Origin of the sequence: Bacillus inaquosorum KCTC 13429 (assembly GCF_000332645.1) — a bacterium.
Taxonomy (GTDB): Bacteria; Bacillota; Bacilli; order Bacillales; family Bacillaceae; genus Bacillus; species Bacillus inaquosorum.
The window spans coordinates 230686-288356 of the sequence record NZ_AMXN01000001.1; the positions used below are offsets into that span (position 1 = coordinate 230686).

Annotated in this window: 55 protein-coding genes and 1 pseudogene (2 of these 56 only partly in view); 27 read left to right on the plus strand and 29 right to left on the minus strand. The window is 41.2% G+C overall.

Annotation, left to right across the window (positions count from 1 at the left end):
- Window positions 1–344 carry the 5' portion of a CDP-glycerol glycerophosphotransferase family protein gene (locus BSI_RS19570; RefSeq protein WP_003235512.1) on the minus strand. 841 nt of this gene lie to the left of the window's left edge, so the window shows 344 of its 1185 coding nt (coding positions 1–344); its start codon is at window positions 342–344; its stop codon lies off the left edge, out of view.
- 94 nt (window positions 345–438) lie between these two features.
- Complete coding sequence (gene tagD / locus BSI_RS19565; protein ID WP_003235514.1) at window positions 439–828, minus strand: glycerol-3-phosphate cytidylyltransferase; 390 nt, start codon at window positions 826–828, stop codon at window positions 439–441.
- Between the two features lie 507 nt (window positions 829–1335).
- Between tagD and BSI_RS19560 the strand changes: the two genes are divergently transcribed.
- The 6 genes from BSI_RS19560 to BSI_RS19535 all read left to right on the plus strand — a co-directional run bounded on the left by BSI_RS19560 (window position 1336) and on the right by BSI_RS19535 (window position 8231).
- Entirely contained in the window at window positions 1336–2109 is a 774-nt protein-coding gene (locus BSI_RS19560) for a WecB/TagA/CpsF family glycosyltransferase (RefSeq protein WP_003235516.1), read from the plus strand.
- Window positions 2110–2204: 95 nt separating this feature from the next.
- Window positions 2205–3356, plus strand: coding sequence for a CDP-glycerol--glycerophosphate glycerophosphotransferase (locus tag BSI_RS19555; protein WP_003235518.1), 1152 nt, complete (start codon window positions 2205–2207; stop codon window positions 3354–3356).
- Between the two features lie 88 nt (window positions 3357–3444).
- Window positions 3445–4158: an IspD/TarI family cytidylyltransferase gene (locus tag BSI_RS19550; RefSeq protein ID WP_003235520.1), complete on the plus strand. Its 714-nt coding sequence runs from the start codon at window positions 3445–3447 to the stop codon at window positions 4156–4158.
- A complete protein-coding gene (locus BSI_RS19545) occupies window positions 4155–5180 on the plus strand; it encodes a ribitol-5-phosphate dehydrogenase (RefSeq protein WP_003235523.1) in 1026 nt (341 codons plus the stop codon). Before BSI_RS19550 ends, BSI_RS19545 begins: the two co-directional genes overlap by 4 nt.
- Window positions 5181–5183: 3 nt before the next feature.
- Entirely contained in the window at window positions 5184–6353 is a 1170-nt protein-coding gene (locus BSI_RS19540; protein ID WP_003235525.1) for a CDP-glycerol glycerophosphotransferase family protein, read from the plus strand.
- A gap of 18 nt (window positions 6354–6371) precedes the next feature.
- Window positions 6372–8231: a CDP-glycerol glycerophosphotransferase family protein gene (locus BSI_RS19535; RefSeq protein ID WP_032731658.1), complete on the plus strand. Its 1860-nt coding sequence runs from the start codon at window positions 6372–6374 to the stop codon at window positions 8229–8231.
- Between the two features lie 216 nt (window positions 8232–8447).
- On the opposite strand, the gene BSI_RS19530 is transcribed toward BSI_RS19535, so the two are convergent.
- The 9 genes from BSI_RS19530 to manA form a co-directional block, all read right to left on the minus strand.
- Window positions 8448–9290 (minus strand): hypothetical protein, encoded by an 843-nt coding sequence (locus BSI_RS19530; protein WP_003235529.1) that lies wholly within the window; start codon window positions 9288–9290, stop codon window positions 8448–8450.
- A 66-nt stretch (window positions 9291–9356) separates the two neighbouring features.
- Window positions 9357–11489 (minus strand): N-acetylglucosaminidase, encoded by a 2133-nt coding sequence (locus tag BSI_RS19525; protein ID WP_003235531.1) that lies wholly within the window; start codon window positions 11487–11489, stop codon window positions 9357–9359.
- Between the two features lie 38 nt (window positions 11490–11527).
- Entirely contained in the window at window positions 11528–12805 is a 1278-nt protein-coding gene (locus BSI_RS19520; RefSeq protein ID WP_003235533.1) for a nucleotide sugar dehydrogenase, read from the minus strand.
- An 18-nt stretch (window positions 12806–12823) separates the two neighbouring features.
- Window positions 12824–15139, minus strand: a complete 2316-nt coding sequence (locus tag BSI_RS19515) for a glycosyltransferase family protein (RefSeq protein WP_003235535.1) — start codon at window positions 15137–15139, stop codon at window positions 12824–12826.
- Entirely contained in the window at window positions 15136–15360 is a 225-nt protein-coding gene (locus tag BSI_RS19510) for a hypothetical protein (protein ID WP_003235536.1), read from the minus strand. Before BSI_RS19510 ends, BSI_RS19515 begins: the two co-directional genes overlap by 4 nt.
- A 17-nt stretch (window positions 15361–15377) precedes the next feature.
- Window positions 15378–16649, minus strand: coding sequence for a glycosyltransferase (locus tag BSI_RS19505; protein WP_003235538.1), 1272 nt, complete (start codon window positions 16647–16649; stop codon window positions 15378–15380).
- 12 nt (window positions 16650–16661) lie between these two features.
- Window positions 16662–17864 (minus strand): glycosyltransferase family 4 protein, encoded by a 1203-nt coding sequence (locus tag BSI_RS19500; protein WP_003235540.1) that lies wholly within the window; start codon window positions 17862–17864, stop codon window positions 16662–16664.
- 268 nt (window positions 17865–18132) lie between these two features.
- A complete protein-coding gene (lytD, locus tag BSI_RS19495; protein ID WP_003235542.1) occupies window positions 18133–20778 on the minus strand; it encodes a beta-N-acetylglucosaminidase LytD in 2646 nt (881 codons plus the stop codon).
- A 130-nt stretch (window positions 20779–20908) separates the two neighbouring features.
- Window positions 20909–21859 carry a mannose-6-phosphate isomerase, class I gene (manA, locus tag BSI_RS19490; RefSeq protein WP_003235545.1) on the minus strand — a complete coding sequence of 317 codons (951 nt, stop codon included), beginning with the start codon at window positions 21857–21859 and terminating at the stop codon, window positions 20909–20911.
- 266 nt (window positions 21860–22125) lie between these two features.
- On the opposite strand from manA, the gene gerBA reads away from it, so the two are divergent.
- From gerBA to gerBC, 3 genes are read left to right on the plus strand one after another with little or no spacing between them, the layout of a single operon-like run.
- The gene (gerBA, locus tag BSI_RS19480; RefSeq protein WP_003235549.1) at window positions 22126–23577 is read left to right on the plus strand and encodes a spore germination protein GerBA; all 1452 of its coding nucleotides are present in this window, start codon (window positions 22126–22128) and stop codon (window positions 23575–23577) included.
- A 5-nt stretch (window positions 23578–23582) separates the two neighbouring features.
- Complete coding sequence (gerBB, locus tag BSI_RS19475) at window positions 23583–24689, plus strand: spore germination protein GerBB (protein WP_032731660.1); 1107 nt, start codon at window positions 23583–23585, stop codon at window positions 24687–24689.
- A complete protein-coding gene (gene gerBC, locus BSI_RS19470) occupies window positions 24686–25810 on the plus strand; it encodes a spore germination protein GerBC (RefSeq protein WP_003235553.1) in 1125 nt (374 codons plus the stop codon). Before gerBB ends, gerBC begins: the two co-directional genes overlap by 4 nt.
- 36 nt (window positions 25811–25846) lie before the next feature.
- Here the strand turns inward: gerBC and BSI_RS19465 are convergent, their stop codons facing one another.
- Entirely contained in the window at window positions 25847–27220 is a 1374-nt protein-coding gene (locus BSI_RS19465) for a sugar porter family MFS transporter (RefSeq protein WP_003235555.1), read from the minus strand.
- Window positions 27221–27551: 331 nt separating this feature from the next.
- Between BSI_RS19465 and tagT the strand changes: the two genes are divergently transcribed.
- Together tagT and ywtE are read left to right on the plus strand one after the other, a co-directional pair.
- Window positions 27552–28520 (plus strand): polyisoprenyl-teichoic acid--peptidoglycan teichoic acid transferase TagT, encoded by a 969-nt coding sequence (gene tagT / locus BSI_RS19460; protein ID WP_003235557.1) that lies wholly within the window; start codon window positions 27552–27554, stop codon window positions 28518–28520.
- A 157-nt stretch (window positions 28521–28677) separates the two neighbouring features.
- Window positions 28678–29538 carry a 5-amino-6-(5-phospho-D-ribitylamino)uracil phosphatase YwtE gene (gene ywtE, locus BSI_RS19455; RefSeq protein WP_003235559.1) on the plus strand — a complete coding sequence of 287 codons (861 nt, stop codon included), beginning with the start codon at window positions 28678–28680 and terminating at the stop codon, window positions 29536–29538.
- Window positions 29539–29772: 234 nt separating this feature from the next.
- Here ywtE and pgdS read toward each other — a convergent pair whose 3' ends face one another.
- From pgdS to pgsB, 5 genes are all read right to left on the minus strand, one after another.
- A complete protein-coding gene (gene pgdS, locus BSI_RS19450) occupies window positions 29773–31014 on the minus strand; it encodes a gamma-DL-glutamyl hydrolase (RefSeq protein ID WP_032731809.1) in 1242 nt (413 codons plus the stop codon).
- Window positions 31015–31154: 140 nt separating this feature from the next.
- Window positions 31155–31322, minus strand: a complete 168-nt coding sequence (gene edmS, locus BSI_RS19445; protein ID WP_003235563.1) for an extrachromosomal elements maintenance protein EdmS — start codon at window positions 31320–31322, stop codon at window positions 31155–31157.
- A 14-nt stretch (window positions 31323–31336) separates the two neighbouring features.
- Window positions 31337–32479 carry a capsular polyglutamate synthetase PgsA gene (pgsA, locus tag BSI_RS19440; protein WP_003235565.1) on the minus strand — a complete coding sequence of 381 codons (1143 nt, stop codon included), beginning with the start codon at window positions 32477–32479 and terminating at the stop codon, window positions 31337–31339.
- Window positions 32480–32497: 18 nt separating this feature from the next.
- On the minus strand, window positions 32498–32947 hold the full coding sequence (pgsC, locus tag BSI_RS19435; protein WP_003227889.1) for a poly-gamma-glutamate biosynthesis protein PgsC: 450 nt from the start codon (window positions 32945–32947) through the stop codon (window positions 32498–32500).
- A 14-nt stretch (window positions 32948–32961) separates the two neighbouring features.
- Window positions 32962–34143 carry a poly-gamma-glutamate synthase PgsB gene (gene pgsB, locus BSI_RS19430; protein ID WP_003219593.1) on the minus strand — a complete coding sequence of 394 codons (1182 nt, stop codon included), beginning with the start codon at window positions 34141–34143 and terminating at the stop codon, window positions 32962–32964.
- Window positions 34144–34926: 783 nt separating this feature from the next.
- On the opposite strand from pgsB, the gene BSI_RS19425 reads away from it, so the two are divergent.
- The 8 genes from BSI_RS19425 to BSI_RS19390 all read left to right on the plus strand — a co-directional run bounded on the left by BSI_RS19425 (window position 34927) and on the right by BSI_RS19390 (window position 41680).
- Complete coding sequence (locus tag BSI_RS19425; protein WP_003235569.1) at window positions 34927–35916, plus strand: LacI family DNA-binding transcriptional regulator; 990 nt, start codon at window positions 34927–34929, stop codon at window positions 35914–35916.
- Window positions 35909–36790, plus strand: coding sequence for a ribokinase (rbsK, locus tag BSI_RS19420; RefSeq protein WP_032731661.1), 882 nt, complete (start codon window positions 35909–35911; stop codon window positions 36788–36790). Before BSI_RS19425 ends, rbsK begins: the two co-directional genes overlap by 8 nt.
- Window positions 36787–37182, plus strand: a complete 396-nt coding sequence (rbsD, locus tag BSI_RS19415; protein ID WP_003235574.1) for a D-ribose pyranase — start codon at window positions 36787–36789, stop codon at window positions 37180–37182. Before rbsK ends, rbsD begins: the two co-directional genes overlap by 4 nt.
- A gap of 15 nt (window positions 37183–37197) precedes the next feature.
- On the plus strand, window positions 37198–38679 hold the full coding sequence (gene rbsA / locus BSI_RS19410) for a ribose ABC transporter ATP-binding protein RbsA (protein ID WP_003235576.1): 1482 nt from the start codon (window positions 37198–37200) through the stop codon (window positions 38677–38679).
- Between the two features lies 1 nt (window position 38680).
- Window positions 38681–39649, plus strand: a complete 969-nt coding sequence (gene rbsC / locus BSI_RS19405; protein WP_003235578.1) for a ribose ABC transporter permease RbsC — start codon at window positions 38681–38683, stop codon at window positions 39647–39649.
- A 13-nt stretch (window positions 39650–39662) separates the two neighbouring features.
- Window positions 39663–40580, plus strand: coding sequence for a ribose ABC transporter substrate-binding protein RbsB (gene rbsB, locus BSI_RS19400; RefSeq protein ID WP_003235580.1), 918 nt, complete (start codon window positions 39663–39665; stop codon window positions 40578–40580).
- A gap of 111 nt (window positions 40581–40691) precedes the next feature.
- A complete protein-coding gene (locus BSI_RS19395; protein ID WP_003235582.1) occupies window positions 40692–41228 on the plus strand; it encodes an SH3 domain-containing protein in 537 nt (178 codons plus the stop codon).
- A 155-nt stretch (window positions 41229–41383) separates the two neighbouring features.
- Window positions 41384–41680: a DUF3892 domain-containing protein gene (locus BSI_RS19390; protein ID WP_003235584.1), complete on the plus strand. Its 297-nt coding sequence runs from the start codon at window positions 41384–41386 to the stop codon at window positions 41678–41680.
- Between the two features lie 41 nt (window positions 41681–41721).
- Here BSI_RS19390 and BSI_RS19385 read toward each other — a convergent pair whose 3' ends face one another.
- From BSI_RS19385 to alsS, 3 genes are all read right to left on the minus strand, one after another.
- Complete coding sequence (locus BSI_RS19385; RefSeq protein WP_003235586.1) at window positions 41722–42249, minus strand: NAD(P)H-dependent oxidoreductase; 528 nt, start codon at window positions 42247–42249, stop codon at window positions 41722–41724.
- A 99-nt stretch (window positions 42250–42348) separates the two neighbouring features.
- Window positions 42349–43116 carry an acetolactate decarboxylase gene (gene budA, locus BSI_RS19380; RefSeq protein WP_003235587.1) on the minus strand — a complete coding sequence of 256 codons (768 nt, stop codon included), beginning with the start codon at window positions 43114–43116 and terminating at the stop codon, window positions 42349–42351.
- Between the two features lie 61 nt (window positions 43117–43177).
- Window positions 43178–44890, minus strand: a complete 1713-nt coding sequence (gene alsS, locus BSI_RS19375; RefSeq protein ID WP_032731662.1) for an acetolactate synthase AlsS — start codon at window positions 44888–44890, stop codon at window positions 43178–43180.
- Between the two features lie 159 nt (window positions 44891–45049).
- Here alsS and alsR point away from each other — a divergent pair, with 159 nt between their 5' ends.
- Window positions 45050–45937 (plus strand): acetoin biosynthesis transcriptional regulator AlsR, encoded by an 888-nt coding sequence (alsR, locus tag BSI_RS19370; protein WP_003235591.1) that lies wholly within the window; start codon window positions 45050–45052, stop codon window positions 45935–45937.
- A gap of 40 nt (window positions 45938–45977) precedes the next feature.
- Here alsR and cotH read toward each other — a convergent pair whose 3' ends face one another.
- Window positions 45978–47069 carry a spore coat protein CotH gene (gene cotH / locus BSI_RS19365; protein ID WP_003235593.1) on the minus strand — a complete coding sequence of 364 codons (1092 nt, stop codon included), beginning with the start codon at window positions 47067–47069 and terminating at the stop codon, window positions 45978–45980.
- Window positions 47070–47211: 142 nt separating this feature from the next.
- Here cotH and BSI_RS0120690 point away from each other — a divergent pair, with 142 nt between their 5' ends.
- From BSI_RS0120690 to BSI_RS19355, 3 genes are all read left to right on the plus strand, one after another.
- Window positions 47212–47964 carry a CotG/ExsB N-terminal domain-containing protein gene (locus tag BSI_RS0120690; RefSeq protein ID WP_003235595.1) on the plus strand — a complete coding sequence of 251 codons (753 nt, stop codon included), beginning with the start codon at window positions 47212–47214 and terminating at the stop codon, window positions 47962–47964.
- A 168-nt stretch (window positions 47965–48132) separates the two neighbouring features.
- The gene (locus tag BSI_RS19360) at window positions 48133–48750 is read left to right on the plus strand and encodes a flavin reductase family protein (RefSeq protein ID WP_003235597.1); all 618 of its coding nucleotides are present in this window, start codon (window positions 48133–48135) and stop codon (window positions 48748–48750) included.
- A gap of 157 nt (window positions 48751–48907) precedes the next feature.
- Window positions 48908–49243 carry a DUF4181 domain-containing protein gene (locus BSI_RS19355; protein ID WP_003235599.1) on the plus strand — a complete coding sequence of 112 codons (336 nt, stop codon included), beginning with the start codon at window positions 48908–48910 and terminating at the stop codon, window positions 49241–49243.
- A 4-nt stretch (window positions 49244–49247) separates the two neighbouring features.
- Here BSI_RS19355 and ggt read toward each other — a convergent pair whose 3' ends face one another.
- Window positions 49248–50825: a gamma-glutamyltransferase gene (gene ggt, locus BSI_RS19350; protein WP_003235601.1), complete on the minus strand. Its 1578-nt coding sequence runs from the start codon at window positions 50823–50825 to the stop codon at window positions 49248–49250.
- A 213-nt stretch (window positions 50826–51038) separates the two neighbouring features.
- Between ggt and chrS the strand changes: the two genes are divergently transcribed.
- From chrS to chrA, 3 genes are read left to right on the plus strand one after another with little or no spacing between them, the layout of a single operon-like run.
- Window positions 51039–51515: a chromate efflux transcriptional regulator ChrS gene (gene chrS, locus BSI_RS19345; RefSeq protein ID WP_003235604.1), complete on the plus strand. Its 477-nt coding sequence runs from the start codon at window positions 51039–51041 to the stop codon at window positions 51513–51515.
- A gap of 13 nt (window positions 51516–51528) precedes the next feature.
- Window positions 51529–52122, plus strand: coding sequence for a chromate efflux transporter subunit ChrB (gene chrB, locus BSI_RS19340; RefSeq protein ID WP_003235608.1), 594 nt, complete (start codon window positions 51529–51531; stop codon window positions 52120–52122).
- Window positions 52119–52655, plus strand: coding sequence for a chromate resistance efflux protein ChrA (chrA, locus tag BSI_RS19335; protein WP_003235610.1), 537 nt, complete (start codon window positions 52119–52121; stop codon window positions 52653–52655). Before chrB ends, chrA begins: the two co-directional genes overlap by 4 nt.
- Before the next feature lie 26 nt (window positions 52656–52681).
- Here chrA and BSI_RS19330 read toward each other — a convergent pair whose 3' ends face one another.
- Together BSI_RS19330 and BSI_RS19325 are read right to left on the minus strand one after the other, a co-directional pair.
- Entirely contained in the window at window positions 52682–52900 is a 219-nt protein-coding gene (locus tag BSI_RS19330; protein WP_032731663.1) for a hypothetical protein, read from the minus strand.
- Window positions 52897–53442, minus strand: a complete 546-nt coding sequence (locus BSI_RS19325; RefSeq protein ID WP_003235613.1) for a flavodoxin family protein — start codon at window positions 53440–53442, stop codon at window positions 52897–52899. The genes BSI_RS19330 and BSI_RS19325 overlap by 4 nt, the downstream gene beginning before the upstream one ends.
- 122 nt (window positions 53443–53564) lie before the next feature.
- On the opposite strand from BSI_RS19325, the gene BSI_RS19320 reads away from it, so the two are divergent.
- Window positions 53565–54446 carry a LysR family transcriptional regulator gene (locus BSI_RS19320; RefSeq protein ID WP_003235615.1) on the plus strand — a complete coding sequence of 294 codons (882 nt, stop codon included), beginning with the start codon at window positions 53565–53567 and terminating at the stop codon, window positions 54444–54446.
- A gap of 117 nt (window positions 54447–54563) precedes the next feature.
- Here BSI_RS19320 and BSI_RS22450 read toward each other — a convergent pair.
- The 5 genes and pseudogenes from BSI_RS22450 to BSI_RS19305 all read right to left on the minus strand — a co-directional run.
- Window positions 54564–54626: pseudogene (locus BSI_RS22450) on the minus strand (endonuclease V); the annotation flags it as partial.
- 117 nt (window positions 54627–54743) lie between these two features.
- On the minus strand, window positions 54744–54986 hold the full coding sequence (locus BSI_RS22890; RefSeq protein WP_249033906.1) for a hypothetical protein: 243 nt from the start codon (window positions 54984–54986) through the stop codon (window positions 54744–54746).
- Between the two features lie 138 nt (window positions 54987–55124).
- Window positions 55125–55778: a hypothetical protein gene (locus BSI_RS19315; RefSeq protein WP_003235621.1), complete on the minus strand. Its 654-nt coding sequence runs from the start codon at window positions 55776–55778 to the stop codon at window positions 55125–55127.
- An 89-nt stretch (window positions 55779–55867) separates the two neighbouring features.
- On the minus strand, window positions 55868–56419 hold the full coding sequence (locus BSI_RS19310; protein WP_003235623.1) for a hypothetical protein: 552 nt from the start codon (window positions 56417–56419) through the stop codon (window positions 55868–55870).
- A 5-nt stretch (window positions 56420–56424) separates the two neighbouring features.
- Window positions 56425–57671, minus strand: the 3' portion of a protein-coding gene (locus BSI_RS19305) for a T7SS effector LXG polymorphic toxin (RefSeq protein ID WP_003235625.1). It continues 571 nt past the right edge of the window; only the last 1247 of its 1818 coding nucleotides appear in the window; the start codon falls outside the window, past its right edge; its stop codon occupies window positions 56425–56427.

The following is a 57671-nucleotide window of genomic DNA, read 5'->3' on the forward strand; positions in this document are numbered from 1 at the left end:
TTTGGAATCCATAAAGGAAGCCGGCTGTTTGTAATCCAATATTTAGCTGTAGCCATGTACCAAATCCACTTAAGAGAAAACCTTTTAATATATGCCGCATCAACGCCGTCTAATGCCGACAGATATCGTTTATCAATGCTCCATATCAGTTTATAATCATATTGATCTTTATTTTCCTGCAGATATTCGTAGATTGCTCGGGGATTGCAGCTAAACTGTTTTCCAGAATAGCTTTCAAATAAAATTAATTTGTTGTTTCTCGGCAGAAGGGCAAAAATCTTAAAAAGAACGGAATAAGCCCTGACTAACAAACTTCTGCATTTATTTAAAATAAAAGATTTCATCATGAACTCCTTAAAGAGTGAAAGATTTATATTTGCGCAAGCAAGAAAAAAAGAAGCAACTGAATTTACTTCAAGCCTCTTTTAGTTAGTGCTTCTATAAGCTAGCCATGTCTTTTTTGATTTGGGTAGTTGAAATGCCTTCTGTTCTTGGAAGGTAAATGACCTCACAATATTCCTTCAAGAAGTCAAATTTCCCTTCCCAGTCATCGCCGATGACAAATGTATCTATATCGTACTTTTGAATATCTGAGATTTTTTGTTCCCAGTTTTTTTCAGGAATGACTTCATTAACAAAACCGATTGTTTCTAGAATGAATTTTCGATGTTCATAAGAATGATGCGATTTTTTTTGTTTTTGAAGATTAAATTCATCTGTAGACAGTCCTACAATTAAGTAATCACCCAGATTTTTTGCTCTTTCAAGCAGCTTCATATGTCCGTAGTGAAATAAATCAAATGTTCCGTACGTTATCACTTTCTTCATTAGATAACATCACCTTCCAACCGTTTTCAACTGAGAGTACCAGAAAAAAACCAAAAACCTTAACAGATTGTTTATAATTTCGACATATTTTTTACGTACCATTAATAATGAACAATAATAGCATAAGTTCCTATAAAAGTTAAGGCTCTTTAAAAATGTCAATCATCAGCATTTTTTGGTATCACCGTTGTATTGATGTATAAATTTTACAGGTCCAATGTCTCATCCATACCCATTATAACAAGTTTTCTTTTTCGGAAAAATCGATTCTTTTGTCGCATTTTTAAGTGAAACGATTTTCTTTCTGCTGCGTCATTTATTCTGTACGCCCTCCTCATATTAATTCATCGTCAAAACGTGAAGGAATTGTAATGTGAATGTTAAAAGTTCCTAAAGATTTTTGTGGTAAGATAGAGTAAAATGTTTTCAGGCAAAGAGTCTTTAATCAAACTATACGAATGACACGTGTTTTTTATAGACATATAGATGAAAAGGAGGGTTGATACGATGCAAACGAAACCCATTAATCAATTAGATTTTGTAGACAGTGAACTGACTTCATTTGTATCACATTTAGAAACGTCATATTTGGATCAGAACAAAGGTGCGTTCATCGTAACAGCGAATCCTGAAATCGGATTTGAAGCGATGCAGAATCCGCGTTATGAAGCGGTTCTTTCGTCTGCTGATTTTATTTTGCCGGATGGCATTGGTGTTGTATTGGTTTCCAAAATGATTGGAAAACCTCTTCAATCCAGAATCGCCGGTTATGATTTGTTTACGTCTCTGCTTGAGAAAGCCGATCAAAAGAAAAAACGGGTTTTCTTTTACGGTGCGGCTAAGCATGTGATTGCGGAAACAATTGAGCGAGTTAAACGTGATTTTCCCGGGATTGAAATTGCCGGATACTCTGACGGCTATGTGAAAGATCAGCGTGAGGTGGCAGACAAGATTGCGGCTGCAAATCCTGATATGGTATTTGTCGCGTTAGGTTATCCTAATCAGGAGTTCTTTATCCATAAATACCGACATTTATTCCCTCAGGCTGTTGCTGTAGGGCTTGGCGGAAGCTTTGATGTGTTCAGCGGCAATGTAAAAAGAGCGCCCTCATTTTTTATCCGTTTTCACCTTGAGTGGATGTACAGGCTGATCACAAACCCTGCACGCTGGAGAAGAATGCTGAGCATTCCTAAGTATGTTACAGCCGTGCTGAAACATGAACGAGCTTCAGCAAAGCCGCAATATACAGGACAGGTCAAGGATCAATCACGCCATCTGTAATCGGTCTAAAAGGAGCTATGGTATGTAATGAAATGTATGAATCTTTCCCTGCGCCTGCGGACAATCTGTGACAGCCATTTTGAGCTGATGACAGAGTGAAATCCTGGTTTGCGTTTTTTTATTATGTGTTCGTTAAAGTCATTGGCACATTGCTGTTTTGGGTCAAACCGGGAAGCCAAGTGACCCTTCTCGTTTCCTTTCCTGATAATGCCCGAGCAATATTAAAGGAATATCAGAAGGGACACTATTCCTTTCCCATTCATGTGCTGCTTACCCAGCATGCCAAATCGCTGGAAAAGGAATTTCCTTCGCTTACTGTTTCAGTTATTAACGAAAAACACCCGCTTCATATATGTAAAGCGGTCTTTTCTATGCTGAGCAGCAAATCTGTGATTGTTGATAATTATTTTGTTTTGACGACCGTTCTTACCAGCAGGCCTGATATCGAGTGTATCCAAGTTTGGCATGCGAACGGAGCGTTTAAGCGATTTGGGTTAAAGGATATCAACACACAGAACCGGTCACGGGCTGACGTAAGACGCTTTCGAAAAGTGTATGCTTCATTTGATCGGATTGTCGTCGGTTCTGAACATATGGCTGACATATTCAAGGAATTTTTCGACATAAAAGGTGATACATTTCTTCGGTTTGGTGTGCCTTTAACCGATGCTTACTATGAGGCGCGGGAAAACAGCAATGACCTTAAAAGCAAATATCATCTGCCGGCAGAGAAAAAAATCATTCTGTATGCGCCGACCTTTAGGGACGACCGGTTCGAAAGCTTTTCGCTGCCGTTTACAGAAAAACACTTGCAGCATGATTTAAAAGGAGAATATTTACTTGCAGTAAAACTTCATCCTGTTATGAAGCAATCTGCTGAATTACCTGAGGATAGTGCGTGGATAAAGGATGTTTCAGATCTCCCTCTTGCAGACCTTTTAAAAATGAGCGACCTGTTAATATCAGATTATTCTTCTGTCCCTTTTGAATTTGCGCTGCTGGACAAACCCATTTTGTTTTATACGTATGATATGGAGGCTTACAACAGAACCCGCGGTTTAATTCAGCATTATACTGAGATGATACCCGGGGTGCCATGCCATGATTCAGGAATGCTCTTGGACCAGCTGAAAGATATGGACAAGCTCCAATCTGAAGTGGAGCGCTTTTCACGCGAGTGGAATCTGTACTCGAGAGGGAATGCCAGTAAGCAGCTTTTAAGCTATGTACATGAGAAATCAAGCTGATCTTTATATATAATAGAGATCGGTATTGCAAATAATATGAAAACCCTTTATAAAACATTATGAGTTGTAGTAAGGAAGGAGTCATTTTATGATTTATGCTGAGATTTTAGCCGGTGGAAAAGGTTCCCGCATGGGGAACGTCAATATGCCAAAACAGTTTTTGCCGTTAAATAAACGCCCAATTATCATTCATACGGTTGAAAAGTTTTTATTAAATGACCGTTTCGATAAGATTTTAATCGTTTCACCTAAAGAGTGGATTAACCATACAAAAGACATTTTAAAGAAATTCATCGGGCAGGATGATCGCCTGATTGTTGTTGAAGGCGGCAGCGACCGTAATGAATCTATTATGAGCGGCATCCGCTATATTGAAAAAGAATTCGGCATTCAGGATGATGACGTGATCATCACTCATGATTCTGTGCGTCCTTTTCTGACTCATCGCATTATCGACGAAAACATTGATGCTGTTCTTCAATACGGCGCGGTCGATACTGTTATCTCAGCCATTGATACGATTATTGCTTCAGAAGACCAGGAATTTATTTCTGATATTCCTGTCCGCGATAACATGTATCAGGGGCAAACACCGCAAAGCTTCCGGATCAGCAAATTGGTCGAGCTTTATAATAAACTGTCCGATGAACAAAAAGCTGTCCTGACTGACGCTTGCAAGATCTGTTCGTTAGCAGGTGAAAAAGTGAAGCTGGTTCGCGGTGAAGTCTTTAATATTAAAGTAACGACACCATATGACTTAAAAGTGGCTAATGCCATTTTACAGGAGCGAATTTCACAATGATTAATCAAACGTATCGTTTAGTTTCTGCCCGACAATTTGAAGTGACGTATAAAGATAAAGTTGTCCATTCAGATAAGGTCGTCGTCCGTCCTACCCATTTATCGATCTGTGCTGCCGACCAGCGCTATTATACTGGCTCACGGGGCAAAGAAGCGATGGATAAAAAACTGCCGATGGCTCTGATTCATGAAGGAATCGGGAAAGTCATGTTTGATCCGACAGGCACATTTAAAGTCGGAACACGGGTTGTTATGGTTCCGAATACACCAGTTGAAGAGCATGAAGTCATTGCGGAGAATTACCTGCGTTCCAGTAGATTCCGTTCAAGCGGCTATGATGGATTTATGCAGGATTACATGTTCATGGCGCCGGATCGGCTCGTTGAACTTCCGGACAGCATTAATCCGCATGTCGCAGCCTTTACTGAGCTTATTACGATTGCAGTTCACGCGCTTTCCCGCTTTGAGCGAATGGCACACAAGAAGCGCGACACATTCGGTGTCTGGGGAGACGGAAATCTCGGATTTATCATGACGCTTCTCCTGAAGAAGAAATATCCGGACAGCAAAGTGTTTATCTTCGGAAAAACACCTTACAAGCTTGATCATTTTTCTTTTGTTGATGCAGCTTATCAAATTAACGACATTCCTGAGGATGTCAGAATCGATCATGCCTTTGAATGTGTAGGCGGACGCGGCAGTGAAAGCGCAATTGAGCAGATCATTGCCCATGTTCATCCTGAAGCGTGTGTAGCGCTCTTAGGCGTATCTGAATACCCTGTTGAAATTGAAACGAGAATGGTGCTTGAAAAAGGAATTACGCTGATCGGCAGCAGCCGCAGCGGACGCGAGGATTTTGCCCGTACTGTGGACTTTTTAGCTCAATACCCTGAAGTCGTTGATTATTTAGAAACATTAGTAGGCGGACGCTTCCCGGTACGCAGTATTGAGGAAATTACAAACGCGTTTGAAGCAGATTTGACTTCATCTTGGGGAAAAACTGTTATCGAATGGGAAATTTAAACAGTGAAAACATTCCTTACACGAATCGTAAAAGGAGTATTCGGCACTGCTTATAAACTATTGAGCGCTTTATTACCAGTACAGCACAACAAAGTTGTCATAGCTTCCTATCGTGAGGATCATTTAAGTGATAATTTTAAAGATGTCTATGAAAAGCTGAAGCAAGATCCGTCTCTTCGCATCACCCTGCTTTTCCGCAAGATGGATAAGGGATTGATCGGACGAGCTGCATATTTGCTTCATCTTTTCAGCTCGTTATATCACCTTGCCACGTGCCGTGTGCTTTTGTTGGATGATTATTATTTTCCTTTGTATGTTGTGCCAAAACGCAAGGAAACTGTCGCCATCCAGCTTTGGCATGCTTGCGGCGCGTTTAAAAAATTCGGCTACAGCATAGTGAACAAGCCGTTCGGCCCATCTTCTGATTATCTGAAGATTGTTCCCGTGCATTCTAACTATGATTATGCGATTGTCAGTGCACCCGCTGCCGTGCCGCATTTTGCCGAAGCTTTTCAAATGGAGGAAAAGCAGATTTTGCCGCTCGGCATTCCAAGGACGGATTATTTTTATCATAAGGAACATATTCGCACTGTACTGGATGAGTTTCATCGGGCTTATCCTGAACTTAAGCATAAGAAAAAGCTTTTGTATGCTCCTACTTTTCGAGGCAGCGGACATCATCAAGAGGGTGACGCTACCCCGCTTGATCTGCTACAATTAAAATCGGCGCTAAAACTTAAAGATTATGTCGTGATGCTCCATCTTCATCCGTATATGCGCAAGCATGCGCACACGGAAGAGGATGATTTTGTGCTGGATTTAACCGATTCGTACTCTTTGTACGATCTGATGGCAATCTCCGATGGGCTGATAACCGATTATTCTTCAGTCATTTTCGAATACAGCCTGCTGAAACGTCCGATGTATTTTTACTGCCCGGATTTAGAAGACTACTTGGAAGAACGTGATTTCTACTATCCGTTTGAATCGTTTGTACCCGGGCCGATTTCTAAGGATGTTCCATCGCTTGTACACGATATCGAGAGTGATCACGAGGCTGATAAAAAGCGGATTGAAGCATTTTCACAGACATTTATTACCCATCAAGACGGCAAATCTTCAGAGCGGGTAGCCGATTTTATTTCATCATTTTTAACATCTGGTGCCGATTAGGAGAAAGTGAGGTACAAAGTGAAGCTGGCCAGAAAGATTAAGAACAGACTTTTCAGATCAAAAAAGAAAACGAAAAAAGAAAATTCAGCTGTCATTGTCCATCCGACAGATAACAGGGTTTTTTCTCTTTTCGATAAAACCAAGCGAATTGAAGAAAACCAGCAAGTCCCTGTCAGAAAAATTTCTGAGTTTTCTTGGAATGGATCAATTCTTAAAATTGCGGGTTATATGTATATCAAGGGCCTGCCGCTTCAAAAAGAGGATCAGGTTCGTAAACGTTTATTATTGGTGAACAACGGTGTTTTATTTACAGCTGTTTCACTGCGGGATGTTCCGGTAGATCTGCTGTCAATTGATACTTCAAATGTGCCTGGGGCCTATAAGTGGGCAGGATTTTCACAGCAAATTAACTTTTCTAAGCTGATGAATGACAAGCCTCTTCCGCAGGGCGAGTATAAATTGTTTCTCGAAATTGAAGCTGTAGATGACCAAAATGTAAAACACCAGGAAGTGCATACGGTCGGAAACGTCAGCAATTTCCTCTCTAATGATGTGTATGCCACAAAGATGGAATTTCATTCTGCTAAAAAGCTGATGAAGTTCAATTTGATCGTTAACTATGATGAGGGCGAAAAGACCATTAACTTGTCTTGCAATAAACTGCAGGAAATTGATCCGAGCCTTTTGGAGCTGGATACTGGGAAAGAAGCAAACCGCTTTTTGCGCAAGCTGAATACGAGCTTGTTCCATTTTGCTTATGATGTGTTCCGTCTGCTGCCGATTAAGTCCAATAAGATCGTCTTTGCCTCTGACAGCCGGCTTGATATGACAGGAAACTTCGAGTTTGTTTATGAAGAACTGCTGAAGCGCGAAGAAAACTTTGATTTCAAATTTTTCTTAAAGAGCAGTATTCGAGATAGAAAAAGCCTGTCTGAACTGATGTCTATGGCTTATCATTTTGCGACAAGCAAAATCATTTTTATTGATGATTTTTATCCGATTATTTATCCGTTGAAAATCCGTAAAAATGCTGACCTTGTCCAACTGTGGCATGCTGTCGGCGCCTTTAAGACATTCGGCTACAGCCGAATCGGGCTGCCCGGAGGACCGTCGCCGCATTCGAAAAACCATAGAAACTATACGAAGGTTATTGTCAGCTCTGAAAATATACGAAAGCACTATGCAGAGGGCTTCGGTGTAGACATTGAGAACGTCATCGCCACTGGCGTACCGCGAACAGACTTTTTCTTTGATGAAGCGAAGAAGGCATTTGTGAAAAAACGTCTTTATACGGAATATCCGTTTCTTAAGGACAAGAAGGTTATTCTTTTTGCACCTACCTTCCGCGGAAACGGTCAGCAATCAGCTCACTATCCTTTTGAAGTGCTTGATTTTGACCGTCTGTATCGTGAGTTAAAGGATGAATATATCTTCTTATTTAAGATTCATCCGTTTGTACGAAACGATGCCAATATCCCTTATCAGTACAGCGATTTCTTTTATGATTTCTCTTCTTTCAGGGAAATTAACGAGCTATTGCTAGTAACAGATGTTCTGATTACGGATTACTCTTCTGTGTGCTTTGAGTATGCTTTATTAAATAAACCGATGATCTTCTTCAGCTATGATGTAGATGATTATATTCGCAAACGTGATTTCTATTACGATTACTTTGACTTTATTCCTGGTCCGCTTGCGAAAACGTCAGATCAAATGATTTCGATCATTAAAGAAGAGAAGTATAACTTTGAGCAAATAGATTCATTTGTTCATTATTTCTTCGATGATCTTGACGGAAAAGCAAGTGAACGTGTAGTCGATCAGATTGTCTTCCCTCAGGAAGAGGAGCCGTTAGACGATAAAGTCCTTAAAAGATAAATGAAAAACACCTTTTGCAGCTGCAAAAGGTGTTTTTTATTTATCAATATATTGGTGATATTTAATTACAACCTGTTCATATATTGAAGGTTAAAGTTTCTTTCAGTTTGTTTCTCCTTAATTCAACTAATTATCTGTTATGAAACAGATAGATCCAACTTACAATAATATACGCTAGATTTTGTTCCAATTATCTTAACTTTTACTGATCACAGTTTAAGAACTATACATTGCCTTATGAATGATTTCCATTGTTTTTTGTTTATTTAAGGGATTGTGTCCAAGTTCAGTGTCATAATATAAGTGAAGTTCAATTTCTTTATCAGCTGTAAGGTGCGTCAAAGTTTTTTCACTCTTAATGGAATTAAGAAAAGGTAAAAGTTGTGTTTCCAGGTCAAAACTACAAGCATAATTTTGGTAGTAGAAAATTCTAGGAACATGCTTTAACTTTTGAAAAAATGCACATACATTTAATCTATACCGAAACTGGTTAATCATCTCATCTTTATTTTCATTAGGATAAAGAGTTTCAAATAGTCTGTCTACATGTGATTGATAAAATGAACAAACATCAGTTTGTGGGTTGTTAACGATAGCATTAGCCCTAAGAAAGCTCGCAAGAATTAACGACATAAATCCTCCTGCTGAGCTACCATAAAAGAATATATCATTCGAGTTAACTTTGATCTTATAAGCAAGTTCTCTTATTATATTTGTAATTGTAGCTAAATAGAAATGATTTTTTGTTCCCTGGCCCCAGCCTATTGATAACTTCGGATTTAAATAGAGTGTCGGATCATTAAAATAAAGAACAGAATGATTGAACTCTGTCATCCATGTATATCTTTGAAAGATTGGAGGTTTTAGTTTTTCATTGTCATATGCTCCTGATCCTAAAATGAGCAATTTATTTTGATTTAGTCTTATATTGATCAAAAACTCAAACGGCACTCCGTCTTCAGTTATAACACATAGCAAGTAGGGTTCTTCAATTCTCAGTTTGTATTCCTTTAAATCGATAAATTTTACAGTCTCTTTTTTTAACTGATTTATTTCCAATCGAATCACCTTGCTTTTTCATAATAAACAAAACCCAGAAACAATGTTTCTGGATTTTGAAGCCTTTTATTTGTATTTCGGAATATCATAATACAATGTATAGTTATCGAGCAGAGTATATAAACTATACATTCTGTTAACTTGTTTGTAAGCCCAACCAATATCTGTAGCATATTGATGGCTCACTGTCGGCTCCCATCTCATTTTATAGAGTGTATCTTGATGATAAGTTGAATTGTGTATATAGCTTGAGCCTATAAATTTTGCTCCGCCTAAAATCGCAGCTTCAGGCGTAAACCAGCCTTGATTATATGCATATTGAGCGCCCTTAGTAACTGCATCTCCATCGTAAGCGCCAATTCCATACATATTATAAACTTTTTTGCCATTGTACATCACACCATTGGCTAACTCTGATGAACCATTTCCAGTTTCCAATAAAGCATGTGATATGAGATATAATTCATTGATATTATTAGCTTCAGCAGCTTTAATAAATGATTCGCCTTTACCTTCCAGGATTCCTTTTCCCTTCAGGATTTTATTGTTAACTTCTGAAGCTGAAATCCCTGCATATTGAGATAACTTTAAAAATTGGAAATAATACTTACTATTAATTGAGAAATTCTCTGGGTTAATATAATAAGCGACTTCTTCTCGGCTTGCTTTTCGCCACCCTAAATTTATCTTAGCCCAATTGCCTTCCTTGCTAATAATACTTACCTTATCACCTTTCTGGACTTGCCCTATTATATTGTCACTCTTCACTTCAGGAGATGATCTAATATTTAGATAATCAGCCGTTACTGTTGAAGTTGAAGTATTAATATATGAGAGCGAAACATACGCAGCTGAATCTGTTTGTGGATTTGCATTCATCTGCTTTGAAATCATATCAGAAAGTGTAAGATTGTAGTTGGTATACATTATTTGAGGACCATCTTTAATCTTAACAACTTCAGCATTTAATCCATAAGTATTAGTTAATTTATTGACCGCCGATGTAACATTTTCAATTCCTGTAAACTCTTCATTTAGATTAAGCATATAGGTATCTTTTGATAAATTACTATAAGTAGCCCAAAGGTTTCTACTTTTGAAATATTCTAGTCCTTTATTTAAGTCAGCTTCTGTGTCTATAACATCAGAAGTAATTTTATAGCCTTTAATTGTTGTTTTTTGAGCATCAGCCCACCATTTATTGGCCTCAAAAAAACTCAGGGCTTTTTGAAGTTTTGTTTGATCACTGATTTTTTCAGTTGTGATTCTAAACTTATTTTCTCCCTGCACATCTGTTTTTTGTTTGGTAGCCCACCATTTATTGGATTCAAAAAATGACAAACCTTTATTAATTATCTGGTCGTCCAATATAGGTGCTGAAATTAACCGATAAGATTGATTATTTATCTCTTTTTTAGCATACCACCAGTTCTTTTTTCCAAAAAATGATTCAATGTCTGATAATTCATTTTCAGTAATATTACTGATCACCAACCTGTATGAACTTGAGTCGGGTATCTTCTCATAAGAAATGTCAATACCAGTTTGACTTTTTGTTTCTTCCGCAGCCTTTTTAACAATATCTTCTGTAGAAAAGCCGCCAGATAGTATTGTATAAGTGATTTTTGAATCACCTATAGGTTCATAGCTTCCCTTAATGCTTGTTTCATTTTGAAACTTGCTTAAAACCTCTTTCATTCGCTGTTCACCCTGGAAACCACCTGAAACAATTCGATAATAATATTGCTTCTCTCCGGTTGATGTATAAGTCCCTTTTACTCCTGTTTGGGCTTGCAGCATCTCTAGTACTTGTTTTACTTTTGATTCACCAATAAATCCACCTGTCGTCACTTGGTATATGGTTTGGACATTACCATTCTCAGAATAACTACCATTTATTCTAGTATTTTGCTCAAAATCATTTAACACCTCTTTTACTTTACTCTCCCCGTAAAAGCCGCCTGTTATAATTTTATAGGCTTTAGCTGATTGACCTGTCAGTTTATAATTAGCATCCCAGCCGGTTTCGTTTTTAATGTTATTTGAAATTTCCTTGACTTTATCCTCACTAGTAAATTCATCTTTGATCGTTACTTTATATGTCGATGTGTCAGTATAAGCTAGTACCCTTTCCATATTAAAACTCAATATTAGAAAGAATAAAATCACGAATGAAAAAAGGTATAAATACTTTCTCATTGAATTACTACACCTTTCTATTTAATATCAATAATCTTTTATACATGCATAACAGGCTTATTCAAAAATTCATGGACACTTCCTAAATTGAAATATTCGCAGTCAACTGGTACATTCAGTACAATGTTTCTTGTATCAAAAATCACTTTATTTGCCATTCTATTAATATCTTCATCATGTATCGTTTTAAAATGGCTATGATCAGTTAAGATAAGAAATAGGTCTGATCCCCTCAATGCCTCTTTCAAGTTTTGAGCATTATCGGCATGGTAAACATAAGGATCATAAGCTCTGACCTCATAATCCTTTTCTGACTTTAGCATTTCTAAAATTTCTAATGCTGGACTTTCACGGATGTCATCAATATCTCCCTTATAAGCCAATCCTCCAATTGTTATAGTACGCCCATTAACTATTTCCATTATTTTCTTAACCTTCTCTACTATGTAGAAAGGCATTGATGAGTTAATTGACCGAGATCGACTTATTAAATCTGCCGTTTCAGGAGCTTTTGCCACGATAAAATATGGATCAACTGCCAGACAGTGTCCTCCAACACCTGGACCTGGGCTATGAATGTTAACCCTTGGGTGCATATTTGCCATTTCAATGACATCCAAAGCATTGATATGTAAATCATTACATATCTTTGTAAGTTCATTTGCAAGAGCAATATTTACATCTCTAAATGTATTCTCCATTAATTTTGACATTTCTGCTGTTTTTGCATCGGTTTTGACAATTTTACTTTTTACAAATGTTCTGTAAATCTTTTCACCGGCATCACTGCAAGAAGGAGTTATGCCCCCAATAATTCTCATATTGTTTATTAGTTCATGGAATATGTTACCTGGCATTACCCGCTCTGGACAATGCACTAAGTATATGTCTTCACCTATGGTGAACCCATTTTTCTCTAATAAAGGCTGAACGTAATCCTCTATGCTTCTTGGAGCAATAGTAGACTCAACTATAATAGTACTCCCCTTTCTAATATAAGGAATAGTACTTTCTACTGCTTGTAATACATAAGTTAAATCACAAGACATATTATCATTCAGGTTATTAGGAGTTGGAACAGCAATAATAAATGCATCTGCCGGTTCTGGAACAAGTTGAGCTTTAAATTTTTTATTTTCTAAAGCTTCATTCAGAAGCTCTTGTAATCCTGGTTCTTCTAAATGGGCTTCACCTTTATTTAGGCTTTCTACTACATGTGGGTGAACATCAACACCTACTACTTCCGCTCCGTATTTAGCAAACATAACTGATGTGGGTAACCCGATATAACCAAGGCCAATTACACAAACTTTCATTATTTTGAACCCCCTGTATTAAATAGTGATTGGTTTTTTATAATCTTTACATATTGAATGTACAGTTGAATTTCTCAACAAATCATTTGCTGTGATATTCCATGTATGGCTATTTCGATTTGCTCGTCTGACCAAACAGAAATTCCAACTGTCATTAGAATATATAATATGACCATTCTTCTTGGCTCTCTTAAGAAAATCTGAATCTTCTCCTCTGTTTTTATCTGAGAATCCTCCCAGAGAGACAAAAACATCTTTTCTGAAAACTAAAGTTGCCCCAGAAATAAAATTAGAATATCGTTCCGCACCTGATCCAACCTTTTTTAGGATCAGCAGTTCTCTCTCTTCAAGGTATACATAATGTGCGCTTTTCCCTACAATATCGGAACCCGAATAATCCATTGAATGCAACATATCTTCCAAGTAGTGAGGTGCATAGTAGTCATCGTCATCAAATTTGGCTATAATTTCCCCCGTAGAGCGCTCGACTGCTTTATTTAAACAATGACCTAAGGACACATTTTCATCAACCTGAAGTATTTGAACCGGGAAATGAAGACTTGAAAATTTTTGTTTCCACTCTTCTGAATTCATTGAATTCTTATTTAAAATAACTATTAACTCAAGGTTTTGATAAGTTTGATGACGAACATTATTATATAGGTTTTCCATATATTCAGAACGCTGAGTTGAAGAGATAATAGAGACCTTCGGTTTTTCTAACAAATCGATATCTAAACCGATATGATCACAAATTTTTTGCAATCTATTTTTATAAGTGTGTGAATTTAAAACAAGTCTATGTCCTTTCTTTTCATATATTTCACGATAAACTGGATTATGTAGAAATGTTTTTAAGATGTTAACTGTTTCTTCTTTTGAACAGCTAACTGGGACAAGCTCGCCGAAATATTCCTTTACCCCTTGAGAAGGTCCGGAAATAACCATAGTTTTACTTGCTAAGAGTTCAAAAACTCTTCTCGCAAACATGTGTTTACTGTTTTGCACTGAATTTACATTCACGAACATATTGTAATTTTTATACGCAACATTCATTTGACTGTAATCTAAAGATCCAACAATATGTTTTTGATATTCCTCTGGCCAAGTGTTGTTCACTTTTTTTTCTGCAGGCAAATGATAGTAACGGTCATATATATCAATTCCAAAATCTAGTGCGGGTTTTATTATTTCTTCAATATCTCTTTTTCTAGATTCATGTTTATTATTGTAATAAGAACCGGCAAATGCTATCCCACCTAAGTGATGAAGGTTTTTATTAATTGGATTATGAATCTTTGGCTGAGCAGCAAATGGCAAAATTCCTACGTCATGAATTGAAGAGATTTCTTTAAACTTCTCTACAGTGTTTTCATCTGCAGTCATAATATAATCAAAATAACTTGCAGCTGTTTTGAAAAACTCAAAATTCTCATTGCCTTCTTTATCCCAAAATACCGTTTTTATGTTTTTTCTTTTACAATACTCCGTCAACTTCTTTAATGCTGTTCGGTGTTTGTTAATGTGTAAATTTGCAATTTCATACTGCCAATGTCCTTGGTTTCCCTGCCAGCATGATTCAATAAATACAAAATGGGGATTAAATTCTGTTATCTCGTTCTCCCAGTCCGTTTTTGACAGCCTTAAAATTTCTGCATCATGCCTAAAACATTCATAACTAAACTCATCAAGAATAGCAGCAATCCTCAAATCCTTTTTTTCATTTTTATAGTTCTGTGTATCTTTTTCTATTGAATCTATGAATTGTTCTACTTTTGATGCTTTTGATAGGGCGATGGAGGGGTTAGCACCCGTATTATTTGATACAGTAACTTCTTCAAATACTTGATTGATTTTCAGTTTTTTTAAATAAAACTCCCCCTTTCCTTCTAGCCTAAATGCAAAACGATAACTAGTAGCTTTTTGGGGAACGTCTACACTAATTCTTTCAAAAGGAGCTTTGAAAATTTTTGTACTTAGCAAATTTTCGTTTTGATAAAAGTTAATGTATATACGACATATTACAGTGTCACTTAAAGTTACTTGAGGAAAAATGACAATACGATCTCCCACTAATTGATAAATCTTCTTCTGAGAAGGGATAGAAAAGTTTGTTGTCCTTTCAAAGAGTGAGAGATACACTTTTTCAGCATCAACCTCTAAAGTTTGTTTACTATATTCAGCTTTAATACTCATTGGAGATTCGAAAAAGAAGCTATCAAATCCGGTAATACTTACTTCTTTCTCTTTTAATCCGATTAATATTTCTTTTTCTCGTCGAACTTTTTCAAGTTGTTTAGATAAAAATGTTTTTATCTCTTTATTTTGAATCATTTATTTCTTCTCCTTCTCTTCCACAACCAAACTGTTAACCTTCCAAGCTTTGATTTTTTTAAATTGTTATATCTAGCTTCTATATACTCCTTTTCTTTTATTAATTCTTGGCATAGTGTAATTAAATCTTCCTGTGCTTCTAAGCTTTTATGATATTTTATCTTTAGATCATTATACTTATCGGTAAGTTCTTGATTTTTTTGATTTTTTCTTGTTTGCATTTTGTTCTCCTAGGGTATTAATTATAAATAGACAACAGGTTATTTTTTTCTATTTCCCAATTATATTTTCTTTTAGCTTTATCACAGTTTTTATGAAATTCGTAATGAAGCTCTGCATTTTCCAATAAAGTATTGACACCTTTCGCGATTGATAGATGATCATGTGAGTCAACTACCAAACCAACTCTCTCACCTTGTATTACCTTTTTAATTTCTGGAAAATCACATCCTATTACAGGAACCCCAGCCATTATATACTCAAACAGTTTATTTGACGAAGCAGAGTAATGGTTAAAACAAACATTATTCAACACTTGAAACCCTAAATAAGCACTGCGCGTATATTTTGGAAGTTCAATAAGCGGAACTTTAGACAAAAATTTCACTCTATGTTGTAGTTCCATATCATTGACCATTTTCTCAAGATCCTTCTTTATACGGCCATCGCCTATAAATAGCAAAGTTCCTTCATTAATGTAAGGCATGGCCTTTATTAACTTATCAAGTCCCCTACCAACCTGAATTCCTCCTTGATAAAGAAGAATTTTTTCATCTTTAGGAAGCCCAAGCATACGATGTATATCAATCTGCTCTCTGGTTTCTTCAAGTAAGAATGGATAGTTGTGAAGTACTTTTGGATAAAAACCATAAAGTTCTTTATTATAGGCTGCCCGCGTATGATTTTCTACGATCATAATATCTATTTTTCTAATTAAATAAGATTCTAATTTACTGTAAATTCTACTATCATATCCTGTTCTGCTTGTTTGTACTTCATGAGAATCGTAAATCAGTTTTCTTTTTTTAATACGAAATTTTGAACAAATAAATCCTTGAGGTAATGTGTTTAAGTCATTGGAATGATATATATCATATTTTTTAGAATATCCTTTCAAAATCATCCTCATTATAATAGAACCTCTGACCAACATTGTCTTCAGTTTCGTTTTAAGAACGATAAAAGCAAACAAACTAATCCCAATAGTCAGTAAGGGGAACATGCCTAACAAACAAATCCAAATTAAAAGAAAAAATAGAATAGACCATTTGCTTTTTAATATTTTTTTCTTCATAAATTGCATATAATCAAGTATTGGAGACCTTTTTACACGATAAACTGAAAAATGGTCATTATATTTCTGTATCAAATCCAAATCAGGATTATTTGGATCATGAATGCATATTAAGTCTACATCATAATGTTTATCTGATAACGCTGTACACTCCCGCAGCACTCTGGCATCATTTGTGAAGTGATTCCAAACAAACATACATACTTTTTTCCTCATATCATTCACGCCTTACCTAGTTTCTTCAATAACGTTGATTAACTTTTTTATATTGGTCTCCCACATAAATTTTTTCCTAATAAGTTTATGGCAATTTTTCTGCATTTTTTTCAAAAGTCCCGGGTCATGATATATTTTCATAATATTAGCGAGCATTTCTTCTGAAGAACTGTTACTTGTTACAAGCCCTATTCCCTCTTGTTCAATAATAGTCTTTGAATACCCAGCAATCGATCCCACTATAGGAATTCCACAAGTAATATAATCTATAATCCTCCCAGGTAAAACTGTTTCAAACACAGTTGAATCTTTTAAAGTCACGACCCCAATATCGCAACCTGACATTAACTCTAAACACTCCTTCCTTGTCATCGGGTTTACAATCTTCACGTTCATTAGATTTTTTTCACGGATATAGTCGAGTAATTCTTTCTTCTCAACACCGTATCCAACTATTAAAAATTCGATTTGATGTTCATGTAACTTCTCAGCCAAATTTCTAATTATATGTACATTTTGAGCAAGGCCTATATTTCCTACATAAATAATTTTTAAAGCTGTTGTTGAATTATTGGTGCTACTTAAAAGTTCTTTCTCTCTAGCTGAATTAGGAATAAAGGTAACTTTTTCTTTTACCAAAGGTGAATGTTCATTTAGGTAATGTAAGAAACCTTCACTATTGATGACAATATGATCTGCTTTCTTGTATAAAAGTTTTTCTAAAATCCTGAAAGACTCTACAATAATGGGATGATGAAATACTTTGACGCCCTTCAAAGATTCAGGCCATAGATCCCTGATATCGAGAATAAGTTTGGATTTATTTTTGAATTTCGCGGCTAGCCCCACAAAAGCAACAAAAATAGGAGGAGAGGAAACAAAAATAATATCAAACTTTTTAGGTTCTTTCATTATTTCTTTGAGCATCTTTATCATGATTTCAAGGTAATACAAAAGTCTGCTTAAAAAACTTGAGTTATATTTTTTGTTCTTAACTGATACACGCATAACTGAAGAATCTTTATTAATCACATCTTCGTTCCAAAATAATTTTTCTTTATATATTTCTCTATTTGGGTAAGTAGGCTCTGTAGTTAAAACTTGAATATCGTATCCTCTTTGCTTAAGGAGCAAGTATATATTTTTCAGCCGATTTCCCGCGCTCCCTAACTCCGGGTAAAAGTTCTGAGTTATGATTAGGATTTTTTTTGACAAGAGCCCTGCTCCTTTTACCAGGTATTTTTTAACATATTAAAGATTATACATCCAATAATGGGTTTCATATAACTCTAATTATATGATTTAAATAGTTCAATTTACAATAATGTTTTTGAAATTTTGGTTTTAACAAAAAACAATGAGAATACATACTTTTTAAGAATAAATAGTTATTTATTGAAGATCAATAAAATACCAGTGTGACGTATTAAGACAAAATCACACTGGCCGTTTACTTTACTAGTTTTTATAGTTGCATCTAGTATTACTGTTTATATTCCGGAACATCAAAGTAAAGCGTATAACCGTCCAGCAATGAATACAGGCTGTACATGCGGTTTACTTGTTTGTACGCCCAGCCGATGTCTGTTGCATATTGGTGTGTTGCCGTGGCTGACCATCTCATTTTGTACAGTGTGTCCTGATTGTAGGCTGTGTTGTGTATATACGATGAGCCTATGAATTTTGCTCCGCCGATAATGGCCGCTTCTGGTGTGAACCAGCCTTGCTCGTACGCATATTTGGCGCCGTAGTAATTCGGGTTGCTGTCGTATGCGCCAATTCCGTACATGTTATATACGGTTTTTCCGTTATAGGTTAAGCCATTGGCTAAATCGGATGTTCCGTTGCCTGTTTCAAGGAGAGCGTGTGAGATTAAATACAGCTCATTGATGCCGTATTTATTGGCGGCATCGATGAACGCCTTTGCTTTCCCTGTCAGGATGCCTTTGCTGGCAAGCACTTTCTGATTGACTTCAGTGACACTGAGGCCGGCTGTCTGTGACAGTTTGAGAAATTGGAAGTAGTATTTGCTGTCTCTGGAAAAGTTATTCGGATCCACGTATTGAACCACTTCATCACTGCTTGCGTTTCGCCAGCCCAAATTGATTTTGGCCCAGCCGTTTGTCTGGCCGATGATTTTCACCTTATCGCCCTTTTTAAATTGGCCGATCACGTTCGTCGGGCTGACTGCCGGTGTAGACCGGATATTTAATACATCAGCCGTAACGGTTGAAGTTGCTGTATTAATATAAGTGAGCGATACGTAAGCCGCCCCGTCTGTTTGCGGGCTTACTGTCATTTGTTTTTGGACCATATCACGAAGTGAGAGATTGTAATTTGTTTTCATGATTTGCGGGCCGTTTTTGATTTTCACGATAGATGATGTCCATCCGTATAATTGTTTTAGCTTCGATGATGCCGCAGCAGCTGCGTCATTGCCTGTGAACTGTTCGTTTAGGCTGACTTTATAAAGCGTATTGGTTTTGGTTGTGTAGCTCGGGCTTACACTTTGCGCTTTTAGATAGGTTAACCCCTTGTTCAATGCTGTTTTGCTGCTGAGCTGAGCTGTCACGATTTTGTATTGTGTATATGCCGTTTCGCCTGTTTTTGCTGTTGTGCCGGCGGCATTGTTTTGTTTGAAAAATGCTAAAACGCGGTCAATATCTTTTTGGCTGTTGATTGCTTCAGTCATGATTTTATAGCTGCTCGCTGCTGTCTGACCGGTTTTCTGGCTTGCTGCTGATATGTGATTCGATTTGAAAAACGTAAGTGCCTGATTGACTTTCGCTGTATCAAGCAGAGATTCAGTTGTTATTTTAAACGTGTTAGCTAATTGTTTTTTGACTGATTTTGCAGATGCACTGAGCTGATTTTTCTTTAATACATTCAAGCCCTTTGTAACTTTTACTTGATCTGATGTTTCTTCTGAGATGAGCTGATATTGATTTTCTGCTGTTGTTCCAGCTGCTTTTTTCGTTGCCTTTACTTTTTTCTGAGCAAAGAAGGCTGCGGCTTTGTTTGCTTGCTGCTCTCCTATAATCTTTGCCGTCGTAATTTGATAGGCTGTGGACGTTGTCGTTTTTTTGACGCTGGATGACGTGTAATGCCACTTTTTCTTTTTAAAGAAAGTGTCTACTTTTTGCAGCTGCTGTTTTGTTAAACCCTTCATATTCACGGTATATGATGTGCTTTTGCCAACCTTTTGATAACTGCCGGATACACCGGTGTTTTTCTTGATTTGGCTGATGGCGTCCTTCACTGTATTCAGCCCTTTGAAATAAGCTGATTGGACATTGTATGACTCAGCAGTTGCTTTTTGATTGATTGACTTGTAGCTTCCTGTAATACCAGTGCTCTGTTTCAGCTGATTTAATAGGTTTTTGGCATTCGCTTCACCTGAAATAGCGGCTGTTGTGAACGTATAATAGGCTTGTCCTTTCACCGTTGCTTTTAATGATGCCTTCAGCCCTGATTCCTTTTGGAATGCGCTTTTGATCTGCTCAGCTTTGCTGTCTCCCACGATTGTGCCTGACTGAATGGCTGTGACAGAAACCGTGTGTGTGATAGGCTGATACGAGCTTTTAATCCCTGTTTGCTTAGCAAGGCTCTGTATAAGCGCCTTGACTTTTGTCTCATCAGCGATTTCTGATGTCGTGACGTTCACATAGGACTGAGCTGTTCCTGAAGCTTTTACAGCGCCAGCTACTCCCGTCTCCTGTTTAAGCTTGGTCAGCAAAGTGTTTGCCTGTTTTTCTCCGGAAATGGCACCTGAGGTGATGGTGACATACGGCTGTTTGCTACCGACAGGACTTGACGTGCCTGTAATCGCTGTCTGTTTGGTAAGCCCACTCAGTATTGCTTTCGCTTCTGCTTCGCTTTGTATGCCTGCAGCGGAAATTTGGTAGGTCGTTGTTGTGCCTGAAGCCTGATAGGAAGCATCCCAGCCGGTGTCTTTTTCCAGTTTGGCGACAGCCTGCGAGGCTTGGCTTTCTGTACTGAACGTTTTAGCCGGCTCTACCTTATATATCGAGTAGTCCGTATACGCTGCAGCCTGTGCAGAACCGGATATGGCAAAAAAGGCAAGGGACACGGCGGACAGAAGCATAGGTGCGATTAATCTCTTTTTCATTCCTTCTCCTCTTTCTTATTCAATGAGTATATAAAACTAGTTTATTTATCGGCACGCGCATGCTTCATTTATAGGTGAATCACTTCCATTTTTTTAATAAAAAAAACTTAATCTCGAAGTGAGATTAAGTTTAAATATGAGACACGATAAGTGTACAAGTTCCTTTAATCGTAAAATCGGGCATTTGAGCGGGCAAAATAAAGTGATCGCCTTTATTGAGCGGACATGTTTCGTCTTCATAGATCAGCAAACCGCTTCCTTCTATCACGCTGCAAAGCAGGAAGGATTCATCCTGAGATAGCTCAGCCTCACCATTTATGTCCCATTTATATACCGAAAAATATTCTCCTTGGACAAATGTTTTAATGGTTATTCCTTTTCTGGATTCGGTCGATTCATCTATATACCCGTCCACATGGGGAACCGTGGCCGCATTGACCGCTTTGGCAAAATGAAGCTCTCTCGGCCTTCCGTTGTTATCAAGCCGGTCATAGTCGTACACCCGGTATGTGGCATCTGAATTTTGCTGTGTTTCTAAAACAAGTGCCCCTTTACACAAGGCGTGCAGCGTACCGCTCGGCACATAATAGAAATCACCCGGTTTAATTTTGATTCTTCGCAGCAGGCCTTCCCAGTCACCGCTGTTGATCATTGTGACAAGTTCGGTTTTTGAGCGGGCCGTATGTCCGTAAATGATTTCCGCGTTTTCCTTACAGTCGATAATGTACCAGCATTCCGTCTTGCCGAGTTCTCCCTCTTCATTTTCTCCAGCATAATAATCATCAGGGTGAACTTTAATCGACATATCTTCCTTCACGTCCAGCAGCTTTGTCAGAAGCGGAAATCGCTCCCCCTCCACGCCGCCGAATACTTCCCGATGCTCATCCCAAAGCTCAGTCAGTGTCTTCCCTTTATACGGGCCATTCGCTACGGTGCTCGGCCCTTTTGGATGAGCGGAAATAGCCCAGCATTCTCCCGTTCTTTCTGAAGGAATGCCGTATCCAAATCTATCTCGTAAAGCGGTGCCGCCCCAGATTTTTTCTTTAAACACAGGCGTTAGAAAAATCGGTGATTGCGTCATGATCCGTACCCCTCCCCTGTAAATAGCTGATCATTATTTTCCCGGTGCGCCCCCCTTACAAACGCCCGTATAAGCTGTCTTTTTCCTATGACAACATATGTACAAAGCATCATCTTTCGACAACCCTTTAAAGAAAACGCTTCCTTTATATTATATCACGTCGAAAAGAAGCTTTGTTTCAGGCTTTTCCTTATGAAGAATAATTCTCCTTTATTGATACAAATTAAGAAAAACCGTCAATATGTTTTATAAAGGGGAGAGAAACTATGCAAATCGACTCTGATCTCCAGCGCAATGTAGAAACATTGAAAAAAAAATTAGGGCAAAACGACGATATCATGTTTTATACGTTTTCTTTCGGAGACAGCAGACAGAAGGCGTGCCTACTGTATATTGACGGTTTGACAGAAAATAAACTTCTGGCGCAATACGTCATTTCTCCATTACAAAAAGAATCATTAGCCCAAAAGGAAGGCATGATTGAAGATTTATCAGCTTTCTTTTTCGGCTATCATCACAGTGCGATCTCTACAATAAAAGAAATACAGCAGTTCATTTTTTCCGGACATACCATTTTGCTGGCTGATGGTTACAGCGCGGGCCTGGCATTTGATACGAAAACATTAATGACGCGCAACCTTGAAGAACCTTCCTCTGAAATCGTGGAACGCGGTCCGAAGATTGGCTTTATTGAAAAACTGCGGACAAACACGGCGCTTTTACGAGAGCGGACGAGTGACCCTAATCTCGTCATAAAAGAAATGACGATAGGCAAAAGGACAAAAAAAAAGATAGCTGTCGCATATATTCAGGATATTGCCCCTGATTATGTCGTAAAAGAAGTGTTTAAACGGCTGAAGTCCATCACGACAGATGATTTGCCGGAATCAGGCACACTTGAACAGCTCATTGAGGATGAACCTTTTTCGATCTTTCCGACGATCTTAAGCACAGAACGTCCAGATCGTGTAGAAAGCTCTTTGTTAGAAGGCAGGGTTTCCATTTTGGTGGACGGCACCCCGTTTGCTCTCATTGTACCGGCAACGGTTGATGAATTTATTCATTCACCGGATGATTACAGCCAACGCTGGATTACAATGTCTCTTATTCGTTTGCTTCGTTATTCGAGCATCCTGATTACCATTTATTTGCCTGGCTTATATATTTCTCTCGTTTCCTTCCACACGGGGCTTTTGCCGACGAGAATGGCCATTTCGATTGCAGGCAGCAGACTGAATGTGCCTTTTCCGCCTTTTGTCGAAGCCTTTATTATGATATTTACGATAGAACTGATCAGGGAAGCCGGTTTAAGGCTGCCAAAGCCTATCGGACAAACGATTGGACTTATTGGAGGCGTTGTCATTGGACAGGCAGCCGTACAGGCGCAAATCGTCAGCGCGCTGATGGTCATTGTGGTATCCATTACCGCATTGGCATCCTTTACCGTTCCTTCATACGCCTATAACTTTCCGCTGCGGATTATTCGCATTGCTGGTATGATAAGTGCTGCAATGCTTGGCATGTATGGCGTCATCATGGTCTTTCTGTTTGTGATCGGCCATTTGATGCGACTGAAAAGCTTTGGCCAGGATTACATTATTCCGATAATGGCACAGCCCGGACAAGATTTAAAGGACACTGTGATTCGCATCCCTACCCTATTTTTAAAAAGAAGGCCTACCCGTAAAGACACAAAAGATAAAATCAGACAAAGGTGATAGCTATGATGCAATCAGAGGACAAGCTTACATTTATGCAGACGCTTATTATGGTAAGCAGTACAATGATCGGTGCCGGTGTCTTAACCCTTCCCCGCTCAGCCGCTGAAACCGACAGTCCGAGCGGATGGATCATGATCCTGCTGCAGGGTGTTATTTTTATTATTTTCGCCCTGCTTTTTTTGCCTTTTCTTCAACGAAACAGAGGGAAAACGATTTTTGAGCTCAACAGTATTGCAGCCGGAAAATTTATCGGTTTCTTTTTGAATTTATTTATTTCCCTTTATTTTATCGGTATCGTATGCTTTCAAACGCGGGTTTTGGGTGAGGTTGTCGGATTCTTTCTTTTAAAAAACACGCCGATGGCGGTTGTCGTGATTATTTTTCTGGCGGTTGCCATCTATCATGTGGCCGGGGGCGTTTACCCCATTGCGAAGGTATATGCGTATATCTTTCCTGTCACTATTATTATTTTCCTTATGCTTCTGATGTTCAGCTTTCGTTTATTTCAATTAGATTTTATCCGGCCCGTATTTGAAGGCGGTTATCAAAGTTTTTTTCATTTATTTCCTAAAACCCTTTTATATTTTTCAGGATTTGAAATTATTTTTTATCTCGTTCCCTTTATGAAAGATCCAAAGCAGGTAAAAAAAGCTGTCGCTTTGGGCATTGCAACCACGACTGTTTTCTATAGCATTACTTTGTTTATGGTCATTGGCTGTATGAGCGTGGCTGAGGCAAAAACAGTGACGTGGCCGACCATTTCACTCATTCACGCATTAGAAATCCCGGGGATTTTTATTGAACGATTTGACCTGTTTTTACAGTTAACCTGGACAGCCCAGCAATTTGCATGTATGCTCGGCTCCTTTAAGGGGGCGCATATTGGATTAACAGATATCTTTCACCTGAAAAATAAAAACAATCCGTGGCTGCTTGCTGCATTGCTGGCTGTTACGTTTTTCCTATCAATGTTTCCTGAAGATCTTAATGCCGTGTTTTATTACGGTACACTTCTCGGATATGTGTTTCTTGGTGTCATTGCAATACCATTTCTTATCTGGTTTTTAAGCTGGGTACAGAAAAAACTGGGGAGGGATCAGCTGCAATGAAGACAATGATGAAGCTTGCAGCAATGGTTCTGATGCTGCAGATGCTCTGCGGATGCTGGGATGTCAAAAATATTGAAAAACTGTCTTTCGCCAGAGGGCTTGCTATCGATGAAACTGATGACCATCAGTATAAATTAACGTATCAAAACCTCCTTCCCCAAAGTGAAGACAGCCAAGCATCCGGAAAACCCGAATTTGTCAATGTGACATCCCACGGGAAAACCATTCTAGAAGCAGTCAGTGATGTATCCATTAAAGACCCTCCTATCTATAGCGACCATTTAAAAGTCATTCTTCTGGGAGAAACACTCATGAGGAATCAAAACGTAGATCAGGTCTTCAACCATTTTATCCGGGATGATGAACTGCGGCGCAGCAGCTATTTGATGGCAGCCAGAGGGAAAGCCGGAGATATTTTTACGAAAGGAAGTCCGAAGCAGCAGCTGCCGATGCCTTCCGAAAAGCTGATTGATCTAACCAATAACAGCGGGTATAACGGGAAGATTATGCTGCCGCTGCGCATCGGCAGGGCTTCTATCTATTGCCAAAATGGCTACAGTTTTCTCATTCAAGCCGTGAAAAACCAAAAGGGAAAAGCAAAGTATGACGGGGCAGGCATTATCAAAAGCGGCAGTAATAAACTCGTTGGATTTCTTTCAGCTGATGAAACCCAGACACTGACATGGGTCATGGGGACGATCCAGGGCGGCGTCATGCCGACGACAGATAAAGGACATCCGATTACGTTTGAGATTAAAAGGTCGAAATCTAAAATCAAGCCGGCCATTGAAAACGGAAAGCCTGTCTTTCAGATTTCTGTCAACACAAAGGGTATCCTGACAGAAGACCAAAATCCGAATGAAAACTCCTTTAGTAAAAGCTATTTGCACAGGCTTGAGAACATTTTTGAGAAAAAGCTTGAACGCGATGTAAAGAGGATTATGGATAAACTGCAGCATGAGTATAAAACCGATCCGGTCTTTTTATCCGACTACATCCGAATTCAATACCCTGAATACTGGAATAAAGTAAAAGGACATTGGGATGAAATATTTTCTGAGGCTGATTTTAAATACGATATTTCTTTCAAAATCATTAACTTTGGCACAGTCGGAAGATGAGCAATCAAAAGGGTGTGCATGATCGCGCACCCTTTTTTATGTTCCGACAGTCTGCTGTTTTCCAGCCGATCCTCCCTGTCCGTTTTTGTCCCTTAAATCCTGCTCAATTTCTTCAAGGCTTTTTCCCTTCGTCTCTGTCACTTTAAACCGGACAAATAAGAACGCCATAATACCGATCGCGGCATAAATCAGGAATAAATAACTGATGCCGATCGCTTCCATTAATATTGGATAGGTTAATGAAACAATCAGTGTCCCAACGTGCAGCATCAAGGTGGATACCCCGGTTCCGATTCCTCTGACATGGAGCGGGAATAATTCAGGAAGCATCACCCAGACAACCGGGCCCCAGCTGACCGCAAAAACAACGATAAACACACCTAAACAAATGACTGTCGTCCATGAGGCAGCCGGAGTGTTATCGAAAAAGAGATTCACCAGTGCGAGAACGATCAAGCTGATCACCATCCCGGCATTCCCGAATAACAATAGCGGCTTTCTCCCGATCTTGTCTATGATTTTTATCGCTACTAATGTCATGAGAACATTGACTGTGCCGATTCCGACCGTTCCTAAAATCGAAGCGGAGTTTCCGAATCCGACGTTTGTAAAGGTCTTTGGCGCATAATAGATGATCGTATTTGTTCCGATAAATTGCTGCAGAAACGCCAGTCCCAAGCCGGCAATCAGCGCGGGACGCACCCAAGGATCGAACAGCTCCTTCAGGCCTCCTTCATCCTGCTTTTCCGCTTCTTGAATATCATGTATTTCCTGATCAATATCTTTTGTGCCACGCAATTTTTCAAGAATCTTCTTCGCTTTGCCCTCTTCGCCGTTCGTGAACAGCCAGCGCGGGCTCTCCGGCATAAACAAAATGCCAATGAGCAAGAGCAGCGACGGCACAGCAGCCAATCCAAGCATCCAGCGCCACGCTTCGGCATCAGCAAATATGTAATTGACAATGTAAGAAAGAAGGATGCCGACCGTGATCATCAACTGATTCAGGGATGACAGCGCCCCGCGTTTTTGTTTTGGAGCCAGTTCAGATAAATAGAGCGGTACGATGGTCGTCGATGTTCCGACTGCAAGTCCCAAAATGATGCGAAACAGCACCATGACTCCTGTATTCGGGGCGAGCGCCACACCCAGACCTCCTATACAAAACAGCAGCGCGGCCGCCATAATTGCTTTTTTTCTGCCGAAACGGTCAGTCAGCTTGCCAGCCGCTCCTGAGCCTAATATCGCCCCAACCAATAAGGAGCTGACAACAAGTCCTTCCGTAAAGGCGTTCAAGCCTAAATCCTTTTTCATAAATAAAATAGCTCCGGAAATCACTCCGGTATCATAGCCGTATAATGCGCCTCCCAGAGCGCCGAAAAAATAAAGCCATATATTTGACTGCTTTTTCATAAAAATGACTCCCTTTCTCCATCAGCTGCCATCATTCTGTGTCTGTGGCGTTTTTTAGAAATCTTTTAGCCTCTTTTTCCGGCCATTAAACCTTTTCATTCTTGCAGATCACAAGTTTCCAATCATTTACTTGCATTTTTTTCAATAGAGCCGAAACATTTTCCCTCTTGCGGCGTCCAATATAAGGTGATTCAGCACATTATAAATTTCAATTTTCAAGAACAAGAACTTATAAATATAGGAATTTTTATCGAAAAATGTCTTTCGGTGAGTTGCCCTATGACAAAATGAATGGTACGCTTCAAATATTAAAGGAACGAGAGGTATTGATATGGAGGAACGATCACAGCGCAGAAAGAAAAAGAGACGACTTAGAAAATGGGTGAAAATCGTTGCCGGTTTGATGGCTTTTCTTGTCATTGCGGCAGGCTCTGTCGGCGCCTATGCTTATGTAAAGCTGAATAATGCTTCTAAAGAAGCTCACGTCAGCCTTGCACGCGGAGAACAATCAGTAAAACGGATTAAAGAATTTGATCCCGGTAAAGATTCTTTCTCTGTATTGCTCTTAGGAATTGATGCCAGAGAGGAAAACGGCGAGAGTGTCGATCAGGCAAGAAGTGATGCGAATGTGCTGGTTACATTTAACCGGAAAGAAAAAACAGCCAAAATGCTGAGCATTCCGCGTGATGCCTATGTCAACATCCCAGGCCACGGCTACGATAAATTTACACATGCTCATGCCTACGGCGGCGTTGACCTCACTGTGAAAACAGTTGAGGAAATGCTGGATATTCCAGTTGATTATGTCGTAGAAAGCAATTTCACAGCTTTTGAAGATGTCGTAAATGAGCTGAACGGCGTCAAAGTAACGGTAAAAAGCGATAAAGTCATTCAGCAAATCAAAAAAGATACAAAAGGAAAAGTGGTTCTTCAAAAAGGAACACATACGCTTGATGGAGAAGAAGCGCTTGCTTACGTAAGAACACGTAAAGCAGACAGTGACCTTTTACGCGGACAAAGACAAATGGAAGTGCTGAGCGCCATTATTGATAAATCAAAATCACTTAGCTCAATTCCGGCTTATGATGATATTGTGGATACGATGGGACAAAATCTGAAAATGAACTTATCTCTTAAAGATGCCATTGGCCTGTTCCCGTTCATCACTTCATTGAAATCAGTTGAGTCTATTCAGCTGACGGGTTATGATTATGAACCTGCCGGTGTTTACTATTTCAAGTTAAACGATACAAAACTGCAGGAAGTCAAAGAAGAGCTGCAAAACGATTTAGGTGTATAATAAACGGGATGGCGATTACGCCATCCCGTTTTTACATATTTCCTTGTTGAAAATTATCAAAGTAACGTTTAGCCTTGATTTATATGGTTTATGTTTCTAAGGAAAGCTGAACATACTACACGAAGCAGCTTCATTTTTAAGGAGGTTCCCCCTACATATGAAATTAATTGCGATTGATTTAGACGGTACATTACTGAATAAAGAAAGCGTCATTTCTGCTGAAAACAGAGCGGCTATCAAACGGGCCGTTGATGCCGGCATCCTCGTCACCATTTGCACGGGAAGAGCAACATTTGATGTAAAAGCGCTGCTGGATGACTTGGACATCCCGATCATTGCGGCAAATGGCGGAACGATCCACGACACGGGTTACCGTTTGATCAGCCGGACATTAATGGATCAGGAGGCCGGTAAAGCGATCGCTGATTACTTACTCTCAAAAAATATTTACTTTGAGGTATATACAGATGACCATCTGCTCTCTCCTTTTGACGGCGAAGCTAAGCTGCATGCAGAGCTTGATATTCTAAAAAGCGCAAATCCAAACGAAAAGACGGATGAATTGTGGCAGGGAGCCATGACTCAGTTTAAGCAGTTTGGCATTAAACCGATCCCTCATATCGAATCGGTTTTTGACGGCAGCGAAAACATTTATAAGCTGCTTTGCTTCTCCTTTGACATGGACAAGCTGAAACAAGCGAAGGAAGAGCTGAAGCATCATAAAAAACTGGCACAAACCTCTTCCGGAAAACATATTATCGAAATCCTGCCGGCCTCTTCAGGTAAAGGACGCGCGCTGACAGAGCTGGCTGAAATATACGGAATTGAAACACAGGATATTTATGCGATCGGCGACAGTCCGAACGATTTGTCCATGTTTGAAGTCGCAGGACACCGTATCGCCATGGAAAATGCAATCGATGAATTAAAAGAAAAAAGCACCTTTGTCACAAAGAGCAATGACGAAAATGGTGTGGCTTACTTTATTGACCAGCTTCTTTCCGGCCAATATGCATAAAGAAAAGACTCCAGAGATTCTGGAGTCTTCAAATTGTTGACAAAATCCTAAAACGGTTTTAGTTTTAGGATTTTGTCATTTTTTCAGCGTGATTGAAAACCCTTGAAGTCTAGGAAAGGTGAACTGGAGCGGAGCGAATGTTCTAATTCGTGAGCACCGACGCGCAGACTTGACAACGAATGCGAGGGTTTGTCGACACGCTGAAGACTCCAGAGATTCTGGAGTCTTTGTCTTTTATTGCACCCGTACACTTCCCGCATATTTATCTTTCCAATACGTGCTTGTGTTCATATTGGTGATGGTCACACCGTTTGATAATGTGACATGAACAACTTGTCCGTTTCCAATATAGATGGCGGGATTTAAGCTTGTTGATTGGAAGAACACAATGTCTCCCGGCTTCATGTCCGCCTTCGCAATCTTAGTTCCGGCTTTGTATTGGCTTGTTGCGTATCGAGGCAGGGAAATACCCGCTGCTTTCTGGTACACATACTGGACAAAACCAGCTGTATCAAACCCAGTCTCTGGAGACGCTCCGCCTTTTTTGTAAGGAACTTCTCCGATATAAAGCGTAGCTTCGGATACGATCGGATTTTCTTTTGGAATTGTCAGGTTGTCAAATCGGCGAATGCCTGTCATCTTCGATTTCCAGTAATCCTCTGACAAGTAGGAAATGGTTACTTTTTCTGAACGGCTTGCCTGAATAAATCTTCCCCCGCCAGCATAAATGCCTGCATGTGAAATTCCCGTTTTGTACGTATTGCTGAAATAGACAACATCACCAGGCTTTATGTTCTGAGGCGCCACCTTCTCACCCACTGCCCACTGCTGTTCGGCTGATCGCGGCAGATATATGCCGAGTGCCTGTTGAAACACATATTGCACGAGCCCTGAGCAATCAAAGCCTTCTGACGGTGTGCTTCCGCCAAACACATATGGAATGCCGATATATTTTTCGGCCTCCTCAACGACAGGAACATCAGCCGTGGCCGGATCGGCTGCGATTCGTCTCGCCCCGATATAAGATCCGCTCCAATAGCTGCTTTTTGTGTAATTGGTGACGATAACCCCTTTTGATAACGTACTGTGAATCATTTGGCCGTCTCCGATGTAAAGAGCGACGTGTGTCGGAGCAGTCCCGGTGCTTCCCTCTTTTTTGAAAAATAAAATATCCCCCGGCTTCAGGTCTTCCGGCTTTACGGCCGTTCCGACTTTATACTGGTCGTTCACAGATCTCGGCAGATGAATATCAGCCTTACTGAAAACATATTGAATCAATCCCGAAGGATCGAATCCCTCTCTCGCCGTTTCACCGCCGTATTTATACTGATACCCAAGCAGTTTTTTTGCTTCGCTGACGATCAATTCAGATGATGTATCAGCCTCCGCAATCTCCGCTTTTGTCATAATTGGAACCAAAAAACAAATGATAACCGCCACAAGCAAAAACTTCTTCCAGTTTGCCAGTGTGTTCACTTTTATTATCTCCTCCTCTTTTTGCAGTTTTAACATCGGTATTTTTTTGAATATGTTAAGAAACTTTTTGAAATTTTTACAGAATGAATATGCTGGGCAAATAAAAAGAGAATGTCTCATCAGACACTCTCTTTTTCGAATTATTTATTGGCGTTTACCGGTTCTTCCTGCTGTTGGATTTTATGCATTTCCGTATTAATCTTCTGTTTTTCCTGATCTGTCAGCTGATCATTGAATTTAAAAGCTGACATAAACATGAACACAATGGCTACGGCAACAAACGGCCAGCTAGCTTTGACAAATTTCATCTTTATCACTCCGATTATTTAGATTTTAGTTTGTCGCTATGATCAACATCAAACATCAGTTTTCCGTCTTCTACTTTCCATGCGAAATTAGAGTCTTTTGTCAGTTCACGAATAATTGTTTTCTGTTTGAGGCTGTCTTTTTTGACCGGTGCAGGCGTCGCTTCATGGATATCAATCGGCGTCACTTCGAAGTGGCCTGTTCCGTTTTTCTTCAGGTGATACTGAACCAGTGCACTGTCTCTCGTTCTCGTCCAGCCTTGGTCAAAGACAAAGTTGCCGAGGCTGTAGAAAATGACGGTTCCGTTATACACTTCAATCGGTTCCAGTACGTGCGGGTGATGGCCGACGATGATATCAGCTCCCGCATCAGACATGGCTCTTGCAAGCTGGCGCTGACGGTCGTTTGGATCGTTGTCATACTCTTGTCCCCAATGTGACTGCACAACGACGATGTCCGCATGTTTTTTCGCTTCTGAAATCATAGGAATAAAGATTTCAGGATCTGCGGGCAGCACGCCCGGCGTATTCTTTTTAGCCGCGAAGCCTTTTCCGGACACATCTGTAAAGCCGAGCGTGGCAATCGTTACCCCATTGACTTCCTGGTACGAAATATTCTTTTTCGCATCGCTTAAGCTGTATCCTGCTCCAACGATATCCAGATCTTGTTTTGCAAATTCTCCAAGTGTATCTTTCATCCCCTGAGCGCCGTAATCCATTGCGTGGTTGTTTGCGCTGTTGAGAACCGTGAAGTTCATATCTTTTAAGACTTGCACTGATTCCTTATTCGTCTGCAGATGAATTTCTTTATCTGCTTGTTTATAATTCTTTTTATAGGTTACCGGGTTTTCGAAGTTTCCTGCTACATAATCCGAGGCTTTAAAAATCGGTTCAACATATTGAAAAATACTGTCTGCCCCTTTTTGATCCGTTACTTTTTCAACATAGCGGCCCATCATAATATCACCGACAAACGAGGCTGAGAGAACGTCGTCAGAATACGTTTTGACCTTTGGCGTTTCTGCTTTTCCAGCCCACATAAAAGCGAACATGAGGACAAAAACGATCGGAATGGCGATAAATACGTGCTTATTGGTTTTCTTTTTTTGCTGTTTTGTCAGCTTTAGCAGCTTTTCATGAAAGCTCAGTTCTTTTTTCATCGTTTGACACACCTTACATTAAATTAAGTAGTAAACAAACATGATAGCAAAGGTCGCTCCGCTCAATAGCAGCGTGCTTCCGAACGTAATGGTTAATCCTTGTTTCTGAATGGTATTGGCAATTAAACCTGGCACGATGATGCCGATTCCTCGAAATTCTGCGATTTCAAATGGTACAATCGGGTATAGAAAATCAAACGCAATTTTCAGGACAATCCCTGTTATCAGCATGGCAGCGAATTTTCTGCGCCCGTATAAAATCATAAATTTGGATAAACCATATTTCACAATGACATAAGTGAGCAAGCTCACTAACAAAACGAGTAAAATAAAGACCGGCTGATTAAACACAAGTCCTAAATACCCCGGTACAACAAGTCCTGCCGGCACGATTCCTGTTTTTTCTGCAAAAATCAAACTGAGTAGTACACCTAAAATTAGTGCAATGTATAAATCTGATCCGAACATGTCTGCATTTCCTCCTAGCTTACGAGCTGCTTAACCTTGTATTCGTGGATTTTTTCAATTAAAGGCTCTGCGGCACCATGAATATTGCCGACGCCATATATGACACGGTTGTGCATTCTTTTCTTTAACAATTCCATAATTTCTTCTGTTGACTTGTACTCTAGATCATGCAGTTTGTCTGCAGGAATTTTGCCTTCTTCGTAGGCTTTTACGATCGGTTCTGTTGTTTCACCAATTAAGATCAGTTCACTTGCTTCAATATAAGGCAATACGTCATTTGCGAATTGCTGTGTCCGATCGACACGGTCTGCGCGGCAGTTCATAATGATGATCGGATCATCGGTCGGGTAACCGATTTCTTTTACACGTTTCCATATATTCAAAGTAGAAGAAGCGTCGTTTGCGGCAAACCCATTAACAAAGTGCCCAGGCTCGCTCGGACTGATCAGCGGAAGAATTCTCATTGCTCCCGGATCTGGCGGCGCATTCAGCATTCCTTTAAACGCTGTTTCTTCGTCAATGCCGAGTGCTTGAGCCACACCCAGTGCCAGAGAAGCGTTATCAGGGAATACCATGTATTCAAATTTACGCAAATATTCATCTGTAATTTTTGAGTTATCAGCAATGATGACTTTTGTGTTTCGTTCTTTTGCTTTTTGTTTAAAGAACTCGGTATATTCACTATCTGTAATAACAAGATGGCCATTATAAGGAATTGTAGCAGTAAACGCTTCCGCAATTTCATCGAGCGTAGGCCCCATGACATCCATATGGTCTTCTAAAACGTTAACGATCACGCCGATATTGGCTTGCAGAAGTTCTTCCTGAAAGATAATTTGATAATCCGGGTTAACAGCCATGCATTCACTGACAATCGCATTAGCCCCTCTTTCTACTGTTTCTTTCATGACTTCTTTTTGCTCTCCGATATTCGGTCCCTGAGGTTTCCGTTTAATCGGCTTTTCCTCCGGTGTATCCCAGTAAATCATTCTTGCGTCTGTTCCTGTTGTTTTTCCAACAGTCTTGTAACCGGCTTCTATTAATATTCCGGTTGTCAGCCTTGTCACAGTCGATTTCCCTCGGATGCCGTTAATATTCACTCGAACAGGGAGGGCATCAATGTTTTTCTGATGTCGTCGTTTTTCTAATATTCCGATGACCAGTATGACAGCACAGGCTATAATGAGTAACCACATTGCTTTTCGACATCTCCTTCTATATTGTTGTAAATTCATTCATCAGTATATAGAATCACTATGAATTCTCAATCGGCATTATGTAACATAATCTCCCCTAATCCACTAAGCCAAACTTCTCTTTTGAAAGAGATTTTGTACCCACAAACTGTTTTCTATTTTTGGAAAAAGGCAGGACTTACACCTTATCTCTTTTTTAAAAAAACAAAAGGAATGCGCTTTCATTTTTCTCTTGATATCCTTCTGGACGTATAGTCACACCTCGGTGTTTGCATTTAATATGTATTTCAAATCAATCTTTTTTTCAGCCTATGATATCAAGCTTTTCCTGCTATAATGCGTGTTTCCGGTTCTTATGAACACAAAATATTTTTTTCCTGTTTCTTAAGGACAAGGTCATAATGTCACCCTTTCTGCATGGAAGCGGCAATATTAGGCCCATACCAAAATGACTAATGGGATCATTCATGAAAACGCTAAACATCCGGGTCCGATTTCTCTAACATAATTAAACATTTTCTGGGCGGATAGTCTTTTCTGTTTCTCCTCATTTACAGGTCTAAACGCATGACTTTGAAACAATTTTAATAAAACTTAATATTTGTTCAAGAAATCTTCATCCAGAATTGTGAAGACTTTGTCAAAAAAAGAGCGAAAACCTTAAATTTCTCAATTATATATACAATTTACAGTTAGATTTCTTTTGATATTTTTATTGCCAACTTCGGAATGCTCATGATAATCTATCTATGTAAACGGTTACACAAACAAGGAGGAGCTGTTTTGGCTACAATTAAAGATGTCGCCGGAGCGGCGGGCGTTTCTGTTGCGACGGTATCCCGCGTCCTGAATGACAACGGCTATGTACATGAAGAAACGCGAACGCGTGTCGTAGCGGCGATGGAGAAGCTGAACTATTACCCGAATGAAGTCGCCAGATCTCTTTATAAAAGAGAATCCCGGCTGATCGGGCTTTTGCTCCCGGATATCACAAACCCTTTCTTCCCCCAGCTTGCCCGCGGTGCGGAGGATGAATTGAACCGGGAAGGCTATCGCCTTATTTTCGGCAACAGTGACGAGGAATTAAAAAAAGAACTTGAGTACCTTCAAACCTTTAAACAAAATCATGTCGCTGGCATTATTGCCGCAACGAATTACCCGGATCTTGATGAATACAGCGGCATGAATCACCCTGTCGTTTTTCTGGACAGAACACCTGAAGGCGCTCCTTCTGTGTCCAGTGACGGCCATACAGGAGGAAAATTAGCTGCCGAAGCCATCATTCACGGAAGAAGCAAGCGCATTACGCTCTTGAGAGGCCCCGCTCACCTGCCGACCGCTCAAGACCGCTTTAACGGCGCTTTGGAGGTCTTACAGCAGGCCGAAGTTGATTTTCAAGTCATCGAGACGGCTTCATTTTCTTTCAAGGATGCGCAATCGATGGCGAAGGAACTGTTTGCCTCATATCCTGAGACAGACGGTGTGATAGCGAGTAATGATATTCAAGCCGCTGCGGTTTTACATGAAGCATTGCGGCGCGGAAAAAACGTGCCGGAGGATATTCAAATTATCGGATATGATGACATTCCGCAAAGCGAGCTGCTGTTCCCGCCTCTGTCTACAATTAAACAGCCTGCATATGACATGGGCAAAGAAGCAGCCAAACTGCTTTTGCGTATCATCAAAAAACAGCCGTTGACAGAAACGGCGATTCAAATGCCCGTCACCTATATAGGAAGAAAGACGACAAGAAAGGAAGATCATGATGCGTAATATTTGTGTGATTGGAAGCTGTTCTATGGATTTAGTGGTCACCTCGGACAAACGCCCAAAAGCCGGTGAAACAGTACTTGGCACGTCGTTTCAGACTGTGCCGGGCGGTAAAGGAGCAAATCAGGCCGTTGCTGCTGCAAGACTTGGCGCCCACGTGTTTATGGTTGGCAAGGTCGGAGACGATCATTATGGAACAGCCATTTTGGATAATTTAAAAGCAAACGGCGTTCGCACCGATTATATGGAACCGGTTACACATAAAGAAAGCGGAACCGCCCACATTGTGCTTGCTGAAGGTGATAACAGCATTGTCGTCGTCAAAGGTGCGAACGATGACATCACCCCATCTTATGCGATTGACGCGCTTGAACAGATTGAAAAGATCGATATGGTCCTGATTCAGCAGGAAATCCCGGAGGAAACGGTTGATGAGGTGTGCAGATACTGCCATTCTCACGATATCCCGATCATGCTCAACCCGGCACCGGCCCGCCCGCTGAAGCAGGAAACAATTGATCACGCCACCTATCTCACGCCGAATGAACACGAGGCGTCGATCTTATTCCCTAGGCTTACCGTTTCTGAGGCCTTGGCGCTTTACCCGGCGAAGCTCTTTATTACGGAAGGAAAACAAGGCGTCCGCTATTCAGCAGGCAGCAAAGAGCGGCTCATCCCGTCCTTCCCTGTTGAGCCTGTTGATACTACCGGAGCCGGTGATACGTTTAACGCAGCCTTCGCCGTTGCTCTGGCGGAGGGAAAAGACATTGAAGCTGCATTGCGGTTTGCCAACCGTGCCGCTTCCCTTTCTGTCTGTTCCTTCGGCGCCCAAGGCGGAATGCCGACAAGAAAAGAAGTAGAGGAGCTGCTGTCATGAAAAAACACGGTATACTGAACAGCCATCTTGCCAAGCTTTTAGCCGATCTTGGTCACACTGATAAAATTGTCATCGCGGATGCGGGGCTGCCCGTTCCTGACGGCGTTTTGAAAATTGATCTTTCACTGAAGCCGGGTCTCCCGGCTTTCCAGGATACAACGGCAGTGCTCGCAGACGAGATGGTCGTCGAAAAAGTCATTGCTGCATCTGAAATAAAAGCTTCTAATCAGGAGAATGCGAGATTTCTAGAGAATCTTTTTTCAGAGCAGAAGATTGAATACCTTTCTCACGAAGAATTTAAGCTGCTGACAAAAGAAGCAAAAGCAATTATAAGAACCGGTGAATTCACACCATATGCCAACTGTATCCTGCAAGCGGGTGTGCTTTTCTAGAAAGGAGGATGGGACATGCAGATTGAAATGAAAGACATTTATAAAGCATTCGGAAAAAACCAAGTGCTGTCAGGCGTTTCCTTTCAGCTCGTGCCCGGTGAGGTTCACGCATTAATGGGAGAAAACGGCGCTGGCAAGTCCACGCTTATGAACATTCTGACAGGCCTGCATAAATCGGATAAAGGGCAAATCAGCATAAACGGAAACGAAACGTATTTTTCCAATCCGAAGGAAGCGGAAAAGCATGGAATCGCTTTTATCCATCAGGAATTGAATATCTGGCCGGAAATGACCGTTCTTGAGAATCTATTTATCGGAAAAGAGATATCCTCTAAGCTGGGTGTTCTACAAACGAGAAAAATGAAAGCGCTAGCAAAAGAGCAATTTGACAAACTGTCTGTCTCTCTTTCTCTTGATCAAGAAGCGGGCGAGTGTTCCGTCGGACAGCAGCAAATGATCGAAATCGCAAAAGCGCTCATGACCAATGCCGAGGTAATCATTATGGATGAACCGACAGCAGCGTTGACGGAACGTGAAATCAGCAAGCTATTTGAGGTCATTACAGCGTTAAAAAAGAACGGCGTCTCCATTGTATACATTTCGCACCGCATGGAAGAAATTTTTGCGATTTGCGACAGAATCACCATCATGCGTGATGGAAAAACCGTAGATACAACAAACATCTCAGAAACCGATTTTGATGAAGTCGTCAAAAAAATGGTCGGCCGCGAGCTGACTGAACGATATCCGACACGCACTCCTTCTCTCGGTGACAAAATTTTCGAGGTGAAAAACGCCTCTGTCAAAGGACGTTTTGAAGATGTTAGCTTTTATGTTCGTTCCGGTGAAATCGTTGGTGTTTCCGGATTGATGGGAGCCGGCCGGACAGAAATCATGAGAGCGCTGTTCGGCGTTGACAGGCTGAACTCAGGTGAGATATGGATCGCGGGAAAAAAGACGTCCATTAAGAACCCGCAGGATGCGGTGAAAAAAGGGCTCGGCTTTATCACAGAGAACCGCAAAGATGAAGGGCTGCTGCTCGACACATCAATTCGCGAGAATATTGCTCTGCCCAATTTGTCCAGTTTTTCTCCAAAGGGCCTCATTGATCACAAACGGGAAGCTGAATTTGTCGATCTGTTAATCAAACGCCTGACCATCAAAACGGCATCATCTGAAACGCATGCACGCCATTTATCAGGAGGCAACCAGCAAAAAGTGGTGATTGCCAAGTGGATCGGCATCGGGCCGAAAGTGCTCATCTTGGATGAGCCGACCAGAGGTGTGGATGTCGGCGCCAAACGGGAGATTTATTCGCTGATGAATGAGCTGACAGAACGCGGCGTCGCCATCATTATGGTGTCATCAGAGCTGCCGGAAATTCTCGGAATGAGCGATCGCATTATCGTTGTCCATGAAGGCAGAATCAGCGGAGAAATCGATGCGAAGGAAGCAACACAAGAACGAATTATGACACTTGCCACGGGAGGGCGGTAATATGAAAACGGAACAACTGCAAACAGAACAAAAACGGATCCATTTCGACGGAGTCATGCAAAAGCTCGGCCCGTTTCTCGGTTTATTTATTCTCGTTATCATTGTATCTATTTTAAATCCCAGCTTTCTTGAACCGCTGAATATTTTAAACCTGCTTCGCCAGGTCGCCATTAACGGATTAATCGCGTTCGGCATGACCTTTGTGATTTTAACAGGCGGCATTGATCTTTCTGTCGGCGCTATTCTTGCCCTGTCCAGCGCTTTAGTTGCGGGAATGATTGTATCTGGTGTCGATCCGGTTCTTGCGATTATCCTGGGCTGTATCATTGGTGGCGTACTCGGCATGATCAACGGACTATTGATCACAAAAGGAAAAATGGCGCCCTTTATTGCCACGCTTGCGACCATGACTGTGTTTCGCGGACTGACGCTTGTGTATACAGACGGAAATCCGATTACCGGACTTGGCACAAACTACGCTTTTCAGTTGTTCGGGCGCGGTTACTTTTTAGGCATTCCTGTACCTGCAATTACGATGGTTCTTGCCTTTGTCATCCTTTGGGTGCTTCTTCATAAAACACCGTTCGGACGCCGAACGTACGCAATCGGAGGCAATGAAAAAGCCGCGCTCATTTCAGGCATTAAAGTGACGCGCGTGAAAGTGATGATCTATTCTTTAGCCGGGCTTTTATCCGCCCTTGCCGGCGCCATATTGACTTCTCGCCTGCATTCAGCACAGCCGACTGCCGGGGAATCGTACGAACTGGATGCTATCGCAGCGGTCGTCTTAGGTGGAACAAGTCTTTCCGGTGGCCGCGGACGCATTGTCGGCACGTTAATCGGGGTGCTGATCATCGGCACACTTAATAACGGACTCAACCTGCTTGGCGTCTCATCGTTTTATCAGCTGGTTGTCAAAGGGATTGTCATCTTAATTGCGGTATTATTAGATCGCAAGAAGTCAGCATAGGAGGGTTTTTCATATGAAAAAGGCTGTATCCGTCATTTTAACGTTATCATTGTTTTTATTAACTGCCTGTTCGCTTGAGCCTCCCCAATGGGCAAAGCCGTCAAACTCGGGTAACAAAAAGGAATTCACCATCGGCTTGTCCGTCTCAACGCTTAACAATCCCTTTTTTGTCTCATTAAAAAAGGGTATCGAAAAAGAAGCTGAAAAACGGGGAATGAAAGTCATCATTGTCGATGCACAAAATGATTCATCAAAACAGACGAGTGATGTAGAAGACTTAATTCAGCAAGGTGTCGATGCATTGTTAATCAACCCGACTGATTCCTCGGCGATCTCAACGGCAGTAGAATCTGCAAACTCAGTCGGTGTGCCCGTCGTAACAATCGATCGTTCCGCCGAACAAGGAAAAGTTGAAACTCTCGTTGCTTCTGATAATGTCAAAGGCGGTGAAATGGCCGCAGAATTCATTGCTGACAAACTTGGAAAAGGAGCAAAGGTGGCAGAGCTTGAAGGCATGCCCGGCGCATCTGCCACACGAGAACGCGGCTCAGGATTTCATAACATCGCAGATGAAAAGCTTGACGTTGTCACAAAGCAATCAGCTGACTTTGACCGCACCAAAGGCCTGACTGTCATGGAAAACCTGCTGCAGGGACATCCGGATATCCAAGCTGTTTTTGCTCACAATGATGAAATGGCGCTCGGTGCTCTCGAAGCAATTAACAGCTCAGGAAAAGATATTTTAGTGATCGGTTTTGACGGCAATAAAGATGCGCTCGCTTCCATTAAAGACGGAAAGCTCTCAGCCACCGTCGCCCAGCAGCCTGAATTGATCGGTAAACTGGCTACAGAAGCAGCCGATGATATTTTGCATGGGAAAAAAGTGAAGAAATCCATATCTGCACCTCTCAAACTAGAAACACAAAAATAATTGCCACGGATCAGATCTTTATCTGATCCTTTTTTATGTTTAGGACTCTGTAAAAACGTGAATAGAGATATAGGAATGAATTTATTTCTCTTACGTGAGGAGAGGAACGAAATGAACAAAACAACAAAAATATTATCAACTCTAACACTTGCAGCCGGAATGACTGCGGCTTCTGCCGGGACCGCAAGCACGATCCATGCACAACAGCCAGAAACAACTGTAAGCATTGATGATTTATACAGCTATCCGATTGATTCTTATTTGGTGTCAGCAGAGGCCCTAAATGTCAGAACGAAGGCTTCCCCATCAAGTCATAAAGCCGATACGCTGCACTTGGGCGACAGCTTAAAGCTGATTTCCTTCGCAAACGCTGACTGGGCAAAGGTTCATTATAATAATGGCAAAACAGGCTTTGTCTCCACTCATTACATTGTAAAAGCTGCTACAACAGTAAAAACCAAAACAAAAACAAAAGTATATACATCCGCTGAAGGTAAAAGCATCAAGACTCTTCCAGCAAACACAAGCGTTTCTTTTTTAGGCTGGAGTAAAACGAAAAAAGGCGGTTTTGATTTTGATTGGGTATTCGTTGATTACGGCGGAGCGACAGGCTATATGAAAACAAAGGATTTACACATGACAAAATAACTGAAAGGGATTCCGTGTCTATGCGGAATCCCTTTTATTATGAATTGATTTGTCACATCCCCGCGATATTTCTCAGGAAATATTGTCGTATGCCATGTCGAAACCATACATGATCATCGACATTTTTGTTCACGTTAAATAATGGAGGTGTAGATATGGATCAATTTGAAGCAGCATATGAATCGTATAAGGCTCAGCAAACAAACGGCGAACAGCAAGCTGTTCCATCTGGACAAGAAGAAATTATTGCAGTCAGAAGAAATGAGGATGACAATATTATCGCAGTGAAAACGAACACAGGAAGAGAGCTCGACTATCCCACTGCGCTGTCAGAAGCACAAGCGGGAAAACTCGCTCATGTTGATGTCTTCCATAAATACGGACGTGATATTTTGCGAAGTGAACCGGACGGCATAAAGGAAAATAATCTGTCAGAGCTGCCGGATTTTTAATTATAGAAAAGCCCTGCCGCATGCTGGACAGGGCTTTTCTTTTAAGCGAAAGGCTGCTGGATGTATTCGGCTAGCCGTTTTGCACTGAGGGAAATATCCTCTGCAGTTGCATAGTTCACGCCATAGAACACATATGGAGGCAGGTATTTCGTGCCGATCAGATTGCTCGTGGCCTGAAATGGTTTCAAAAGCTCACTAATCGAGTAATGATTTGCTCCGCCAGCTTGATATTTTTCCGCTTCGCTCCCTGTTGAAACAGCCAGCACCAGCTCCTTGCCATGCAAAGCGTTTCCCTTTGAACCAAAGGCCCAGCCGTAAGTCAGCACAAGATCCTGCCATTTTTTTAAGAGCGGCGGAGAGCTGTACCAATAAAACGGAAATTGGAAGACAATCCGGTCGTATTGCTCACACAGCTGCTGCTCCTTCGCAACATCTATCGCTTCATCCGGGTATTCCTTATAAAGCTCCCGTACTGTGATATTGTCATGTTTACCTAATTCCTCTACCCACGCCTTATTAACAACTGAGGTTTCCATATGAGGATGAACTGCTAAAACCAATATTTTCATCAGACCACACCTTTACCCTTTTGTCGTTATTTTATCTAAAATCAGGAAAAGAGCCAAATAAAAAAGAAAGCCCTGCACAGAAAGGCTTTCTTTTTTCCTTTATTCAGGGCTTCCTTCAGTTGTTTCGATATCTTTAGCAAAATCAGGGTTATCCAGATTCGCATTAAAGAAATCCGCTGTATTCGGAAGTCTGAGATTCATGTTCATTTTTTGAGAAATCGTAACCGTGCAATCCTCAAGCACATAGTCAAAAACGTGTCCGCCTGAATTGCGTCCTTCGTCAATGAAGTGCAGGTGATAGCCAGATACGGCGATTCCGTTAGCATAAGCTGGTGTCAGGAAGCCTACAATCGTCCCTCTCACGTTGTCGAAGTTGAAAATCGGCTGCGTTTTGACCGCTTCAACCATCGGCACGTAAGGTTTTTCTTGCAGTTCTACTGTTCTTGTCTGCACTTTTTTAAACAATCCGTCAATGCGGATTGCATAAAATAAGTTTTTGCTTGGCAGAATGCTGTTGATCTCTTTTTCAAATTCTTCACGTGTCATTTTCGCATCAATTTTGTGCGTCATGTCCGGTGTAAAGAACGTAAATGAACAGAACGGAGAACGGTCCCCGTTTTGGACCGGTGTGGCAGTTCCGTCTGAACGGAGACGGTAAAATTCGCCGTCAAATCCAATCAGCTCTCCGTCAAGCTTGTTAAAGGTTCCGATACCGAAGTCTCCGTATTTCGGAATCTCTGACAGTTCAAAATCCCCGTCATATACTCCGTCTAATAGAGAAGTCATTGTTGATACTTGATAAATCTGGCTCACAGGCTGATCTTTTTGGCCCCGGCTGAGCACTTGAATGTTGCTTTCGCGTTTCATAATTCCCTTCACTCCTTTTGTTTAGTGCTGTTCATCAAACAGTGTCGTGATGCGCAGAGTGCTAGAGAGCTTTCGTTTTCATGAGTTCTCCGAATTCTTTCGGAAGCTTGTCACTTGCTAAATTAATGTTATCACTGTAGTCAACCGGGACATCTATGATAACAGGACCCTCCGCGTTCATACCTTGACGAAGAACATCTGCCAGCTGGTCTGGTGATTCTACGCGCAAGCCAGTTGCTCCGAAGCTTTCCGCATATTTCACGATATCGATATTTCCGAAATCGACCGCAGATGTACGGTTATATTTTTTCAATTGCTGGAATGCAACCATGTCATATGTGCTGTCGTTCCATACAATGTGTACAATTGGTGCTTTTAAACGAACTGCTGTCTCTAATTCCATTGCTGAGAATAAGAAACCGCCGTCACCAGAGACTGATACCACTTTTTCTCCCGGTTTCACCAATGAAGCGCCGATTGCCCAAGGAAGTGCAACGCCGAGTGTTTGCATACCGTTACTAATCATTAATGTTAATGGCTCATAGCTGCGGAAATAACGTGACATCCAAATCGCATGTGAACCGATATCGCAAGTCACTGTAACATGATCATCGACTGCGTTTCGCAATTCTTTAACGATTTCAAGAGGATGCACTCTGTCTGATTTCCAATCTGCAGGCACCTGCTCACCCTCATGCATATATTGTTTTAAATCAGAAAGGATTTTCTGCTCACGTTCAGCAAATTCCACTTTCACAGCATCATGTTCGATATGATTGATCGTGGACGGAATGTCACCGATCAATTCAAGTTCCGGCTGGTAAGCATGATCAATGTCAGCTAGGATTTCATCTAAATGGATGATTGTCCGGTCACCATTGACATTCCAGAATTTCGGATCGTATTCAATTGGGTCATAACCGATTGTCAAAACAACATCAGCCTGCTCAATCAGCAAATCGCCAGGCTGGTTACGGAACAAACCGATACGGCCAAAATACTGATCTTCTAAATCTCTCGTAAGAGTACCGGCAGCTTGATATGTTTCGACGAATGGAAGCTGAACCTTTTTCAAAAGCTTGCGAACCGCTTTAATCGCTTCCGGTCTTCCGCCCTTCATGCCGACTAAAACGACAGGAAGCTTCGCTGTTTGGATTTTTGCAATGGCCGCACTGATTGCAGCATCCGGTGCAGGACCAAGTTTTGGCGCTTCGACAGCACGCACGCTTTTTGTATTTGTGACTTCATTCACAACATCTTGCGGAAAGCTCACAAAAGCGGCCCCAGCCTGACCTGCTGACGCTATTCTAAATGCATTTGTAACAGCTTCCGGTATATTTTTTACATCTTGAACTTCTACACTGTATTTTGTAATCGGCTGAAATAGCGCCGCATTATCCAAAGATTGATGTGTCCGTTTTAAACGATCTGCACGGATCACGTTCCCAGCAAGCGCAACGACAGGGTCACCTTCAGTGTTTGCTGTCAGCAATCCTGTTGCCAAGTTAGAAGCACCTGGTCCTGATGTGACTAACACGACTCCCGGTTTTCCAGTTAAACGGCCGACTGCTTGCGCCATAAATGCTGCATTTTGTTCATGCCGGGCAACGATAATTTCAGGCCCTTTATCTTGTAAAGCGTCAAAAACCGCATCAATTTTTGCACCTGGAATGCCAAATACATGTGTGACACCTTGCTCCGCTAAGCAATCAACAACAAGCTCCGCCCCTCTGTTTTTCACAAGGGATTTTTGTTCTTTTGTTGCTTTTGTCAACACCCTCACTCCTTATTATGCATTTTAAACATAAAATTTTAAATATTTCTTGTGATACGTTTCACTATACACTCTTTGGAAATTGACCTCCAATATCGATTCGCCTTATGATTAATATGTATTACGAATTATTAACCTAAGGAAAGGAATGCATATTGAATGGAGCTTCGCCATCTTCAATACTTTATCGCAGTAGCCGAAGAGCTTCATTTCGGAAAAGCTGCGCGGCGGCTGAACATGACACAGCCTCCTCTCAGCCAGCAGATCAAACAGCTGGAAGAAGAAGTCGGGGTGACGCTTCTGAAGAGGACAAAACGATTTGTCGAGCTGACCGCGGCCGGCGAAATCTTTTTAAATCACTGCCGGTCAGCTTTGATGCAAATTGGACAAGGAATTGAACTTGCACAGCGGACGGCTCGCGGCGAGCACGGCCACCTTGTCATTGGTTTTGTCGGATCTGCTACATATGAATTTCTGCCGCCGATCATCCGGGAATACCGTAAAAAATTCCCCTCTGTGAAAATTGAACTGAAAGAAATCACTTCTTACCGGCAGCAGGAGGAGTTGCTCAAGGGAAATATCGATATCGGCATTCTCCATCCGCCGTTAGAACATCCGGAGCTGCAAATTGAGACAACCCAGAGCAGTCCATGCATCCTCGCTTTACCAAAACAGCATCCGCTTGCATTAAAAGAATCAATCAACATTACAGATTTGGAAAACGAACCGATCATCACCCTTTCCAAAGAAGCGTGGCCTACGTTATATACCGACTTTATTCAGCTCTGTGAAAACGCAGGTTTTGTGCCAAATATTGTTCAGGAAGCGACAGAATATCAAATGGTAATCGGACTGGTGACAGCGGGCATTGGTATTACCATTGTGCCATCCTCGGCCAGACGGCTGTTTAACCTTGATGTCACGTATCGAAGCGTTGATCATTTTCAGCTCAAAGCAGAATGGATTATCGCGTATAGAAAAGACAGCCAAAACCCTGTACTGGGACAATTTGTGGATATATGCAAATCGTTAAATGAACGGAAATAAAAAAAAGGCGCTCCGTTCACCGGAATCCGCCCGTTTATCGTCAGGATAAAAGATCAAGCTCACTTTTGAGGTAATCAGCTCTTTTTATAATATACTCACATATTACATCCGGCTCACGGTCAAAACGCTCAATATCATTCTTTTTATATGGGTCCATCAGGACAAACGGTCTAATCTGCTCATACATCGCCATTATTTTCGGTTTCATATATTCAATTGTAAAAAGAGATTGGAGCGTTTCTTCTAACAGATGTTTGTAGGACCTGCGAAAATCGGGTTCATCCAATATCCGGGCGGTTAGTGTATTAAATCCTTGAATTCTTACATAATCGGCAGCCATCCGCTCTCCGTGGATATCCCTGCCCCAGGTCGCATCATAATCCCAAGGAATCACCTCAAATAATCCGGTTTCACTGTTTCTGTACAACGCGTAGTTGTGGACAAACCCGTCATAGTTTGAGGTGAACACAATGCCGGCGAGCCAGCGCAAATACTTGTCGATATCCACATGCTTTGTCACTTCCGATTTAAATTGGGCTTTAGGGACAGTATTAATTTTAAAGATCATATCCTGTAAATAAAAATCGTCTTCCTCAGTCCCTGTCTTCTTTTCATATCCATGCTCAAGCGATGTCTTCGTTTCCCTTTCCAAATCGCTCATCAGAGAGAAATTAGCATCATCATCAACCGCGTAAAAAACCGCCCCGTCCGCCAGCTTCCTTTTCGCTAAATAAAATTCGTCGACGGATTCAAGTTCAAGATAAACCCCTTCATTCTTTCCATTCACCTTTAAAAACACAAACTCCGCCTTTGGTGACAGCGTCCCAAGCTCTGAGAAAAAATCCAGGGACAATTTGTTTCTCATCATGGAAGGATCTTTATACTCCGCATTTAAGTGAATCTCTCTCGCGCCGCGGAATGTTTTCGGCTGATAAAAGGAAATATGGTATGACTTCTTTTTGAAGTCTCTGATATGCGATCCCCGATAAGCGATATCAATATCCAGCCTTTTTTGATTTACCTTCATCACAGCCGGCACCGGATCATCGTCCCATATATCCTTTTTTAATTCACGCAAATCTTTTGGATGAACAAACAGCTGATAAAGCGGCATATTGGATTGGTTCTTCATCCATAATCCCCCTAACAAATTTTAGGCTTTTATTTTTGTGAGATCTCAGCGGAACACTTATACACTTTTAAAAAACGTGCGTACTATGTGGGTAGTAAGGATATTTATCCTTAAAAACATTTTTTAAAAGGAGGATTTCAAATTGGGCCACTATTCCCATTCTGACATCAAAGAAGCGGTGAAATCCGCTAAAAAAGAAGGTTTGAAGGACTATTTATACCAAGAGCCTCATGGAAAAAAGCGCAGCCATAAAAAGTCGTACCGCTCTCACAAAAAATCACGCAGCTTCAAAAAATCGTACTGTTCTCACAAGAAATCACGCAGCCACAAAAAATCATACTGTTCTCATAAGAAATCACGCAGCTATAAGAAATCGTACTGCTCTCACAAGAAATCACGCAGCTTCAAAAAATCGTACTGCTCTCACAAGAAATCACGCAGCCACAAAAAATCGTACTGCTCTCACAAGAAATCACGCAGCTTCAAAAAATCGTACTGCTCTCACAAAAAATCTCGTAGCTTCAAAAAGTCGTACCGCTCTCACAAAAAATCACGCAGCTTCAAAAAATCGTACTGCTCTCACAAAAAATCTCGCAGCTTCAAAAAGTCGTACCGCTCTCACAAAAAATCTCGCAGCTTCAAAAAATCGTACTGCTCTCACAAAAAATCTCGCAGCTACAAAAAGTCTTACTGCTCTCACAAGAAAAGGTCTCGCAGCTACAAAAAGTCTTTCCACGCACTCAAAAAAACGTATTATTCTCATGAGAAAACATCTCACAAAAAACATTACAAAAAACCGCACCACGACTACTACAAAAAACATGATGATTATCACAGCAAAAAAGAATTCTGGAAAGACGGCAATTGCTGGGTAGTCAAAAAGAAATACAAATAATACCTTTTCATTACCATAGGCTGCCGACAAATGTACGGAAGCCTATTTTTCATTTTCCCCTGTATTAGATATATGTCATGACATAACATATGCAACCCGCATTATTTGGTTTCCTTGAAACCATTTCGTTATAATCAAGGTATCCTAACGATAAAGGCGGTTTTTGCTATGTACATATTTCAAGCGGATCATCTTAGTGCCAAAGACACATACAAGCTATTGTCAGGTGCCGTCATCCCCCGCCCCATTGCTTTTGTGACCACACTTTCTTCAGGGGGAACGGTAAATGCTGCGCCTTTCAGTTTTTATAACGTTGTCAGCTCTGATCCTCCGCTTCTCAGTATTTCTGTTAACAGGGCGGGAGGACGCCAAAAAGATACAGCCCGAAACGCATTAGAGAATGGAGAATTTGTTGTCCATGTCAGTGATGAAGCCATTATTGAAGACATCAATGAAACGGCGGCAAGCTTAGGGCCCGACGAAAGCGAACTCACACGGACCTCGCTTCATCCTGTCGAAAGCAAATCTGTTTCAGTTCCCGGCATTAAGGAGGCACGCATTCGTTTTGAATGCACATTAGAGCGGCATATGACGTTCGACAATGATCAAGGCGTGACGACAGCAGATCTGCTCATCGGCAGAGTTGTCTGCTTCCATCTGGATGAAAAAGTGTATGATGCCGAAAAAGGGTATGTTTTGACAGATGAATTAAAGCCAGCCTCAAGATTGGCGGGAAACCACTATGCGAAGCTCGGTGAAGAATTTACGCTGGTTCGTCCCAGCTGAACAAAGGGACTATTTAAATAGAAGAAACTAGTCAAAAAGACCTCGTAATCACAAAATGTTGCCTATAAAAAAAGAACACCCGGAGAAAGTCCGGGTGTTCTTTTATGAAACATTTTTCCTTTCTCTTCGTATAAAAGGTAGATTAGGAGGGATTGGAATGGCAAACTTTTGGATATTAATGCTGATCGCTATTACCATCAGCACTGCCTCTCAATTTTATATAAAGAAAAAATTCGGTATTGATAAATCCGGCTGGCGGTATAAGCATGTCAGCAATACACACAAATGGATCGAAATCATTTTACTTATTTTATTTGTGTTCTCACTCCCCTTTTTTCCAGTTGAATATATGCTTCTTTTATTTTTTATTGTGATTGACTCACTTCGTATTTTTATGGAATGGAATTATAGACCTGAAGATAAGCAGTATATGTACCACATGATAGAGGTCTCCCTCATGTTTGCCCTTTTGATTTATATTTGTATCCTCTAGTTATTTAAATTCCAACAGCCGCCCCATCTCCCCGCGGGTCGGCTCCGCCTTGGAGAAAGCCTTCTTCATCAACTTTGATTGCTGCTGCGTGTCCCATCAGCGGATCATAGTCACCGACAACCTCAACGAGATGTCCGCTGTCTTTCAGCTTTTGAATTGTTTTCTCTGTGAATCTGCCCTCGACTCTGAGACCTTCATATTCCTCTCCCCACGTTCTGCCCCATACCCAGCGCGGTTCGCTGATTGCCTGCTGAGGGTGCATTCCGTAGTCCAGCATTCGGGTAATGATGGCCGTCTGGGTCTGCGGCTGGCCCTCGCCGCCTTGTGTGCCGTACAGGATTTTCGGTTTTCCGTCTTTGCAGGCCATAGCTGGCATAAGCGTGTGGAAGCTGCGCTTTTTCGGTTCAAGCGTATTGACATGATCTTGATCCAATGAGAAAAATGACCCGCGGTTTTGCAGTAATATGCCTGTATCGCCAGCAGTGACTGTCGAGCCAAATTCAAAATACAGGCTTTGAATGAATGACACTGCGTTGCCATCCGCATCGATGACGGCCGCATATGCCGTGTCACTTCCCACTGGCCTGCTTTCTGCCGGTTCTGCCAGATAGCCGATTTCTTCCGCCAATTGTTTCGCATATTTTTTGTCCAAAAGCCTTTCAAGCGGAATGTCCGCAAACGCCGGATCAGTCAAGACGGCATTCCGATCTAGGAAACTCTTTTTCAACGCCTCCACAAGCACATGATAATACTCAAATGAACCGTGCTCGATTTGGCGGAAATCATAGTTTTCCAAAATGTTTAGTGTTAATAAACCGGTAAAACCCTGAGAATTCGGCGGCGCCTGGTACACACTGTATCCTCGATAATCACTTGATACAGGCTCCGCCCACTCGCCCCGGTGCGCTTTAAAATCATCGAGTGACATGTAACTGCCGTTATGCTGTAAATACGAGACAATCCGCTGAGCAATATCTCCTTCATAGAAGGCACTTCTTCCTTTTTCAGCAATCATGTTCAGGCTCTCTGCAAGCTCTTTTTGCACAAACCGCTCTCCCGGGACAGGCGCTTGGCCGCTTCTCGTGAAAATGTCGGCCGTGTAAGGCGTGGAGGCCAGCAGTTCAAGATTCATTTCTGTGTGACGGCACTGATCAGCAGATACTGGAAAACCATTTTGGGCATAGTCGAGTGCAGGCTCCAACACGTCCGTAAGAGACATACGTCCGTACTCCTTCAGTACAGCATCCCAGCTATCAACCATTCCTGGTACGGTAATGGCACTGTCGATTCCGCGCAGCGGAATCGCGCTCTTTCCCTTGTATACATCTCTCGTTACATTTTTCCCTGAACGTCCGCTGCCATTATAGACTCTTACCTCCTTTGTTTCCTGGTGAAAGGTCAGCCAAAAGGAATCTCCGCCAAGTCCCGTCATATGCGGATATACAACTGCCAGACAAGCACTCACCGCAACGGCAGCGTCAAACGCGTTTCCTCCCTTGTCCAGTATGCAGTTTCCAGCTTGTGAAGCGAGATAATGCGGACTGACGACCATTTGCTTTGTACCGATGACAGATTTGTTCATCACAAGTCCCCTTTTTTAAGAGATTTTCTTCAGTATAGGGAGCCTGATTTTCCACTTCTACTGATCCGGCAGAAAAACTGACGAACTTTATCCTTTTCGCAAATAACAAGATATATTTCCATTCATTTTGAAAATGAATATAAAAATTTACATTCGAAACGTAACTTTTATGATAAAATGATGTCTAAAAGGCTACGAAAGCAGGTGGAGCAATTGAGTCACGAATATCAAATTCCCAACCTTGTTCTTGATGAGATCGACAAACAAATTCTCACCATTTTGCATGAGGAAGGCAGGATATCTTATACGGATCTTGGCAAAAGAGTTGATTTGTCACGGGTCGCTGTACAGGCTCGAATTAACCAATTAATCGAAGCCGGTGTGATTGAAAAATTCACCGCTGTTATCAATCCCGCTAAAATCGGCATCCATGTATCCGTGTTTTTCAATGTCGAGGTCGAACCGCAGTTTTTAGAAGAGGTCGCTCTTAAGCTTGAGGAAGAGCCTGCGGTCACCAGCCTTTATCACATGACAGGCCCGAGCAAGCTGCATATGCATGGGATCTTTGCCAACGATCAAGAGATGGAAGAGTTTTTAACAAAGCGGCTGTATCCGCTGCGAGGCGTCGTCAGCGTTGATTGCCAGATGCTCATCAAACGCTACAAAAGCCGTATGGGAATGAAGCTGTAAAGGAGAGAAACGAATGAAAAACCATCCTTATCGGGATATGACGGCCGCAATGGTGCGCACTGGAATATTAGGGTTCGGGGGCGGGCCTTCCGTGATTCCGCTGATCCGCCATGAAGCGGTCAATAAATATAAATGGGTTGATGATGATGAATTCGGAGAAATATTAGCGATCGCTAATGCGCTTCCCGGACCAATTGCCACAAAAATGGCGGCGTATCTGGGCTTCAAGCTAAAAGGCACGTTAGGCGCAATCGTGGCGACTCTCGCCCATATTCTGCCTACATGTCTTGCTATGGTGGGCTTGTTTGCGGCTGTAAATGTCTTAAGCCATTCAGCAATTGTTGCCGGCATGATTGGTGCCGTAACACCGGTGATTGCCGTAATGCTCGGCATCATGGCGTACGAGTTTGGGCAAAAAGCGCTTAAAGGTTTCGGCTGGGTTACCGGCATCCTGTTTTTCATCATCGCTTTTATCGGCCTGCAAACGTTGCAGATCAATCCCGGCTTGGTCATTATCATTTTCTTAGCGTACGGTGCGTTTCATTTTAAATGGAAAGACAAAATCACAAATAAACATTCAAAAGATAAAGGAATGTCTGCCTCATGATCATGATGTATGTATTTCTGGCATTTTTTATCGCAAACGTACTCGGATACGGCGGCGGGCCTGCGTCTATCCCACTGATGTTTGAAGAAGTCGTAAACAGATACAGCTGGCTGTCAAACGACCAATTCTCAAACATGCTCGCACTTGCGAACGCATTGCCAGGCCCGATCGCAACCAAAATCGCCGCGTATGTCGGCTACAGCGCAGGCGGGTGGCCCGGTTTTCTAATTGCGCTGATCGCAACTGTCGTACCGTCGGCGCTCGCATTGATTGTCCTGCTGCGTATCATTCAGCGCTTCCGCCAATCACCCGTTATCAAAGGCATGACACTGTCCGTTCAGCCTGTCATTGCTGTCATGATGCTTATTCTTACCTGGCAAATCGGCGCAGACGGCATCAAAGCGATCGGCTGGATCCAATCTCTAGTGATTGCGGGGATTTCCCTCCTTGCTATGACAAAATTCAAGATGCATCCGGCATTTTTGATTATCGCAGCGTTTTTATATGGAGGCCTTGTAATCCCCTATTTATAGAAAAAAGCACCTAGACAGGTGCTTTTTTATTTTGGCCCAGATATGCCGTTTGATATGACAACTGTTTCTTCGCTTGTATTGTCCTTGATGAGGTGCTTAATTTGCAGGGTGGTCCCTGCCATTCTCGCATATTGCTGAACCTGAGGCGAATTGGTTTCAACCTGTATCCAAACAGAAGTGTGCGCCTTCCAAGATAAAAAGAGAGCTAGAATCAGCATGCCAGCGATAACCATGAGCAACTTCATAGAGCATCACTTCTTTTCAATAAGCTGCTCGCCGCGTTCAGCGCCTGATGATCATGAAGAATATCGCCAGGACGATTGCCTTCTCCCAGCACATAGCCTTTAAAGGGCATTCCCATAAAATGAAAAATATGTTCAAATTGCTGAATCAGCGGCAGCCCTTTTAGTTTAGGATTGTCTCCTCCTACTGCTGTTACATATGCCTGCTTCGCTGACATTTGCTGTTTAAAATCAGGAAATCGCGGATCTCTCAACGTCTGTGACCAGCGATCAATAAACAGCTTTAATGTCCCTGACATGCCAAACCAATAAATTGGGGTGGCGAATACAAGAATATCGCACGGCAATATCCGTTCAATGATAGAATCGTAGTCATCTTGAACAGGACGAAAGCCGCCTTGAGCGTGACGCAGATCCTCAATTGGCTGGATCTGATATTTCCGCAAATGAATATGCTCCGCATCGAATCCTTGAACAGCCTTCTCCGCAAGAAGATCCGTATTTCCGCCAGGCCTCGTTCCGCCATTAATGACCGCAATTTTCATGATGCATCTGCTCCTTTGTTTACGAATGATTTTCTCCATCATATAATGGATTCATTAATCAATACAGATGATTATTTCGATTATTCCAATCGATAATACCGATTTAGAAAGGGCGAGAACAAATGGAATTGAAGCAGCTGATCACCTTTATTACGGCAGCAGAACATGTAAACTTCACCCTTACCGCCAAGATGCTTAACTATGCACAATCAAGCGTTACCTCTCAGATCAAATCACTTGAAGAAGAAATCGGGACTCCTTTATTTGAACGGCTCGGCAAGCGGCTCATCCTGACAGAAGCCGGTAAAACGTTCAAATCCTATGCGGAGAAGATCATTGCGTTAACAGAAGAGGCAAAAATGGCCGCAAATCAAGTAAGAGAAACAACAGGAACCTTAAAAATCGGGGCGACGGAAAGCCAGTGCACCTACCGCCTTCCGCCTATCATAAAAGAATTTAAACAGGCTTTTCCCCAAGTAAAGCTCATATTCAAACCGTATATTTCAAACGAGCAAGCGAAAGAACAGCTCTTACAGGGCCAGCTAGATATCACATTCATCCTGGATGTAAACCGGCCGGACGACGCATTACACGTTGAATCTTTGATTCAGGATGAGATCAAAATGGTGGCTGCTAACGACCATCCTTTTCCTGCAGATTTACCAGTAACATTGAAGGATCTTCAAAACGAAACCCTTCTCCTGACAGAGGACGGCTGCTCATACCGCACGCTCTTTGAGAACGCTTTACATGACGCCGGTGTCTACCCTAATAAATTAGAATTTGTCAGCATAGAAGCCATCAAACAATGCGTGATGGCCGGACTTGGAATTGGAATCTTACCTGAAATGACAGTAAAAGATGATATTGCAGCAGGTCGGATGAAAGAACTCAATTGGCAGAGCGAATGCCCCGTTTTTACTCAATTAGCATGGCATAAGGACAAGTGGATGTCTGCACCATTGAAGGCTTTGATCGATTTGACGCGGAAAACATTCAAATAAAAATGTTGCCGCAAGGTTGTTTCATTGCTCGGACGGATTATCGAATGAGGGCCAGTACAAATTCGAAAAAAGCAAACAGCATACAAAAAAACACTTGCTGGCTTAGAGCCGCAAGTGTTACACGTGATTTTTCTGATAAAATGTTCGTAAGACATGTGTTTCAAGGTCAGCCAGGCGGACAATTCCACCAAGTAGTTGTTACTTGTTTTAAATGATATTCAATGAATAAAATCACTTTTTTATAGTCATCTGATGAAAATTCTTTAATAGGATCTTCCCAATCATTATTTTTGGCTATTAAAACCAATAATTACCTTCAGGAGAAATGTCAGGAACCCAGCCTAAATCAAGCGTTATTGAGGATTGTTCATGATAAAGCTGCAACAAACTGTCTGTGAACAAAAACCAGGAATCATCATTCGCTTCTAAAGTTCTTGGATCTATTTCAACAAAATGATTATAATTCACTTTCCATCCTTGCGTTATTCTTAGGGGATGTAAATTTACTTTAGGAACATTTAACTTAGCATGTTTTCTCACTATCATATCCTCTTTAGTAATCTGGTTAATTATTATCTAAGGTATTCTTATCTCTGACTTACGAAGTCTCCTGTATTAATAATCTACTTAGACAAATTATGCCTCATGGAAAAAGCAGTAGAACAACCTGCTTTTTTATTAGTATTCATTTATCATTTCTTTCATAAAAATATTATCCAATTGTGTAATTAATTCTTTAAGCTCTGTACACATAATATCTTCTAATGGGTTTTCCCAATCTTCGTTTTTTATAAGTTCAATGCCATAACTTCCGCTTGGATCCCCTTCTGGGTACCACCCTACATCAAGCAACAAGTTTTTAGTCTTATGAGAGATCTGCAGGAGATCTTGATTAAAGTCAAATAACCACGCATCATCACTTGCCTCTAATGTTTTAGGGTCAGTATCTTTTAATGTAATATAGTCAACAGTCCAACCAGCCGGTATCCTAAGTCTTAAGAAATTGGGAACCTGTTGGCTTAGTGGCTGCAACTCCTCTAAAATCCCACTTCCCACACTCCAGATTTGATATTCTAACTCCTCTAATAGATGTTCTATTTCATCAAAAGATTCTACGTCATAAATCTTATCTATTTTTAAGCCAACCACTTTGATATGGTATTGATCATTTTCATATATTACCTTAATAATGGCATTACGTTTTTCATTTTGCAGTATTAGAAGTTCATATTCTTCTTCCGTGCTTTTTTCTGAGTTTAAATTGTTCAGTACTACAGACCAGCCATCACAGATTTTTAATGGCTGCAATTGAGAAATATGATCTCTGCCCATCCCGCTTCTCCTTGTACTTCGTTGGCCTATCTTTAAAAAGCTTCATCATTCTAAAAAAACTTGCCGATGACAACACTGCAAGTTTTTAACTATAGCAACTCTAATACATCAGTAAACAAGGCATCTCCTAATGTTAATCTCCTGTTGAAAGGCTGTATATGCGGCAATTCATTCCACTCATACACAGTATCGTAGTAATCATACAAATAACTGAGTTCGATAAACCCTTTCTCATGCATTATTTTATTGATATAGTTCGTTCCCTGAATGAATTCTAAAGATTCAGCGGTCCCTATAATATCATAAGCTCCACCAATTAAATCGTGTCTTAGGGAATAGCTATAATCTAGTACATAAACAGGCACCAATTTAGATACTTTCATATTGATTTGCTGTTCTAGATGAAATCCATTTTCCCCAGAAAGATCTTGCAAGTGGATATTGATTTCTCCTGATGGATTGTTTAAATCTCTAACTTCAATTTTTTTCAAACCTTTTATTTGATTAAATTCATCAGGCACTTTTATTTTCTCTGCACATTTGTTCTTATACCATTCGTCTAATTCCCTATTCATAAATAGACGATGAAGCAACTCACCAATTTCAGGATATTCATTAATAAATCTTATTCCATGTTCCATAGTTTTTAACCATCCCATCTTCTTGAAGGCTCGCCTTTTTTCGTCTGCTTACCAGTTACAGGATCAAACTCTCCTAAATGCTCTGTTCTTCTGCGGTTCCACTTTTCTAATTTGCCATGCTGGGAATCCCATTGCCAATTAAATCCATCTTTATCTGTCCAAGACTTTCTTTTTAACCTCTCTTTTATTTGTACCATGCCTCTATCTTCCATCCACTTAGTTGGTTCCTTTAAACGATATCCATTGGAATTGTCTCCAACTATCTTCTCTCTGTCAGCTATCGCAGCATTGTATTCTTCAGTCCGTTTCTTCTTACTGTAGTTAGTACCATTATGAGCAACGTAATCATTTTGAGTCATCCCCTCAGGTTTTTCCAACCATTTAGGTTTTTTTGACTGGCTACTAACCATCTTCACAATCCCAAGATCCTTAACAGCCGTCTTTTCCACATCTACACGAACTGTCGGAATTCCGAAAGTGAAGCCATCCGGAGTTACTGGGCGTTCTGCGTATACACGGACGTTTGTTGGGACTTTGAATTGTTTTACTTTTTCTAGTGTCTTGTTAGCTTTTTGGACTTTTGAATGGGTTGCAAGCGGTATGCCTTTGTCTATATGTTTCGCCAATGCACCAGCACCAACTAAACTCAATGCCGCTTCCAGCGCCCCTTGCTTCCGCTTCTCCTCAGACACTTTGTTTCCAAACATATCCCGTCCTGTGACAGCTTCTGAGAATCCGTTTGACGCAACAAGGCCGTATGCGCCCATTTCTGACATTTTGAGAATGTCTAAGGATTTGCCGGTTTTGTAGGCGTCTAAAGCGTGTTCGGCTGCGATAGCTGCTTTTCCGGTTTTGTAGATGGCTTTTCCGCCTTTGAAAGCGCGGCCTGCCCAGCCGACGACCGGTATGAAGCCAGCTGCGGCCATAGCTCCTGCTGTCACCCGTTCTGCGGCGGAGAGCTTTTCGCCAGTAACCGGATCAACGCCTTCGGTTGCTCTTTTATAATCATAATAGCCAGTGACTTCTCCAGTAAAGTTGCAAACTCCATCCCATGTTTTTTCGTACCAAGGTTTGTTAGCTTCTTCTTCAGCCTTTTCCTGAAGCCGCCTTGCTTCGGCTTGCTGGGCTTTTGCATCGATATAGGTCGTTCCTTGCTTTTCTACTTCAATGACGCTTTTGTAGACTTCATTGCTGTGGAAGGCTTTTTTGTCATAGTACATAGGGGATGCGCTCTTCCCGTTGCTGGTGGCCT

Bases quoted from the DNA above. Each gene is read 5' to 3' on its own strand.
- tagD (WP_003235514.1), bottom strand. From the start codon at position 828: ATGAAGAAAGTGATAACGTACGGAACATTTGATTTATTTCACTACGGA.
- BSI_RS19560 (WP_003235516.1), top strand. From the start codon at position 1,336: ATGCAAACGAAACCCATTAATCAATTAGATTTTGTAGACAGTGAACTG.
- BSI_RS19550 (WP_003235520.1), top strand. From the start codon at position 3,445: ATGATTTATGCTGAGATTTTAGCCGGTGGAAAAGGTTCCCGCATGGGG.
- BSI_RS19545 (WP_003235523.1), top strand. From the start codon at position 4,155: ATGATTAATCAAACGTATCGTTTAGTTTCTGCCCGACAATTTGAAGTG.
- BSI_RS19525 (WP_003235531.1), bottom strand. From the start codon at position 11,489: ATGAGAAAGTATTTATACCTTTTTTCATTCGTGATTTTATTCTTTCTA.
- BSI_RS19520 (WP_003235533.1), bottom strand. From the start codon at position 12,805: ATGAAAGTTTGTGTAATTGGCCTTGGTTATATCGGGTTACCCACATCA.
- BSI_RS19515 (WP_003235535.1), bottom strand. From the start codon at position 15,139: ATGATTCAAAATAAAGAGATAAAAACATTTTTATCTAAACAACTTGAA.
- BSI_RS19510 (WP_003235536.1), bottom strand. From the start codon at position 15,360: ATGCAAACAAGAAAAAATCAAAAAAATCAAGAACTTACCGATAAGTAT.
- BSI_RS19505 (WP_003235538.1), bottom strand. From the start codon at position 16,649: ATGAGGAAAAAAGTATGTATGTTTGTTTGGAATCACTTCACAAATGAT.
- lytD (WP_003235542.1), bottom strand. From the start codon at position 20,778: ATGAAAAAGAGATTAATCGCACCTATGCTTCTGTCCGCCGTGTCCCTT.
- manA (WP_003235545.1), bottom strand. From the start codon at position 21,859: ATGACGCAATCACCGATTTTTCTAACGCCTGTGTTTAAAGAAAAAATC.
- gerBA (WP_003235549.1), top strand. From the start codon at position 22,126: ATGCAAATCGACTCTGATCTCCAGCGCAATGTAGAAACATTGAAAAAA.
- gerBB (WP_032731660.1), top strand. From the start codon at position 23,583: ATGATGCAATCAGAGGACAAGCTTACATTTATGCAGACGCTTATTATG.
- gerBC (WP_003235553.1), top strand. From the start codon at position 24,686: ATGAAGACAATGATGAAGCTTGCAGCAATGGTTCTGATGCTGCAGATG.
- BSI_RS19465 (WP_003235555.1), bottom strand. From the start codon at position 27,220: ATGAAAAAGCAGTCAAATATATGGCTTTATTTTTTCGGCGCTCTGGGA.
- tagT (WP_003235557.1), top strand. From the start codon at position 27,552: ATGGAGGAACGATCACAGCGCAGAAAGAAAAAGAGACGACTTAGAAAA.
- ywtE (WP_003235559.1), top strand. From the start codon at position 28,678: ATGAAATTAATTGCGATTGATTTAGACGGTACATTACTGAATAAAGAA.
- edmS (WP_003235563.1), bottom strand. From the start codon at position 31,322: ATGAAATTTGTCAAAGCTAGCTGGCCGTTTGTTGCCGTAGCCATTGTG.
- pgsA (WP_003235565.1), bottom strand. From the start codon at position 32,479: ATGAAAAAAGAACTGAGCTTTCATGAAAAGCTGCTAAAGCTGACAAAA.
- pgsC (WP_003227889.1), bottom strand. From the start codon at position 32,947: ATGTTCGGATCAGATTTATACATTGCACTAATTTTAGGTGTACTACTC.
- pgsB (WP_003219593.1), bottom strand. From the start codon at position 34,143: ATGTGGTTACTCATTATAGCCTGTGCTGTCATACTGGTCATCGGAATA.
- rbsK (WP_032731661.1), top strand. From the start codon at position 35,909: ATGCGTAATATTTGTGTGATTGGAAGCTGTTCTATGGATTTAGTGGTC.
- rbsD (WP_003235574.1), top strand. From the start codon at position 36,787: ATGAAAAAACACGGTATACTGAACAGCCATCTTGCCAAGCTTTTAGCC.
- rbsA (WP_003235576.1), top strand. From the start codon at position 37,198: ATGCAGATTGAAATGAAAGACATTTATAAAGCATTCGGAAAAAACCAA.
- rbsC (WP_003235578.1), top strand. From the start codon at position 38,681: ATGAAAACGGAACAACTGCAAACAGAACAAAAACGGATCCATTTCGAC.
- rbsB (WP_003235580.1), top strand. From the start codon at position 39,663: ATGAAAAAGGCTGTATCCGTCATTTTAACGTTATCATTGTTTTTATTA.
- BSI_RS19395 (WP_003235582.1), top strand. From the start codon at position 40,692: ATGAACAAAACAACAAAAATATTATCAACTCTAACACTTGCAGCCGGA.
- BSI_RS19390 (WP_003235584.1), top strand. From the start codon at position 41,384: ATGGATCAATTTGAAGCAGCATATGAATCGTATAAGGCTCAGCAAACA.
- BSI_RS19385 (WP_003235586.1), bottom strand. From the start codon at position 42,249: ATGAAAATATTGGTTTTAGCAGTTCATCCTCATATGGAAACCTCAGTT.
- budA (WP_003235587.1), bottom strand. From the start codon at position 43,116: ATGAAACGCGAAAGCAACATTCAAGTGCTCAGCCGGGGCCAAAAAGAT.
- alsR (WP_003235591.1), top strand. From the start codon at position 45,050: ATGGAGCTTCGCCATCTTCAATACTTTATCGCAGTAGCCGAAGAGCTT.
- cotH (WP_003235593.1), bottom strand. From the start codon at position 47,069: ATGAAGAACCAATCCAATATGCCGCTTTATCAGCTGTTTGTTCATCCA.
- BSI_RS19360 (WP_003235597.1), top strand. From the start codon at position 48,133: ATGTACATATTTCAAGCGGATCATCTTAGTGCCAAAGACACATACAAG.
- BSI_RS19355 (WP_003235599.1), top strand. From the start codon at position 48,908: ATGGCAAACTTTTGGATATTAATGCTGATCGCTATTACCATCAGCACT.
- ggt (WP_003235601.1), bottom strand. From the start codon at position 50,825: ATGAACAAATCTGTCATCGGTACAAAGCAAATGGTCGTCAGTCCGCAT.
- chrB (WP_003235608.1), top strand. From the start codon at position 51,529: ATGAAAAACCATCCTTATCGGGATATGACGGCCGCAATGGTGCGCACT.
- chrA (WP_003235610.1), top strand. From the start codon at position 52,119: ATGATCATGATGTATGTATTTCTGGCATTTTTTATCGCAAACGTACTC.
- BSI_RS19330 (WP_032731663.1), bottom strand. From the start codon at position 52,900: ATGAAGTTGCTCATGGTTATCGCTGGCATGCTGATTCTAGCTCTCTTT.
- BSI_RS19325 (WP_003235613.1), bottom strand. From the start codon at position 53,442: ATGAAAATTGCGGTCATTAATGGCGGAACGAGGCCTGGCGGAAATACG.
- BSI_RS19320 (WP_003235615.1), top strand. From the start codon at position 53,565: ATGGAATTGAAGCAGCTGATCACCTTTATTACGGCAGCAGAACATGTA.
- BSI_RS19315 (WP_003235621.1), bottom strand. From the start codon at position 55,778: ATGGGCAGAGATCATATTTCTCAATTGCAGCCATTAAAAATCTGTGAT.
- BSI_RS19310 (WP_003235623.1), bottom strand. From the start codon at position 56,419: ATGGAACATGGAATAAGATTTATTAATGAATATCCTGAAATTGGTGAG.